Annotated in this window: 57 protein-coding genes and 1 tRNA gene (1 of these 58 cut by a window edge); 48 read left to right on the top strand and 10 right to left on the bottom strand. The window is 34.6% G+C overall.

The features are described from left to right. Positions 1 to 115: 115 nt before the first annotated feature. From JM172_RS01725 to JM172_RS01625, 21 genes are all read left to right on the top strand, one after another. Complete coding sequence (locus tag JM172_RS01725; RefSeq protein WP_214480314.1) at positions 116 to 1,432, top strand: NfeD family protein; 1,317 nt, start codon at positions 116 to 118, stop codon at positions 1,430 to 1,432. A 64-nt stretch (positions 1,433 to 1,496) separates the two neighbouring features. Continuing rightward, a complete protein-coding gene (gene floA, locus JM172_RS01720; RefSeq protein WP_214480313.1) occupies positions 1,497 to 2,495 on the top strand; it encodes a flotillin-like protein FloA in 999 nt (332 codons plus the stop codon). Positions 2,496 to 2,519: 24 nt separating this feature from the next. After that, positions 2,520 to 2,984, top strand: coding sequence for a hypothetical protein (locus JM172_RS01715; RefSeq protein ID WP_214480311.1), 465 nt, complete (start codon positions 2,520 to 2,522; stop codon positions 2,982 to 2,984). A 61-nt stretch (positions 2,985 to 3,045) separates the two neighbouring features. Next, on the top strand, positions 3,046 to 3,330 hold the full coding sequence (gene yqfC, locus JM172_RS01710; RefSeq protein ID WP_214480450.1) for a sporulation protein YqfC: 285 nt from the start codon (positions 3,046 to 3,048) through the stop codon (positions 3,328 to 3,330). A gap of 14 nt (positions 3,331 to 3,344) precedes the next feature. After that, positions 3,345 to 4,532, top strand: coding sequence for a sporulation protein YqfD (yqfD, locus tag JM172_RS01705; protein ID WP_214480310.1), 1,188 nt, complete (start codon positions 3,345 to 3,347; stop codon positions 4,530 to 4,532). Between the two features lie 3 nt (positions 4,533 to 4,535). After that, on the top strand, positions 4,536 to 5,498 hold the full coding sequence (locus JM172_RS01700; RefSeq protein WP_214480308.1) for a PhoH family protein: 963 nt from the start codon (positions 4,536 to 4,538) through the stop codon (positions 5,496 to 5,498). Positions 5,499 to 5,927: 429 nt separating this feature from the next. Then, complete coding sequence (locus tag JM172_RS01695; RefSeq protein WP_214480307.1) at positions 5,928 to 8,135, top strand: HD family phosphohydrolase; 2,208 nt, start codon at positions 5,928 to 5,930, stop codon at positions 8,133 to 8,135. Beyond that, positions 8,132 to 8,602: an rRNA maturation RNase YbeY gene (ybeY, locus tag JM172_RS01690; protein WP_214480306.1), complete on the top strand. Its 471-nt coding sequence runs from the start codon at positions 8,132 to 8,134 to the stop codon at positions 8,600 to 8,602. Before JM172_RS01695 ends, ybeY begins: the two co-directional genes overlap by 4 nt. Next, positions 8,586 to 8,963, top strand: coding sequence for a diacylglycerol kinase family protein (locus JM172_RS01685; protein WP_214480305.1), 378 nt, complete (start codon positions 8,586 to 8,588; stop codon positions 8,961 to 8,963). The genes ybeY and JM172_RS01685 overlap by 17 nt, the downstream gene beginning before the upstream one ends. A gap of 720 nt (positions 8,964 to 9,683) precedes the next feature. After that, complete coding sequence (gene era, locus JM172_RS01680; RefSeq protein ID WP_214480304.1) at positions 9,684 to 10,592, top strand: GTPase Era; 909 nt, start codon at positions 9,684 to 9,686, stop codon at positions 10,590 to 10,592. 178 nt (positions 10,593 to 10,770) lie between these two features. After that, on the top strand, positions 10,771 to 10,914 hold the full coding sequence (locus tag JM172_RS01675) for a YqzL family protein (RefSeq protein WP_214480303.1): 144 nt from the start codon (positions 10,771 to 10,773) through the stop codon (positions 10,912 to 10,914). A gap of 30 nt (positions 10,915 to 10,944) precedes the next feature. Then, positions 10,945 to 11,697, top strand: a complete 753-nt coding sequence (gene recO / locus JM172_RS01670) for a DNA repair protein RecO (RefSeq protein ID WP_214480302.1) — start codon at positions 10,945 to 10,947, stop codon at positions 11,695 to 11,697. Between the two features lie 129 nt (positions 11,698 to 11,826). Further along, positions 11,827 to 12,465, top strand: a complete 639-nt coding sequence (gene ccpN / locus JM172_RS01665) for a transcriptional regulator CcpN (protein ID WP_214480300.1) — start codon at positions 11,827 to 11,829, stop codon at positions 12,463 to 12,465. Between the two features lie 42 nt (positions 12,466 to 12,507). Then, positions 12,508 to 13,317 carry a pyruvate, water dikinase regulatory protein gene (locus tag JM172_RS01660; protein ID WP_214480298.1) on the top strand — a complete coding sequence of 270 codons (810 nt, stop codon included), beginning with the start codon at positions 12,508 to 12,510 and terminating at the stop codon, positions 13,315 to 13,317. A gap of 602 nt (positions 13,318 to 13,919) precedes the next feature. After that, on the top strand, positions 13,920 to 14,396 hold the full coding sequence (locus JM172_RS01655; RefSeq protein ID WP_214480449.1) for a YaiI/YqxD family protein: 477 nt from the start codon (positions 13,920 to 13,922) through the stop codon (positions 14,394 to 14,396). Between the two features lie 35 nt (positions 14,397 to 14,431). Beyond that, a complete protein-coding gene (gene dnaG, locus JM172_RS01650) occupies positions 14,432 to 16,237 on the top strand; it encodes a DNA primase (protein WP_214480296.1) in 1,806 nt (601 codons plus the stop codon). Positions 16,238 to 16,289: 52 nt separating this feature from the next. Next, positions 16,290 to 17,414: an RNA polymerase sigma factor RpoD gene (rpoD, locus tag JM172_RS01645; RefSeq protein ID WP_214480295.1), complete on the top strand. Its 1,125-nt coding sequence runs from the start codon at positions 16,290 to 16,292 to the stop codon at positions 17,412 to 17,414. Positions 17,415 to 17,641: 227 nt separating this feature from the next. Next, complete coding sequence (locus JM172_RS01640; protein ID WP_214480293.1) at positions 17,642 to 18,781, top strand: acyl-CoA dehydrogenase family protein; 1,140 nt, start codon at positions 17,642 to 17,644, stop codon at positions 18,779 to 18,781. Positions 18,782 to 18,960: 179 nt separating this feature from the next. Further along, complete coding sequence (cccA, locus tag JM172_RS01635) at positions 18,961 to 19,314, top strand: cytochrome c550 (protein ID WP_214480291.1); 354 nt, start codon at positions 18,961 to 18,963, stop codon at positions 19,312 to 19,314. 99 nt (positions 19,315 to 19,413) lie between these two features. Beyond that, on the top strand, positions 19,414 to 20,121 hold the full coding sequence (locus JM172_RS01630; RefSeq protein ID WP_214480289.1) for a tRNA (adenine(22)-N(1))-methyltransferase: 708 nt from the start codon (positions 19,414 to 19,416) through the stop codon (positions 20,119 to 20,121). Further along, positions 20,118 to 21,236, top strand: coding sequence for a Nif3-like dinuclear metal center hexameric protein (locus JM172_RS01625; protein ID WP_214480288.1), 1,119 nt, complete (start codon positions 20,118 to 20,120; stop codon positions 21,234 to 21,236). Before JM172_RS01630 ends, JM172_RS01625 begins: the two co-directional genes overlap by 4 nt. Positions 21,237 to 21,381: 145 nt before the next feature. On the opposite strand, the gene JM172_RS01620 is transcribed toward JM172_RS01625, so the two are convergent. Continuing rightward, positions 21,382 to 22,329 (bottom strand): 4-hydroxy-3-methylbut-2-enyl diphosphate reductase, encoded by a 948-nt coding sequence (locus tag JM172_RS01620; protein WP_214480287.1) that lies wholly within the window; start codon positions 22,327 to 22,329, stop codon positions 21,382 to 21,384. Between the two features lie 378 nt (positions 22,330 to 22,707). Next, a complete protein-coding gene (locus JM172_RS01615; RefSeq protein WP_214480286.1) occupies positions 22,708 to 23,097 on the bottom strand; it encodes a hypothetical protein in 390 nt (129 codons plus the stop codon). Positions 23,098 to 24,105: 1,008 nt separating this feature from the next. On the opposite strand from JM172_RS01615, the gene JM172_RS01610 reads away from it, so the two are divergent. Both JM172_RS01610 and JM172_RS01605 read left to right on the top strand, forming a co-directional pair. Beyond that, positions 24,106 to 25,419 (top strand): DEAD/DEAH box helicase, encoded by a 1,314-nt coding sequence (locus JM172_RS01610; protein ID WP_214480285.1) that lies wholly within the window; start codon positions 24,106 to 24,108, stop codon positions 25,417 to 25,419. A gap of 40 nt (positions 25,420 to 25,459) precedes the next feature. Continuing rightward, on the top strand, positions 25,460 to 26,353 hold the full coding sequence (locus tag JM172_RS01605; RefSeq protein WP_214480284.1) for a deoxyribonuclease IV: 894 nt from the start codon (positions 25,460 to 25,462) through the stop codon (positions 26,351 to 26,353). A gap of 97 nt (positions 26,354 to 26,450) precedes the next feature. Here the strand turns inward: JM172_RS01605 and JM172_RS01600 are convergent, their stop codons facing one another. Further along, positions 26,451 to 26,705 (bottom strand): DUF2624 domain-containing protein, encoded by a 255-nt coding sequence (locus JM172_RS01600; RefSeq protein ID WP_214480283.1) that lies wholly within the window; start codon positions 26,703 to 26,705, stop codon positions 26,451 to 26,453. A gap of 146 nt (positions 26,706 to 26,851) precedes the next feature. On the opposite strand from JM172_RS01600, the gene JM172_RS01595 reads away from it, so the two are divergent. The 5 genes from JM172_RS01595 to JM172_RS01575 all read left to right on the top strand — a co-directional run bounded on the left by JM172_RS01595 (position 26,852) and on the right by JM172_RS01575 (position 30,659). Continuing rightward, on the top strand, positions 26,852 to 27,724 hold the full coding sequence (locus JM172_RS01595) for a YitT family protein (protein WP_214480282.1): 873 nt from the start codon (positions 26,852 to 26,854) through the stop codon (positions 27,722 to 27,724). A 239-nt stretch (positions 27,725 to 27,963) separates the two neighbouring features. Next, on the top strand, positions 27,964 to 28,734 hold the full coding sequence (locus JM172_RS01590) for a metal ABC transporter ATP-binding protein (protein WP_214480281.1): 771 nt from the start codon (positions 27,964 to 27,966) through the stop codon (positions 28,732 to 28,734). A gap of 3 nt (positions 28,735 to 28,737) precedes the next feature. Beyond that, positions 28,738 to 29,577, top strand: coding sequence for a metal ABC transporter permease (locus JM172_RS01585; protein WP_214480280.1), 840 nt, complete (start codon positions 28,738 to 28,740; stop codon positions 29,575 to 29,577). Further along, entirely contained in the window at positions 29,574 to 29,990 is a 417-nt protein-coding gene (locus JM172_RS01580; RefSeq protein ID WP_214480279.1) for a Fur family transcriptional regulator, read from the top strand. Before JM172_RS01585 ends, JM172_RS01580 begins: the two co-directional genes overlap by 4 nt. 342 nt (positions 29,991 to 30,332) lie before the next feature. Next, entirely contained in the window at positions 30,333 to 30,659 is a 327-nt protein-coding gene (locus JM172_RS01575; protein WP_214480278.1) for a DUF4190 domain-containing protein, read from the top strand. A gap of 30 nt (positions 30,660 to 30,689) precedes the next feature. Here JM172_RS01575 and ispG read toward each other — a convergent pair whose 3' ends face one another. The 3 genes from ispG to JM172_RS01560 all read right to left on the bottom strand — a co-directional run bounded on the left by ispG (position 30,690) and on the right by JM172_RS01560 (position 33,269). Then, complete coding sequence (gene ispG, locus JM172_RS01570) at positions 30,690 to 31,796, bottom strand: flavodoxin-dependent (E)-4-hydroxy-3-methylbut-2-enyl-diphosphate synthase (protein ID WP_214480448.1); 1,107 nt, start codon at positions 31,794 to 31,796, stop codon at positions 30,690 to 30,692. Between the two features lie 124 nt (positions 31,797 to 31,920). Next, complete coding sequence (locus JM172_RS01565) at positions 31,921 to 32,271, bottom strand: LysM peptidoglycan-binding domain-containing protein (RefSeq protein ID WP_214480277.1); 351 nt, start codon at positions 32,269 to 32,271, stop codon at positions 31,921 to 31,923. A 224-nt stretch (positions 32,272 to 32,495) separates the two neighbouring features. After that, positions 32,496 to 33,269 carry a DUF1189 domain-containing protein gene (locus JM172_RS01560; protein WP_214480276.1) on the bottom strand — a complete coding sequence of 258 codons (774 nt, stop codon included), beginning with the start codon at positions 33,267 to 33,269 and terminating at the stop codon, positions 32,496 to 32,498. 288 nt (positions 33,270 to 33,557) lie between these two features. Here JM172_RS01560 and JM172_RS01555 point away from each other — a divergent pair, with 288 nt between their 5' ends. The 11 genes from JM172_RS01555 to phoU all read left to right on the top strand — a co-directional run bounded on the left by JM172_RS01555 (position 33,558) and on the right by phoU (position 46,124). After that, on the top strand, positions 33,558 to 35,183 hold the full coding sequence (locus JM172_RS01555) for a Na/Pi cotransporter family protein (RefSeq protein WP_214480275.1): 1,626 nt from the start codon (positions 33,558 to 33,560) through the stop codon (positions 35,181 to 35,183). A 287-nt stretch (positions 35,184 to 35,470) separates the two neighbouring features. Then, complete coding sequence (locus JM172_RS01550) at positions 35,471 to 35,953, top strand: DUF456 domain-containing protein (protein ID WP_214480274.1); 483 nt, start codon at positions 35,471 to 35,473, stop codon at positions 35,951 to 35,953. Positions 35,954 to 35,998: 45 nt separating this feature from the next. Next, positions 35,999 to 36,072: transfer RNA gene (locus JM172_RS01545), tRNA-Ile, on the top strand. Between the two features lie 262 nt (positions 36,073 to 36,334). Next, a complete protein-coding gene (gene sodA / locus JM172_RS01540) occupies positions 36,335 to 36,943 on the top strand; it encodes a superoxide dismutase SodA (RefSeq protein ID WP_214480273.1) in 609 nt (202 codons plus the stop codon). Positions 36,944 to 37,343: 400 nt separating this feature from the next. Next, a complete protein-coding gene (locus JM172_RS01535) occupies positions 37,344 to 38,636 on the top strand; it encodes an MFS transporter (RefSeq protein WP_214480272.1) in 1,293 nt (430 codons plus the stop codon). A gap of 94 nt (positions 38,637 to 38,730) precedes the next feature. Next, positions 38,731 to 40,902: a peptidoglycan D,D-transpeptidase FtsI family protein gene (locus JM172_RS01530; RefSeq protein ID WP_214480271.1), complete on the top strand. Its 2,172-nt coding sequence runs from the start codon at positions 38,731 to 38,733 to the stop codon at positions 40,900 to 40,902. A gap of 493 nt (positions 40,903 to 41,395) precedes the next feature. Beyond that, positions 41,396 to 42,352 carry a PstS family phosphate ABC transporter substrate-binding protein gene (locus tag JM172_RS01525; RefSeq protein ID WP_214480270.1) on the top strand — a complete coding sequence of 319 codons (957 nt, stop codon included), beginning with the start codon at positions 41,396 to 41,398 and terminating at the stop codon, positions 42,350 to 42,352. Positions 42,353 to 42,469: 117 nt separating this feature from the next. After that, positions 42,470 to 43,378 (top strand): phosphate ABC transporter permease subunit PstC, encoded by a 909-nt coding sequence (gene pstC, locus JM172_RS01520; RefSeq protein WP_413785484.1) that lies wholly within the window; start codon positions 42,470 to 42,472, stop codon positions 43,376 to 43,378. Between the two features lie 37 nt (positions 43,379 to 43,415). After that, a complete protein-coding gene (gene pstA, locus JM172_RS01515; RefSeq protein ID WP_410629452.1) occupies positions 43,416 to 44,258 on the top strand; it encodes a phosphate ABC transporter permease PstA in 843 nt (280 codons plus the stop codon). Between the two features lie 167 nt (positions 44,259 to 44,425). Next, entirely contained in the window at positions 44,426 to 45,253 is an 828-nt protein-coding gene (gene pstB, locus JM172_RS01510; RefSeq protein ID WP_214480268.1) for a phosphate ABC transporter ATP-binding protein PstB, read from the top strand. A gap of 211 nt (positions 45,254 to 45,464) precedes the next feature. Continuing rightward, positions 45,465 to 46,124 carry a phosphate signaling complex protein PhoU gene (gene phoU, locus JM172_RS01505; RefSeq protein ID WP_214480267.1) on the top strand — a complete coding sequence of 220 codons (660 nt, stop codon included), beginning with the start codon at positions 45,465 to 45,467 and terminating at the stop codon, positions 46,122 to 46,124. 102 nt (positions 46,125 to 46,226) lie between these two features. On the opposite strand, the gene JM172_RS01500 is transcribed toward phoU, so the two are convergent. The 3 genes from JM172_RS01500 to rpmG all read right to left on the bottom strand — a co-directional run bounded on the left by JM172_RS01500 (position 46,227) and on the right by rpmG (position 47,660). Next, positions 46,227 to 46,733 (bottom strand): endolytic transglycosylase MltG, encoded by a 507-nt coding sequence (locus tag JM172_RS01500; RefSeq protein ID WP_214480266.1) that lies wholly within the window; start codon positions 46,731 to 46,733, stop codon positions 46,227 to 46,229. Continuing rightward, positions 46,726 to 47,121 (bottom strand): hypothetical protein, encoded by a 396-nt coding sequence (locus JM172_RS01495; RefSeq protein WP_214480265.1) that lies wholly within the window; start codon positions 47,119 to 47,121, stop codon positions 46,726 to 46,728. The genes JM172_RS01500 and JM172_RS01495 overlap by 8 nt, the downstream gene beginning before the upstream one ends. 389 nt (positions 47,122 to 47,510) lie before the next feature. Continuing rightward, positions 47,511 to 47,660 carry a 50S ribosomal protein L33 gene (gene rpmG / locus JM172_RS01490; RefSeq protein WP_214480264.1) on the bottom strand — a complete coding sequence of 50 codons (150 nt, stop codon included), beginning with the start codon at positions 47,658 to 47,660 and terminating at the stop codon, positions 47,511 to 47,513. Positions 47,661 to 48,139: 479 nt separating this feature from the next. On the opposite strand from rpmG, the gene JM172_RS01485 reads away from it, so the two are divergent. From JM172_RS01485 to JM172_RS01460, 6 genes are all read left to right on the top strand, one after another. Continuing rightward, entirely contained in the window at positions 48,140 to 48,709 is a 570-nt protein-coding gene (locus tag JM172_RS01485) for a 5-formyltetrahydrofolate cyclo-ligase (RefSeq protein ID WP_214480263.1), read from the top strand. Further along, positions 48,702 to 49,487, top strand: coding sequence for a DUF92 domain-containing protein (locus tag JM172_RS01480; protein WP_214480262.1), 786 nt, complete (start codon positions 48,702 to 48,704; stop codon positions 49,485 to 49,487). Before JM172_RS01485 ends, JM172_RS01480 begins: the two co-directional genes overlap by 8 nt. Before the next feature lie 298 nt (positions 49,488 to 49,785). Next, positions 49,786 to 50,736 carry an L-lactate dehydrogenase gene (locus tag JM172_RS01475; RefSeq protein WP_214480261.1) on the top strand — a complete coding sequence of 317 codons (951 nt, stop codon included), beginning with the start codon at positions 49,786 to 49,788 and terminating at the stop codon, positions 50,734 to 50,736. A 389-nt stretch (positions 50,737 to 51,125) separates the two neighbouring features. Next, positions 51,126 to 51,308 (top strand): hypothetical protein, encoded by a 183-nt coding sequence (locus tag JM172_RS01470; RefSeq protein ID WP_214480260.1) that lies wholly within the window; start codon positions 51,126 to 51,128, stop codon positions 51,306 to 51,308. Positions 51,309 to 51,739: 431 nt separating this feature from the next. Then, on the top strand, positions 51,740 to 52,462 hold the full coding sequence (locus JM172_RS01465; protein WP_214480259.1) for an HAD family hydrolase: 723 nt from the start codon (positions 51,740 to 51,742) through the stop codon (positions 52,460 to 52,462). 205 nt (positions 52,463 to 52,667) lie between these two features. Further along, positions 52,668 to 54,215 carry a rhomboid family intramembrane serine protease gene (locus JM172_RS01460; RefSeq protein WP_214480258.1) on the top strand — a complete coding sequence of 516 codons (1,548 nt, stop codon included), beginning with the start codon at positions 52,668 to 52,670 and terminating at the stop codon, positions 54,213 to 54,215. Here the strand turns inward: JM172_RS01460 and JM172_RS01455 are convergent. Then, a complete protein-coding gene (locus JM172_RS01455) occupies positions 54,187 to 55,068 on the bottom strand; it encodes a hypothetical protein (RefSeq protein WP_214480257.1) in 882 nt (293 codons plus the stop codon). The genes JM172_RS01460 and JM172_RS01455 overlap by 29 nt on opposite strands. 418 nt (positions 55,069 to 55,486) lie before the next feature. On the opposite strand from JM172_RS01455, the gene JM172_RS01450 reads away from it, so the two are divergent. From JM172_RS01450 to JM172_RS01440, 3 genes are all read left to right on the top strand, one after another. After that, a complete protein-coding gene (locus JM172_RS01450; RefSeq protein WP_483297233.1) occupies positions 55,487 to 56,944 on the top strand; it encodes a spore germination protein in 1,458 nt (485 codons plus the stop codon). Between the two features lie 218 nt (positions 56,945 to 57,162). Further along, the gene (locus JM172_RS01445) at positions 57,163 to 57,363 is read left to right on the top strand and encodes a YqgQ family protein (protein ID WP_214480255.1); all 201 of its coding nucleotides are present in this window, start codon (positions 57,163 to 57,165) and stop codon (positions 57,361 to 57,363) included. 91 nt (positions 57,364 to 57,454) lie between these two features. Next, positions 57,455 to 57,671, top strand: the beginning of a protein-coding gene (locus JM172_RS01440; protein ID WP_214480446.1) for an ROK family glucokinase. 749 nt of this gene lie beyond the right edge of the window; 217 of the gene's 966 nt are visible here — the first part of the coding sequence; the start codon lies at positions 57,455 to 57,457; the stop codon falls past the right edge of the window.

The raw sequence follows: 57,671 nt of genomic DNA, 5'->3' as shown, positions 1-57,671 counted from the left end.
CACCCAATGATAGGTGCTGTTTTTTAAATTCTTTTCTGTTACTGAAACTTTTTTAAATTGTAAACGTATAAGGATACATAGGCAATTTCTAAAATTAGAAAGGAGGGTCTATAAAATGAGAAGAATACGTTTACAATTCTTTGTTATGATGTTATTTACAGCAGTTATACTATCTTTTATCCCTATGAAAGGCTCCACTAGTGGGGAACTGGTCTATGTCATTCCTTTGGAAGACACTGTAGAGAAAGGTTTATATGCGTTCATTGATCGTTCAATTTCTGAAGCAGAGGAAGCTGGAGCAGATTTAATCATACTAGAAATAAATACCCCTGGTGGAGCGGTGGCTGCTGCTGGAGAAATTGGAAAGCGAATTAGCTCTACAGATGTTCCGATTGTGGCATATATTAATATTCATGCTCTATCAGCAGGTGCATATATTGCATTAAATGCAGATGAAATTTATATGAGACCAACTGCCTCTATGGGGGCTGCAGCGGTCATAACAAGTGATGGTAATGCAGCAGACGAAAAGGCTCAATCATCATGGAATACATCGATGGAAGGAGCTGCGGCTTTGAACGGTCGTGACCCTATATACGCGATCGCTATGGCTGATAAAGAGGTTGATCTTCCAGAGTATAATGCAGAGAAAGGAAAGCTGTTAACTTTAACAGCTGATCAAGCCTATGAAGTGAAGTATGCTGAAGGTATCGTAAATAATCGCTCAGAGCTAACGCAATTACTCGGTTTTGACAATCCAGAGATTGTGGAAACAAAAGTGAGTTTGGCAGAAAATATCGCGAGATTTATTACAAACCCGGTTGTTGTACCCATTTTATTATCAATCGGCAGCATAGGCTTATTGGTTGAGTTATACTCACCAGGATTTGGTGTGCCAGGCTTAATGGGGGCGTCGAGTCTATTATTGTTCTTCTACGGCCATTTTGTAGCAGGCCTTGCAGGAATGGAAGCTATTATCTTCTTTTTTGCTGGCGTTGTGCTCATTATTTTAGAATTTTTTGTCCCGGGGGGAATATTAGGGATGATTGGCTTTGGGTCAATTCTTACTAGCTTATTTTTAGCGACAGACGATGTCGGTCACATGGCGGTATCGTTACTAATTGCTATTTTTGTTACAATATTAGCCTCAATTCTATTATTTAAAGTGTTTGGCAAAAAAATACGTATTTTTAACAGAATAATTCTAAGGGATTCTACAAATAGTGAAGAAGGCTATATAACGAATAGGAATAGAAATGATTTGATTGGAAAAGAAGGTTATACAACTACTGCACTTCGTCCATCTGGAACTGTTGTGATCGATAATGAACGCCTAGATGTTGTCACTGAAGGTGGTTATATCGATAATAATAAAAAAATTAAAGTGATTAAAACAGAAGGAGCTCGTATTGTAGTTAGAGAAATAGTATAGAATGCAATTATAAAATGTTGTAGAAAGTAATAAGAACTATAATATATCAAGGAGGAATATGTTTATGCAATTCGACACTGGAACTATTTTAGTATTGTTAGCTGTAGCACTTGTCATAATTGTTTTAGCCGTATTATTTACGTTTGTTCCAATTATGCTCTGGATATCTGCTCTAGCTGCAGGTGTAAGAGTAAGTATTTTCACTTTAATCGGAATGAGGTTACGTCGAGTTATTCCGTCAAGGGTCATCAATCCGTTAATTAAAGCAGTAAAAGCTGGCTTAAATGTTAGTACAAATCAATTGGAGAGCCACTATTTAGCAGGAGGTAACGTAGATAGAGTTGTGAACGCTCTTATTGCCGCACAGCGTGCGAATATAGAGCTGTCATTTGAACGTTGTGCTGCGATAGATTTAGCTGGTCGTGACGTATTAGAAGCAGTTCAAATGAGTGTTAACCCTAAAGTAATTGAAACACCATTTATTGCGGGTGTTGCAATGGATGGAATAGAGGTAAAAGCGAAAGCACGTATTACAGTGCGTGCAAACATTGATCGCTTAGTCGGTGGTGCTGGAGAAGATACAGTTATAGCCCGTGTAGGTGAAGGGATTGTAAGTACAATTGGTTCTTCAGGTAATCATAAAAAAGTTTTAGAAAACCCAGATTTAATTTCTCAAACAGTGTTAGCGAAAGGTCTAGATTCAGGAACGGCATTTGAAATCTTGTCGATTGATATTGCCGATATTGATATCGGTAAAAATATTGGGGCAGAGTTGCAAATAGATCAAGCTGAAGCAGATAAAAATATTGCCCAAGCTAAGGCGGAAGAACGAAGAGCTATGGCTGTTGCCAAGGAGCAAGAGATGACGGCTCGTGTTCAAGAGATGCAAGCTAAAGTTGTTGAAGCCGAAGCCGAGGTTCCTCTCGCTATGGCAGATGCATTACGGACAGGTAAGCTAGGAGTCATGGATTACATGAGTCTGAAAAATATAGATGCTGATACAAATATGAGAGACTCTATAGGAAAGCTTACTGACGATCAAGATGAAGATGAACAATCGTAGCATTCATGATGGGGGTGACTCCTAATGGAGCAAATTATAGATTTCTTCATATCAAATATAGTTTTATTAGTGATTTTGTTTGGTGTGTTTTCTAGAATATTTAAAGGTTTTTCATCAGGGGCTTCTAATTCAAGAAGAACTTCAACAACAAATGAAGAAAAGCCTGTTATTTTTAATGAAGTGGAAGACATGCATATTCCTCAAACAAGTACTGTGGAACACGAAAATGAAGTTGTTGAGTCAAAAGTAGATTTATATCATCAATTAAAAGAAGTTGTTAGGGAACGGAACAATCAATCAATAGAAAAAACTGAACCAATGCAGAAGAAAAGCTCTAAACAGGTGCAGAAGGAAAATAAGCTGTCGATAACGAAAAAGAGTGTTGTCCAAGGAGTTATTTTTAGCGAAATTCTTGGAGCTCCACGAGGAAAAAAACCATATCAGCCAATCTCACACCATTCACAGTCGAAAATGGGTCAATCTAGATAAGAAATTATAGTGATAGAACCCCCTTTTAACTCATAAACATGAGTTGAAAGGGGGTTCTTTTATTATGAAGAAATTGCGGCACCAAATGAGAAATTGGCTTACAAATAAATTAGAACTACCCGCAGATGTGACGATGGACCTTCCCCGCATAACAATGATTGGGCAATTACACATATATATTGAAAACCACCGGGGATTGCTTTCATTTTCTGATGATGAACTGCGATTATTGTTAAAGCAAGGTCAACTGCTCATAAAAGGGGAGTCCTTTGTGATCAAAATGATTCAACCAGAGGAGCTCTTATTGGAAGGGAAAATCGAACAAGTTACATATATTAATGACTAATTAAGGGGGAAGAAATGAAAAATCAGTGGTTGAACTTTATGACTGGTGTTATTCAGGTAAATGCTAAAGGTAAAGGTATTGAACGATTTATAAATCAATGTATTCAAAATGATATAAATATATGGAATGTTAAGAGACAGGGAACAGAATCAGTTACTTTTTTTATGTTACTGAAAGATGTTAGTAAGGTAAGAAGAGTTGTAAGAACATTTGACTGTAAGCTTTTTTTTATCCAAAAAGTTGGACTACCTTTCCTAATGAAAAAAGTACTTACGAATAGTGGTTTTTTACTTGGGGTATTACTTTTTTTTGTCATTATGATTCTGTTATCGAATATCGTCTGGCAGATTGAAATTGATGGCGCACAACCTCAAACTGAGCATCAAATATATCAACATTTAGATGAAATGGGTGTTAAAAAAGGGAAATTACAATTTCTCCTTGAAGATGTCGATGTTATTCAACAGCAGTTAACGAACAATATTGATTCAATTACTTGGATTGGTGTAGAACTAAGGGGAACTACATATCATTTTCAAGTAGTTGAGAAGGAAGAACCAGAAGAACCAGAACAAATTGGACCTCAACACTTAGTAGCAAAAAAAGAATCAGTAATTACTGAGATGTTTGTAGAAGAAGGTCAGGCTATTGTTGAAATCAATCAACATGTCAATAAAGGAGAATTACTAGTAAGTGGAATGATCGGAAAAGAAGATAATACTCAAATAGTCGCTGCACGTGGAAAGGTATATGGTGAAACATGGTATCGGGCAACAGTGAAAACACCACTATCCCAAACAATACATGTACTTACTGGTAATTCAAAGTCAAAGCATCTATTATCATTTGGGGGTGTAACTCTTCCATTTTGGGGATTTGCAAAAAATGACTATAGGAATTATGAAGCATACGAAACAACAAAAGATCTTCATTTATTAAATTGGAAGCTGCCAGTATCATATATGAAAAATGTGATAAGGGAAACAGAGACAGTTGAAAGAGTCTATTCAGTGAAGCAAGCAAAAGAACTGGCAATTGAATCTGCACGAACAGAATTGCAAACTAAACTTGACGAAGATGCAACTATAAAAGAAGAAAAAGTTTTGCACGAAACGAATGAGAATGGTAAATTAAAGGTAGAAATTATTTACACAGTAATAGAGAATATCGCAATTGAGAAGCCAATCATTCAAGGAGATTAAATAATGTCAGAAGCGTTAGTAACGATAAAACAACAGGTAAAAAACGCAAATGAAGCCATTTCATTATTTGGTATTCATGATACTAACTTAAAGCGTATTGAAGAAGAACTACAAGTAACGATTGTAACCCGTGGTGAAACAGTAAGTGTATCTGGTGACAATGAGAATGTACAGCAAGCTGATGAGATACTAACACAGTTATTGAAGCTAATTAGAAAGGGTATTCAAATTGGTGAACGAGATGTTTTATATGCCATTCAACTAAGTAAAAAAGGCACGCTAGAATATTTTGATGAACTTTTTAAAGAGGAAATTGCTGTAACAGTAAAAGGCAAATCAATTCGCGTGAAAACTCTCGGACAGCGTCACTATATCTCATCAATTAAGAATAATGATATGGTGTTTGGTATTGGACCAGCAGGGACAGGGAAAACGTATTTAGCAGTAATAATGGCAGTGAACGCATTAAAAAATGGACATGTCAAAAGAATCATTCTTACTCGACCTGCTGTTGAAGCAGGGGAGAATCTTGGATTTTTACCTGGAGATTTACAAGAGAAGGTAGATCCATATTTACGTCCATTGTATGATGCCCTCCATGATGTTTTAGGAGTTGAACATACCGTTAGATTAATTGAGCGAGGGATTATTGAAATCGCCCCATTAGCGTATATGAGAGGTAGAACATTAGACGATGCATTTATTATATTGGATGAAGCTCAAAATACAACACCTGCTCAAATGAAAATGTTCTTAACTAGATTAGGCTTCGATTCAAAAATGGTGATTACTGGAGATATTTCTCAAGTAGATTTACCTAAAGGAGTAACTTCAGGGTTGGCTATTGCAAAGGAAATTTTGGAGAACATTAAAGGCGTTTCTTTTGTTTTTCTAGAACAATCAGATGTAGTACGACACCCTTTAGTGAGTAGAATTATTACAGCATATGACAAAGCCAATTTATAAAGCTTATGACCCTTGCAAATGATTGTATGGGTCAATTTCCTATATATATTCTATGCTAATGTTTGTTACGGTTATTGTTCGGTAACATTGTTGCTCTTTTAAAGACATCCAACAGCCATACGAGGTTCTAAGAGGTTTTCATCGTTTAGTTAAGGATAAGAAGTTAAGGTAAGCTAGTTGTATCGTGTTTTAGCCTAAGTATAAGGCTGTTTTCGCATAGATTATTTGTTTTTCGTACAGAAACATAATCACGGATACAACTAGATATCGTGTCATCATCTCGTCTATAAAATGATGACTGTATATTAAAACGTCTTCTTTATATTCTAGTTCAGGAACGATAGCAACAAAGTTTACGAAAAGAGCCTAGTATGAAAAATAACATTGCGGCAAAAGCAGCTTTTCTAACAAAGGAGGGGAGCAAAATTCATGAAACTAATCGAATATATGAAAAAACTTTTAACATTGCTAAAAGAATATAAGTTTGTTCATATCGGTTTTTATGTTGTTATAGCAGCGGTTATATTTTTTGCTTTATATAGTAACGTAGAGCCAAAGAAGTACAATATCCAATTACACAATGATGCAGAACAAACGATATACTCCCCAAAAACGATAGAAGATAAAGAAATGACTGAGCGAAAAAGAAAGGAAGCTGCTGGAGAGGTACAGGATGTATTCTTACAAAAGAAAGAATATGAAGAAAATAGCGTAGATGTAATTTCTGACTTTTTTTCTTGGATTGATGAAGTCAATGGAGAATTGAACGAAAAATATGCAAATATAAGAGCGGTTATTGAAAACGAAGAAGGCATAGAAAATGAAGAAGCTGAATTAGAGACACAACGCTTAGAACCGACTGATGAAGAAAAAATAGAGTTACTCAAAACAAAGATGCCAGAAGATATAGTTAATCTATTCACAGATCAGGAGATCGAAGTTCTATTTCAAGCTACGCCTGAGCAATTAATAAGTGCTCAAGAGAAAGCTATTACAGTAGTCCAAAATATTATGAGTGAAGAACTCCGTACTAATGAAATAGAAAGTGCAAAAAGACAAGCAGAGAATGAATTACAGTACCTCAATGTTAAATCTTCGTTAAGGAATACGATATCTAAGTTAGTGAAATTCGTCATTATTCCTAACATGATTTATGATGTAGAAGCTACCGAGGAAAAACGGGAACAGGCAAGGAACGCTGTGGAGCCCGTGATGATTATTCAAGGTCAAATTATTGTAGAGGAAGGAGAGCTGATAACTCAAGATATCATTAGAAAGCTTGAAGTAATTGATTTAGTCCAAAATAAACGTTCTTTTCAGCCTTTTATAGGACTTGGCTTAATGATAGGTTTGATGTTAGCAGCAGTTGCATACCATTTCTCTAGAGATGAAAGTAAAAGGTCTAATAAGAATGTGGACTTATTGTTATATACAATCATATTCACTATAACGATTTTGTTGATGAAAGGAACTAGTTTACTGCATCAGTTTGGATGGTCAGATATTGGTTATTTAACTCCAATTGCTGTAGGCCCTTTGTTAATCAAGGTGTTCATAAATGATCGCTTAGCGGTATTAACTAGTACGATATTTGCTGTGTGCGGTAGTATTATGTTTAACGAAGGAGTTATTGGTTCTTTTAATTTTTCGATTGGTGTTTACTTTTTATGTAGTGGCTTAGTAGGTGTGTTTTTCTTAGATCGAATTAACCGTCGTGCAAAAATTCTTCAATCTGGTCTATTTATTTCGGTAATTAATATTATTGTAATTACATCAATCATGTTACTGAAAAACGGACAATATTCTTTATTGGAAATAGGAATTTACGTAGCAATGGCGATATTTTCAGGTCTCTCAGCAGCTGTTCTCACAATCGGAATTATGCCATTTTTAGAAGCAGGTTTTGGCATACTTTCGACGATAAAACTTATAGAACTGTCAAATCCAAACCATCCTTTGTTAAGGAAAATACTAGTGGAGACTCCAGGGACATATCATCATAGCGTAATGGTTGCAAATCTATCTGAGGCTGCATGTGAAGCCATTGGTGCCAATGGTTTATTAGCAAGAGTCGGTTCATATTACCATGACATAGGAAAGACGAAGAGGCCTCAATTTTTTATTGAAAATCAAATGAATATCGAAAATCCTCATAACAATATTGCCCCGCAACTAAGTAAAAATATAATCATTGCACATGCAACAGAAGGGGCAGAAATGTTAAGGAAACACAAGTTGCCAACTGAAATTGTGGATATAGCAGCACAGCATCATGGAACATCATTAATAAAGTATTTTTATCATAAAGCTCAACAGCAATCTGAAATTCCTATATCAGAAGAAGAGTTTCGCTATCCAGGGCCAAAACCACAAACGAAGGAAGCTGCCATTATAGGAATTGCAGATAGTGTAGAAGCAGCAGTACGCTCGCTAACAAATCCTAGTTCAGCAGAAATTCAAAAGCTCATTAAGAATATCATTGCAGATCGATTACAAGATGGGCAGCTGAACAATTGCGATTTAACTTTGAAAGAGCTTGATGTTGTTTCATCATCTCTATGTGAAACTTTAAAAGGGATATTCCACTCAAGAATTGAATATCCAGAAGCAACGAGACAGAAGGTGAAAGAGGCATGAGTTTAATTATCGATTTTATTGACGAAACAAAAAATGTGAGAGATGGACATCAAAACTTGGTGGAAGACATCTTACAATTTGTAGCAAAAAGAGAAAATATTGATGACGGAGCAGAAATATCAATTACATTTGTTAGCAATGAGCGCATACAAGAAATTAATCGAGAGTATAGAAATAAAGATCAACCGACTGACGTTATTTCATTTGCTATGGAAGAAATGGGGGAGGATGAAATCGAAATTACAGGGATAGAGCTTCCTGTAGTGCTAGGAGATATTATCATTTCTACAACCAAAGCAGAAGAACAGGCAGAAGAATATGGACATTCATTTGAGAGGGAGCTCGCTTTTTTATCAGTTCACGGATTATTGCATTTGCTTGGCTATGATCACGAGACCGAAGAAGAAGAAGTAATTATGTTTACTAAACAAAAGGAATTACTTGAACAATATGGGCTATCGAGATAGAAATAATAATAAATTTAGAAACAGTTTGTTGTTTGCGATAAATGGAATTAAACATGTAGCTAGTAAGGAAAGAAATTTTAAAATTCATATTAATATCGCCATTGTTGTGTTATTTTTAGGACTATTTGTTGGACTTTCTCCAATAGAATGGGTGGCAATCATCATTACAATAGGCATAATGTTGAGTCTGGAAATGATAAATACAGCTATTGAAAGAACAGTTGACTTAATTACAAATGATTACCATCCATTAGCTAAACTTGCCAAGGATATTTCAGCTGGAGCAGTTTTGCTTTTTGCGATTATTTCCGTTATGATTGGAATACTTATTTTTCTGCCAAAACTTATATTGTTTTTATAATCGAGGCGCTTCTGCATTTCGGATTGTCTAGCACCAGCGCCTATCCCCTCGAGTCACTTCGTCATTGCACTAGAAGGCCAAAAGCGCCTTCAAATGAAATGACTCCAGTGCTTATCAGGGATGAACAAGGCGCTTCTGCATTTCGGATTGTCTAGCATCAGCGCCTATCCCCTCGAGTCACTTCGTCATTCCACTAGAAGGCAAAAAACGCCTTCAAATGAAATGACTCCAGTGCTTATCAGGGATGAACAAGGCGCTTCTGCATTTCGGATTGTCTAGCACCAGCGCCTATCCCCTCGAGTCACTTCGTCATTCGACTAGAAGGCAAAAAACGCCTTCAAATGAAATGACTCCAGTGCTTATCAGGGATGAACAAGGCGCTTCTGCATTTCGGATTGTCTAGCACCAGCGCCTATCCCCTCGAGTCACTTCGTCATTCGACTAGAAGGCAAAAAACGCCTTCAAATGAAATGACTCCAGTGCTTATCAGGGATGAACAAGGCGCTTCTGCATTTCGGATTGTCTAGCACCAGCGCCTATCCCCTCGGGTCACTTCGTCATTGCACTAGAAGGCCAAAAGCGCCTTCAAATGAAATGACTCCAGTGCTTATCAGGGATAAACAAGGCGCTTTGTGCATTCCCCTTCAGTCACATTTGATGCACTCAAGGGCTATCGTTTTGTATGTTTCTTACTATTTTACGACATCTTGGAGGATTTTGATGAATACTACAAAATATCATTCAGGCTTTGTATCAATCATTGGTAGGCCGAATGTTGGAAAATCAACTTTTTTAAATCATGTAATTGGTCAAAAGATAGCAATTATGAGTGATAAACCTCAGACGACACGAAATAAAATCCAAGGGGTTTATACGGAAGACCACAGTCAAATTATTTTTATTGATACACCAGGAATACATAAACCGAAACACAAGCTTGGCGATTTCATGATGAAGGTAGCGCAGGATACTTTAAGAGAAGTTGATATCGTCCTATTTATGGTAAATGCTGTTGAAGGAATTGGCCGTGGTGATGAATATATTATTGAAAGATTACAAGCGGTGAACACGCCAGTCTTCCTTGTTGTAAACAAAATAGATGAAATCCATCCTGATGACTTGTTGCCGTTAATTAAGCAATATGAAACGAAATATGCGTTTAAAGAAATTGTTCCGATTTCTGCGTTACAAGGCAGTAATGTCGAAACGCTGTTAGACCAAATAAAAAAATATTTACCTGAAGGGCCTCAGTATTATCCGGAAGATCAGGTAACTGATCATCCTGAAAGATTTATTATTGCTGAGTTAATTAGAGAAAAGGCACTACATCTAACAAGAGAAGAGATTCCGCATTCTATTGCAGTGGTAATAGACGGTATTAAACGAAGAGAGAATAATAATGCCATTTATATTAGTGCAACGATAATAGTGGAAAGAAGCTCTCAAAAAGGGATAGTTATTGGAAAGCAAGGAAAGATGCTAAAAGAAATTGGAAAAAGGGCACGACATGACATTGAAACATTATTAGGAACGAAAGTGTTTTTAGAACTCTGGGTTAAAGTTCAAAAAGATTGGCGCAACAAATTGACACATATTCGAGACTTTGGTTTTAATGAAGAAGATTATTAATGATATCGATTTGGACAAGTTGTCATCCTGGACTTTTTCCCATAAAATATAGGGGTAGACGTTTAAGAAACACCTTTTAACAAAATTTGTGTAACATGATATTGGCAGGAGTGCTCACCCTAAACATAGGGATTGGAAGTTATATGCTAGCGTGTATCATCAGAAAGGTGGGATTCTTATGTTAGATTTTACCTGGAATATATTTAGTCGAACAGGTAACATTGATACGTACCTTCTTTTTAAGGAATTAGAGAAGGAAAACGATGGAGGACCCGAAGACAAAGAGAATGACCTAGCAAAACTAGATTTTCCAATGTCGTGATCTGCCTGAATTTTTGGTGGTGGACAAAACTTGTTACAAAAGTATGAAGGAATTGTTATCCGAACAAATGAATATGGTGAAACAAACAAAATTGTTACTCTATTTACTAGGGAAGCAGGTAAAATTGGAGTAATGGCTAGAGGAGCAAAGAAGCCTAATAGTCGTCTAGCCTCAATTACTCAACTATTTACTTATGGCCATTTCTTAATACAAAAAGGGAGTGGACTAGGCAACCTTCAACAAGGAGAAGCGAGCTCATCATTACGAGCTATTCGTGAAGACATATTTCGTACTGCATACGCGTCATATATTGTAGAGCTGACCGATAAAAGTACGGAAGACCTAAAAGCAAACCCTTTTTTATTCGAATTACTTTATCAAACACTCAACTATATGAATGAGGGAGAAGATTTAGAAATATTAACCTTCATTTATGAAATGAAAATTTTACAAGTATTAGGGTTACATCCGGTGTTAGATCATTGTGCCATTTGCCATAATAGTGAAGGACAGTTTGCTTTTTCTATAAAAGAAGGTGGTTTAATCTGTCATAGGTGTTATGGAAAAGATGCTCATCATTTGAAGATATCGCAGGCTACAGTAAGATTATTACGACTTTTTTACTATTATGATCTAAGTAGATTAGGCAGGATTTCTGTTAAAACTGAAACAAAGCAACAATTAAAGACAATCATAGCTGCATATTATGATGAATACTCAGGGTTAGCGTTAAAATCAAAAAGATTTTTAAATCAATTAGACAACTTGAAAAATAAACTATAATGTATTTAACATCAGCCTATTGTATTAAAACATACAGTAGGTTTTTTCAAAGCTACCAACTTAGTATATAATATCTTGTAGTAACAAACTACATAGGAGTATATATCACAATGGCTAAAATTAAAGGTGGTGATTACAATCGAATTAAGTAAACGACAGGAGCAAATACTACGAATTGTTAAGGACAATGGACCTATCACCGGTGAACATATTGCAGACCAATTAAATTTAACAAGAGCGACTTTACGGCCTGACTTAGCTATATTAACAATGGCAGGCTACTTAGAAGCAAGACCCCGTGTTGGCTATTTTTATACAGGAAAGACTGGTTCACAACTGTTGAGCGATAAAATAAAGAAAATCTTAGTTAAAGATTACCAATCAATTCCTGTTGTAGTTAATGAAGGTGTGTCGGTATATGATGCTATTTGTACAATGTTTTTAGAAGATGTTGGTACACTGTTCGTAGTAGATGATAACACTTCACTCGTTGGGGTTTTATCAAGGAAAGATTTACTTAGAGCTAGTATCGGTAAACAAGAGTTGACAACAATTCCTGTTAATATTATTATGACAAGAATGCCGAATATAACGATGTGTAAAAGAGATGACTTAATGATTGATGTTGCTAGAATATTAATTGAAAAACAAATTGATGCATTACCAGTCATAAAAGAAACAGACAAAGGATATGAAGTAATCGGTAGAATTACGAAAACAAATATGACAAAGGTACTTGTAGCAATAGAGGAAGATGAATTAATATAAACAATTTGTAAGTCTATTAATATACTGAAATGGGGGAATAGGATGAATAACCCACAAATATACGTAGTATCTGATTCTGTAGGAGAAACAGCAGAACTTGTTGTAAAAGCGGCAATATGTCAGTTTAGCAACACGAACATTGAAATTAAGCGAGTGCCATATGTAGAGGATACTTCTACACTTACCGAAGTAGTTTCACTAGCAAAAATGAATAATGCAATTATTGCTTATACGTTAGTCATTCCAGAAATGCGTACGTTTTTGATTGAAGAAGCAGCGCGTGAAGGTGTTGTAATTTATGATATTATTGGTCCACTTATAGATAAAATGCAAATTGCTTATGATACGAAACCTCGCCAAGAACCAGGTATGGTTAGAAAGTTAGATGACGAGTACTTTAAGAAAGTTGAGGCTATTGAGTTTGCTGTAAAGTATGATGATGGAAGGGACCCTCGAGGGATTTTAAGAGCTGACATTGTCTTAGTTGGTGTGTCACGCACTTCCAAAACTCCATTATCACAATATTTAGCTCATAAACGTCTAAAGGTGGCAAATGTACCAATCGTACCAGAAGTTGACCCTCCTGACGAACTATTTCAAGTACCTGCTAATAAATGCTTTGGGTTAAAAATAAGCTCTGAAAAATTAAACTATATAAGAAAAGAGCGTTTGAAGTCTCTAGGGCTGAATGATAAAGCGATATACGCAAATATAGATAGAATAAATGAAGAGTTAAGTTATTTCGATAATATTATTACCAAGATTGGTTGTGATGTTATTGATGTAACGAATAAAGCGGTAGAGGAAACAGCAAATACAATTTTAAACATCTATAATAATCGTACAATTTAGCGCATACACTTTTCAGTGATATGTGCTTTAGTATATTCAGCATTCAGCCCAATGGGTTGGTGAATTTATATAAATCGTCTTTTCGCAAACTTTTATGGATCGCAACATGTGTTTTTATATGTTTGTGATCGATATAGAACAGAAGCCACTACCTCTAGTTGTATATTCGTGTAAACCTTAAGGACGAAAAACAATAATAAATACGAAAACAGCGATGATATAGACTAACTACACGTAGTTTTAGGTGCTAACTGTTTGTTTTACAAATGATATCACTATATGTTATTGAATATGAGCTTAGTTTTTAATATAAAAACAACAATAAAGACTAAAGTAGCAATAAAGTTTGTTGTTATTTTTTTCATGCTTAAACTTGATTTATATTTATTTTATTTGTATAGCCAATCATTGAACTTTATATTATAATAAAAAATTGTGATAAAAAAGGTTTAGAGTTTGGTTATTACGAATAAACTATTTATTGTAAGTTGTCAAGGGGTAAACTTAAAAATAATTCGACAAAGAAAAGTAACAAATTTGTTACTTTTGTATTTATGATAAGGAGTATCTATGAAAAGAAGGAATCCTCGGAGTGATGTAGAATAGAGAGATATAGTAAAAAAGTTGTAAGGATCTTTGTAGATGCTGATTCTTGTCCAGTAAAATCAGAAATTGTTGAAGTTGCAAAAGATTATGTCGCAGATGTAACCTTTATCGCATCGTATGCACATGTCTCAGAAACTGACCTTGGAGCTAAGTGGATCTTTGTTGATTCAGCTAAAGAGGCAGTGGATTTACATATCATGAACAAAGTATGTGCAAATGATGTTGTCGTTACACAAGATCATGGATTGGCGAGTATTCTCCTACCGAAAGGTGTCGTTGTCATATCTCCACGTGGAAAAATATATCATGAAAACAACATGGATTTAATGCTACAGCTTCGGTATATTTCAGCAAAAGAACGGAGAGCTGGACACCATTCAAAAGGTCCAAAAGCGTTTTCATCAAATGATCGTAACTATTTTATCAAATCTTTTAAAAAAATTTTGTCGAAACTTGCAGGAATTAAATCATAAATAGAGAATAACTTTATCACACGGAGATGTTAGTTATGGGAAATCGAATTCCCGAAGAAGTTATCCAACAATTACATCACTCAACAGACATCGTTGATTTAATAAGTGAATATGTACAATTGAAGAAGCAAGGGAGAAACTATTTCGGACTTTGCCCATTCCATGGAGAAAAATCGCCTTCTTTTTCGGTCTCTCCAGAAAAGCAAATTTACCATTGTTTTGGATGTGGAGCTGGAGGAAATGCTTTTTCTTTTTTAATGGAACTTGAAGGCCTTTCTTTTGTAGAGGCAGCAGAACGCCTTGCAGCAAAGGTAGATGTTGATGTAAGCAAATACACAACTGCTCCTATTGAAGTGGCAAAATCTAATGAGAGCTCTAAGATGCTTGAAGCGCATGACTTATTGAAAAAATTCTATCATCATTTACTTGTCAATACAAAAGAAGGCCAAGACGCCTTGGATTATTTGCTTAATAGAGGCATTACGAAAGAGATGATAGAAAAATTTGAGATTGGGTATGCCCTGGATTCTTGGGATTTCATTTCAAAGTTTCTGATGAAAAGAGGATTTTCCGCCATACTATTAGAAAAAGCAGGATTAATTGTTAAAAAGGACGCGGATGGTTCATTTTATGACAGGTTCCGTAACCGTATTATGTTTCCGATATATGATCATCAGGGACGTGTAGTAGCATTCTCTGGAAGGGTGCTTGGAAATGAAAAACCAAAGTATTTAAATAGTCCAGAAAGCTCTATCTTTAACAAAAGAAAACTATTGTATAACTTTCATCAATCAAGGTTGCACATAAGAAAGCAACAGCATGTTATTCTTTTTGAAGGATTTGGAGATGTAATAGCTGCAAATAAGTGTGGCATTGAACATTCAATTGCAACGATGGGAACATCTTTAACTGATGAGCAAGCAAGGATAATAAGAAGAAATGTTGAATCAATTACCATTTGCTATGATTCTGATAATGCAGGAATCGAAGCATCCTTTCGTGCTTCAAAGCTATTATCTGATGAAGGATGCTTTGTGAAAATTGCGCAAATGCCTGAAGGCTTTGACCCTGATGACTACATTCAACAATATGGTGCAGAAAAATTTAATACCGATGTAATAGGGGCAAGTGTTTCGTTAATGTCATTTAAAATGCAATATTTAAGAAGAGGCAAAAACCTTCAAGATGAAGGGGAGCGCATGCGTTATATAGATGAAGCACTTAAGGAAATAAGCATTGTAGATAAGGCGGTTGAACGTGACCACTATATAAGGCAGCTATCTAGTGAGTTTTCTATATCATTAGACGCATTGCAGCAACAATTAAGCCAACTTCAAAAACAGGGACATCGTAAAAAGGATAATCATACATGGAATAGTAATAAAATATCATTTAGACCCCATACTCAGACAAAACTATTACCTGCATATCAAAATGCAGAACGTTTCCTAATTGCACATATGCTTCGTAATAAGGACATTGCATTTAAAGTTCAACAAACAATACAAGGCGACTTTAACATTGAGGAACATAGGGCAATAATTACTTATCTGTATGCATTTTATGAGGAAGGAAATGACGCTGACGTTAGCTCGTTCATCCAACATGTCCAAGATGGAAACCTTCAAAAAACAGTATCAGAAATTGCAATGTTGGCTATTAATGATGATGTATCAGAGCAAGAGCTTACTGATTATATAAACCATGTATTAACATATCCAAAACTTTTGAAACTAAAGGAAAAAGAGCTAGAAAAACAAAATGCCGAACAGCAAAAAGATTTTGTGAAGGCTGCAACCATTGCGAACGAAATTATACAAATATCAAGATCTCTTAAATAGGGACTTATTGTATAACTAGTTCCTCGTGAAAAGCTTGGAAGGAGGGGGACAGATGGCTGAAAAGTCAGCTCGTTCTAAAGATATTGATACTGAATTAACACTTGACCAAATAAAAGAACAATTAACAGAGGTAGGGAAAAAACGCGGGGTACTTACTTATGAAGAGATCGCCGAACGTATGTCAGGGTTTGAAATTGAATCAGACCAAATGGATGAATATTATGAATTTTTAGGTGAACAAGGTGTAGAATTAATTGGTGACGGTGATGAAGATAAAGACCCCAACGTCCAAGATCTAGCGAAAGAAGAAGAATTTGACCTTAATGACCTAAGTGTACCTCCAGGAGTAAAAATTAATGATCCAGTTCGGATGTATTTAAAAGAAATTGGCCGTGTTGATTTGTTATCTGCTAAAGATGAAATATCACTAGCAAAACGCATTGAACAAGGTGATGAAGAAGCAAAACGTCGTCTAGCTGAGGCAAACCTTCGATTAGTAGTAAGTATTGCAAAGCGTTATGTTGGTCGTGGTATGTTGTTTCTTGACTTGATTCAAGAAGGCAACATGGGTTTAATCAAAGCGGTTGAAAAATTTGACTATGAAAAAGGATATAAATTTAGTACGTATGCAACCTGGTGGATTCGTCAAGCAATTACTCGTGCTATTGCAGATCAAGCGAGAACAATACGTATTCCTGTTCATATGGTCGAAACGATAAATAAATTAATTCGTGTTCAAAGACAATTATTACAAGATTTAGGTCGAGAACCTACTCCAGAAGAAATTGCTGAAGATATGGACTTAACACCAGATAAAGTTAGGGAAATTCAAAAAATTGCACAAGAGCCCGTATCACTTGAAACACCGATTGGGGAAGAAGATGATTCGCACCTAGGAGATTTTATTGAAGACCAAGATGCTACATCACCTTCTGAACATGCAGCGTATGAATTATTGAAAGAACAATTAGAAGATGTCTTAGATACGTTAACTGACCGTGAAGAAAATGTACTTCGCCTTCGATTTGGTTTAGATGACGGTAGAACGCGAACTCTAGAAGAGGTTGGCAAAGTTTTTGGAGTAACACGTGAACGTATACGACAAATTGAAGCAAAAGCACTGCGTAAATTAAGACATCCTAGTCGTAGTAAGCGACTAAAAGATTTTCTAGAATAATCTTGTCTTCGATTATTTTTCCATCACAATAGTTTACTTCAACTAAAAAGTTGGAGTGAACTATTTTTTTTTATAACATTTCTTGTAATTTATTGTACTGAATTGTTAGGTGTTTTGCAAATGGTTATAGAAATAAGTTTTTAAATATTTTAAAATGTTGAGAAAATTCATTAATTAACCTTATAATGGAATGTAAGCGTATACATTTTGTTGAGAGGAGAAAATATATGAATTTTGACTTAACAATGGAACAACAAGTTTTGCAAAAAACCATAAAAGAATTCGCTCAGGAGGAAGTTGCTCCAGGAGCAATTCAACGTGATAAAAATAAAATGTTTCCTCGAGAGATATTTAACAAATTGGCAAAGCTAGGATTAATGGGTCTTCCATTTCCAGAAGAATATGGGGGTGCAGGTGCAGATACAATTAGTTTTGCAATCGTAGTTGAGGAATTAAGTAAAGCATGTGCCTCTACAGGAATAACCTATTCAGCACATATTTCTTTAGGTGGGGCACCTATTAATTTATTTGGTTCTGATGAACAGAAGGAACTGTACTTGGCTCCTATATGTAATGGTGAATCGTTAGGGGCATTTGGGCTAACTGAGCCAAATGCTGGATCTGATGCTGGTGGAACGATGACTGAGGCGGTAGAAGATGGTGAAGATTTTGTGATTAACGGTAATAAGTGTTTTATAACTAATGCTAGCTTTGCTAAATTCTTAGCATTAACTGCAGTTACAAGTAGAAATGGGGATGAAAAAGAAATAAGCTCCATAATAGTTCCAACAAATGTGGAAGGCTTTTCAATCATTGATAATTATGAAAAAATGGGGTTAAATGCGTCAAATACTACAGAACTTGTATTAAGTAATGTAAGGGTTCCAAAAGAAAACATTTTAGGAACAAGAGGAAATGGCTTAAAACAGTTTTTAATCACGCTAGATGGAGGAAGAATTGGTATTGGTGCTATGGCAGTAGGAATTGCGCAAGCAGCATTTGAAAAGGCACATGCATATGCAAATGAAAGAGTTCAGTTCGGTAAACCCCTCTCAAAAATGTCGGCCATTCAATTTAAGCTTGCTGATATGGCCTTAAAGATTGAGCTTGCTAGAAATATGGTATACAAAGCCGCGTGGCTGAAAGACCATAAAAAATCATTTACGAAAGAGGCCGCTATGTGTAAGCTATATGCTTCTGAAATATGTATGGAAGTTACAAGTCAAGCTGTACAAATTCATGGTGGCTACGGGTACATGAAAGAGTATCAAGTTGAACGTTTGATGAGAGATGCTAAGCTGTTAGAAATTGGTGAAGGCACTTCAGAAATTCAAAGATTAGTCATTGCAAGACAAATTGGTTGTTAACTCGTATAACCCCTTATGTTTTAATCAATAATATGTGTATATTTTCGTAATAAAATTTCAAAATGTATAAGAACTTTGAATTAGGACTTTTCCTTCTATTTATTTTAAAGTAAAATAGAAGTTGTTTGTAAAATATAATTACTACTTGACTTCATTTTTTACATAAGGGGGTAAATGAAATGAACAGAAATCCACTAGTGCCTTATGCACTAATCGCGGTTTTAGGTATTGGTCTTATGTTATTCCTTTCTTTCAAAGGTTTAGGAGACGCTGAAAAGATTGCACTAGGTGAAGAGGAACCACAAGAAGAAGTCGTACAATCTCCAGAAGAAATTTATAATGGGAGCTGTATTGGCTGTCATGGTGGAAATTATGAAGGCGTAGCTGGTCCAGCGCTTCTAGGTGTTGGTGACAAGTTAGATTTGGATCAAATTAAAGATATTTTAGCAAACGGAAAAGGCACAATGCCAGGAGGATTAGTTCCAGCTGATCAATTGGATGCAATGGCTGAATGGCTAACAACATTAAAATAGGCTAAACCTTATACATGATGCAAAGTCCATACTTCGGTAATGGACTTTTTCATTTAGATCATTCATAATCGAATACAAAATAAAGATAGTGGTGAAAAGATGAACGAATTAAAGCTGTCCAAAAGATTAGAAGCTGTAGCAAAGTACATTCCAATGGGATCAAAGCTAGCTGATATTGGATCAGATCACGCATATTTACCTTGCTATGCTTTTTTACAAAAAAAGATAACTTTTGCAATTGCAGGAGAGATAACTGAAGGACCGTTTCAATCTGCAAATGACCAAGTGACCTCTTGTCATTTAAATAATGTGATAGATGTAAGAAAAGGTGATGGCTTGTCAGTAATCGAACGAGGAGAAGTCGATTGTATAACCATTGCAGGAATGGGTGGACTGCTAATCCGTGACATTCTAGAAACAGGCAAAGAAAAGCTCTCTGGGGTCAAGCGGTTAATTCTACAACCTAATGTGGGAGCAAAGCATGTAAGACAATGGTTTATTTTAAATGGGTGGGAGTTAATTGCTGAAACCATTTTAGAGGAAGATGAGAAAATATATGAAATTTTAGTAGCTGAAAGAGGAGCACCGTATGAGCCTTATGAAGAGGACATTGAAAAGGGTCTACTCGTAGGTCCATTTTTAGTAAAGGAGAATAATGATTCATTCAAGCGAAAATGGACAAATGAATTAAAGCATTGGCGAATGATTTTAGCAAAATTAGATCATGCTTCTCACTCCTACGATAATCTAAGTAAGAAAAAGGAACTTGAACAAAAAATTACATTAGTAACGGAGGCTTTAACATGAAAACACCAAATGGATTTGAAGTTATTCAATTATTTGAGCAGTTTTCTCCTAAGCATCTTGCAATGGAGGGTGACAAAATTGGGCTTCAAATAGGGACATTGAATAAGCCTATTCGTCATGTAATGGTTGCATTAGATGTTTTAGAAACAGTTATCGATGAAGCGATAGAAAATAGTGTTGATTTAATTATTGCTCACCACCCACTCATTTTTAGACCATTAAAAAATATCGTTACCGATCGACCTGATGGAAGGGTTATCGAAAAATGTATAAAAAATAATATTACCATCTATGCTGCTCACACAAATTTAGATGTTGCACAAGGTGGGGTAAATGATTTATTAGCTAAAGCACTTGAGCTTACAAAAGTAGAAGTGTTAGTTCCTACTTTTGAGTTGAATTTAAAAAAATTAGTTGTAACCGTCCCAGAGGCCCATGCTGATCAAATTAAAGAGGCAATCGGCAATGCCGGCGCTGGATTTATCGGTAATTATAGTCACTGTACCTTCAGTTCAGAAGGTGTAGGCACATTTCTACCTAAGGAAAATGCTAACCCTTATATAGGAACAGCTGGAAAACTGGAAACAGTAAAAGAACAGCGGATAGAAACGGTTTTCCCAGAAAACCTAGAAAAAAAAGTACTATCTGCAATGTTTAAGGCACACCCTTATGAAGAAGTAGCCTTTGACATTTATCCCCTTGATAATAAGGGAGAAATGAAAGGGTTAGGTAGGATAGGTTACTTACAAAGTGAGCTCACACTTGGAGATTTTGCAGCTTTTGTAAAGAGCAAATTAGATGTGGAAGGTTTAAGAGTAGTGGGTAATTTACAAGACAAGGTTAAGAAAGTTGCTGTCTTGGGAGGAGACGGTAATAAATATATTAGCCAAGCAAAGATGAGAGGTGCAGATGTATATGTATCTGGTGATATATATTATCATGTTGCCCATGATGCAATGCAGGCTGGGTTAAATATTGTGGATCCAGGTCATAACGTCGAAAAAGTGATGAAAAAGGGTGTTGTAGAAATGATGCGTAAGCAAGTTGCCTCTAAAAACTTTAAAGTGAATATTATTGCTTCTGAAATAAATACAGACCCTTTTACATTTATGTAAAAAAGTATAGTATCCAATAATAATGATACATAGGGATGAAGAATTGTACAGAGTTTACATAAAAAGGCTAACTATAAAATGGGACTAAATAGTAATTTATTTAGTCCCATTAATGTATTTTGTCGGTTATATAAAATGAACGTTCTTAATTTTTGGAAGTTTTTACTTTAGGTAATATTTTGTGCAATGGCACTTTTCTTTCTCTCGTCCATGTTGATTCATCTGAGCTATTAAAGTTTTCTAAAAATGCAATAACTTCTTTCGTTATAGGTGTTGGTGTCGATGCACCTGCAGTAACTGCTACTTTGTTCGCATCTTTAATCCAATCGATATTTATGTCAGTCACATCCGCGACACGGTAAGCCTTTGTTCCTGCTATTTCCATGGAAACCTGTGCTAACCTATTAGAATTGTTACTCTTTGGATCACCTACAACGATAGTAACATCTGCCTGTCCTGCTTGATCTGCAACTGCTTCTTGTCGAACCTGTGTAGCTAAACAAATCTCTTTATGAAATTCTACCTGTGGGTATTTTTCCTTTACTTGTTCCATAATATGGCCAACATCCCATTGACTCATCGTCGTTTGATTTGTGACAATAATTTTTTCGTTATTTAAAGAAAGGTTTTGCACATCTTCTTCGTTCGCTACGAGGTGAACAGCTTGAGGAGCAACACCAATAGCTCCTTCGGGTTCAGGATGTCCTTTCTTCCCTATATAGATGATGTCATAGCCTTCACTTTCTTTAGCTCTTATTAAGTCGTGAGTTATTGTTACGTCTGGGCATGTTGCATCAATTGTCACAAGCCCCTTTTCTTTTGCAAGTTTTATTACTTCAGGTGAAACGCCATGAGCGGTAAAGATAACCGTACCATTATCTACTTTGCTTAAAATATCAAGTCTGTTTTCTCCATCTAAAGTGATGATCCCGTCTTCTTCAAATGCATCAGTTACATGTTTATTATGAACAATCATTCCTAAAATGTATATTGGTCTTGGTAAGGTTTTATCTAGAGCTGCATTTCTAGCAATTACCATGGCATCTACAACACCATAACAATAACCTCTAGGATTAATTTTGACTACTTCCATTCGAATCTCCTCCATTTATCCCTAAATGAGAATTTTTTATCTATATTAGTAAATGCCTAACAATCATTTGTTCATCGGATGAAATAAGCTTTTTTCGCATTGATTGATATTATTCGTATGATGAAACAAACACATAAAAAACTAGGGTTTCGTATTCCCTTATATAAAACATGGCAGAAAACCCTCATATGATGTAGTAATTTGTAAAAAGTAATAAAATTTACGAAAAGAGCTTACAAAAAATAAGAAAAGTTTTCTTCATGGACTTGTCAAGCATCTATGAAATGTCTCACATTAGCTGTGGGTGGTAAAAAGTTGTTATGCTTTTCTTATTTCTCTTTATTATAGCGAAGTGGAGATAAGAATTAAAGTTATGAGCTAAATATAGAGCTTTGGTTTTGATTCTCGACTCCGATCAACAGGTGGAGATTTCGCTATTCTTGGTAGGTCTCTCGGACGGATTGAATTTTTTGTCTGGTTTGATGGTTCGTTAAACATATTAAACATAGAAGGAATTTTATTTGCGATAGGGGACAGCTCCTTTAACGTTGGGGCTACCGATTCGGCAGTTTTAAACCATTGTTGAACACTGCTTAATGATTTTTGGAAATCTTTTGGATTCATTAAGCCTTTTAACGAATTTGGTGAGTGCAGCATCGTTGACAAATAATTATCTAACCCTTTGTTTGAATGCATGATTGAAGAAAATGGATTTTGGAACCATTGACTGTTAGAAAGCATTTGGTTAAGAGAGTTTTGGTGATTCAATTTCATTCTCCTTTCATTTGTCCATTGTGCTAGTAATTATAGATTATTTTATGTGGGATCAAGTTGTTATGTTGTGGGGTTGTAGCCTGTTTTCTGAAAAACTTATGTTTAGATCGACATTTTCTACCTATTAACGGTTATTTTTTGTACAAGTGGATAATTCCATCTTAAACGGTGATGACTGAGGAATATAACCCCATCCTAGCAGCTCTAGTGTTAGTAAAGGTACTTTTCGAATAAATTTCTTACTATAGTATCTTAACTAATAAATAAAAATAACGTTTACCTCAAAAATAATTGTTTTACTGAAGTAAAGATACCCTGATCTAGTTGTATTTATGTTTATTTATTAAACAATAAACTGTGAAAACAGCTATAGTAAAAAGCAAACATAGCATAGAAATTTGATGATATAAGATTGTAGTGCTTAAACCAAACAAAACTTTTATCAGAAAAGGGAATAATGTTAAACTGATTAGGAAGGTGTTTATATGGTTTTCAAAGGATTGCATGAATAACACTTTGTTGTTATTTTAAGTGTCTTTGAGGTGTAACTAATCGTTCTATACTTCAACAAAATAAGTACTTGATTGAGTCTTAGGTTGATTTTTGTATCTCTATTACTGTTAACATAGTTTACATTTAGCATCTGGAATTATATTTTAATGTAGGCTCTATTCGTAAACTTTGAAAATAACTACGCTGTTTTATTCAACAGTCGTCGTAGAAGAAAAAATGCCCTTTATTTTTTAGTATGAAAACAGCCTATACTTAATAAATATGGTGCTATACATTCTAGTGTGACGCGGTTTAACTTTGCCTTTCTAAAAGCATTAGCAGTATTCAATAAAGCCCGATCGCTTAAGTGAATTGCTGACAAGCTTGCACTTTTCTTATAAAATCCATTATAATCTAATGATGATATGTTTTGGATAGTAGAAATTATATTGAGTATTCCAGAGGGATTTACAATTCATTTGGGATAGTTTCATAAGGAGTATAGATACGATGAACTCACAATTTGAACGATTTGGATTAGAGCCTTTTATAATCAAAGCGATTGATAGCTTGCAATTTTATAAACCTACTGACATACAAGAGCGTTTGATTCCCTCGATTTTAAAAGGTGAAAGTGTAATAGGTCAATCACAAACAGGAACAGGTAAAACACATGCTTACTTGTTGCCGGTTATTAACAATATAGACCCTGCAAAACAAGAAGTACAAGCGGTTATTACAGCACCGACGCGTGAATTAGCTAATCAAATTTATCAGGAAGTATTAAAGGTCACACAATTTTATGATGGAAGCGAACAAATAACGGCACGATGTTATGTGGGTGGGACAGATAAACAACGTACGCTTGAAAAGCTAAAGGTACAACCACACATCGTTGTAGGAACACCAGGAAGAATACTGGATTTAATAAAGGAACAGGCGCTGCATGTATATACTTCTAATTCATTAGTCGTCGATGAAGCAGATTTAATGCTTGATATGGGGTTCATTAATGAAGTAGATCAAATTGCAGCTAGGATGGCAGAAAAATTACAGATATTAGTTTTTTCTGCTACAATACCAGAAAAATTAAAGCAGTTTTTGCGTAAATATATGGACAACCCAAAATATTCGCATGTAGCTCCTAATCAAGTAACTGTTACGAGTGTTGAGCAAATTTTGATCCCATCACGTCATCGGGACAAAGTTCAAATTTTACATGATATCTTGTTGAAGTATAATCCATATTTAGCAATTGTCTTTACCAATACTAAAGTGAAGGCAGATGAAGTTGCAGACTCATTAATTAAAAAGGGTTTAAAAGTCGGTAGACTTCACGGGGACTTATCACCACGTGATCGGAAAAAAATGATGAAGCAAATTAAGGACTTAGACTTTCAATATGTTGTAGCAACAGACTTAGCAGCTAGAGGTATTGATATTGAAGGGGTTAGTCACGTCATTAATTTTGAAATACCTTCTGATCTAGATTTTTATGTTCACCGAGTAGGGAGGACTGCGCGAGCTGGTTATTCTGGGATTGCAGCTACATTGTATGACCCATCAGATGAGGATGCAATAGTAAAATTAGAAAAGATGGGAATTACATTTAAACAACAGGATCTTCGTAATAACGAATGGGTTGAACTAGGAGCTAGAGATAAACGTAATAAGCGTAAAAAACAATTGAATGAGCTTGATCTTGAAGCTAAAAAAATTGTCCGTAAACCTTCTAAAGTAAAGCCTGGTTACAAAAAGAAAATGAAAAACGATATGGAACAATACAAGAAGCGTCAACGACGTATAAACAAGAGAACTAAGTGATCAAACCTATGACGATATTATTTTAAGGGAGATGAATGGTATGTTAAAAATAGGTTCCCATGTCTCTATGAGTGGAAAGAAAATGTTGCTTGGAGCTAGTGAAGAAGCCGTGGGATACGGTGCAAATACTTTTATGATTTATACTGGTGCTCCACAAAATACGCGAAGAAAAAAAATTGAAGAATTAAATATTGAGGCTGGCCATGTTCATATGAGAGAACATGGTATTGAAGATATAGTTGTTCATGCCCCGTATATTATTAATATCGGTAATACGACAAAACCAGAAACGTTTGAATTAGGCGTCAATTTTTTACGATCAGAAATTGAAAGAACTGAAGCTTTAGGTGCAAGACAAATTGTTCTTCATCCTGGTGCACATGTGGGAGCAGGAGTAGAGGCAGGAATTAACAAAATTATTGAAGGTTTAAACGAAGTTTTAACGCCCGAGCAAAATGTCCAAATTGCTTTGGAAACGATGGCAGGTAAAGGTTCAGAATGTGGTAGAACTTTTGAAGAGCTTGCTCAAATTATCGAAGGTGTCACGCTTAACGAGAAGTTATCTGTATGCTTTGACACATGTCACACTCATGATGCTGGCTATGATATTGTGAATGATTTTGATGGTGTGCTTCAACATTTCGATCAAGTGATCGGACTTGACCGTCTAAAAGTATTACATATTAATGACAGTAAAAATCCAACTAATTCTCATAAAGACAGACATGAAAACATTGGGTTTGGACATATTGGATATGATGCTCTTAGCTATATTGTTCATCATCCGCAGCTTTCAGATATACCTAAAATCTTAGAAACTCCATATGTTGGGGAAGACAAGAAAAATAAAAAGCCGCCTTATAAATTTGAAATAGAAATGTTAAATCAAAAAGAATATAATCCAAATTTACTAACAAAAATTTTGGCTGGTTAGCTTAATCACTACGTCATCATAATGACAAGGATTTATGTACCTACAGATCTGTGTCAAAACATTTAAAGGGCTGTCTTAACTTATATTAGACAGCCTTTTATTGAATAAATTTAGTGAAAAAAGAATTGATTTTCTTAGCTACAGTTGGGTTTGTAATTTTGGCAACTTCCTTAATGAGTTTTTTTCGCTCTTTATCTTCAAAAATATCTACATCTCTCTTTTGTATAAGCTCTGTAATTTGCCTTGCCTGTTCCTTCGATATTTTAATGTCATATTGTTTACTATAATTAAGTAAATCTTTAACGGTCATATGTTTTATTTTTTGATTAATCACGTGTTGAAAAAGCTTCATTGTATTCTCCTCCCCTTACACATAGTATGATATAGAATAAAATTGTGTTCCATAAACCAAGGGTGCTTCATATTTACAAGGAGAAACAAGTATAATGATACAAAGAAAATTTAACGCACATCTAACAACACTGGGGAGGGAGACTCATGGCAACAAGACAACATAAAAAAGAAAGCAAACTACATTTTTTTTATCGCTTCATAATGATTTTATTTGGAGCAGGATTAGTAGCTGTTTCTATTGAGTTATTTTTAGTTCCAAATAATATAATTGATGGTGGAATTATTGGTGTCTCTTTAATTATTGATTATTTAACGCCTTCATATATAAGTTTTGCAATGTTAGTCGTTCTACTAAATATCCCATTTATGTATTCTGGGTATAAACAAATTGGTAAGACGTTTATGATATCTTCTATGTTCGGAATTATTTGTCTGGCTATTATTGAACAACTTCTGCACAATGTTGAACCATTTACACCAGAACCTATATTGGCAACTGTATTTGGAGGCTTAATATTAGGCGTTGGGGTAGGGTTAGTTATCCGACATGGCGGATCTTTAGATGGCACTGAAATTCTTGGTATTTTATTAACAAAAAAGCTGCCTTTTTCCGTAGGCGAGTTTGTTATGTTTATTAATATTTTTATTTTTGTTTGGGCAGCATTTGTTTTTGGAACTGAAGAAGCAATGTATTCTGTAATGACATATTATATTGCTTTCAAAACAATTGACACTGTCATTCAAGGACTAGATGAAACAAAGGCCGTCATTATCGTTTCCGATTATTATGAAGAAGTATCGGATGCTATATTACATAGGCTTGGACGCGGTACAACTAAGTTGAAGGGAAAAGGTGGATTTACAGATGCAGAAAAAGAAGTAATTTACGTTGTTGTAACTAGGATTGAAGTAACTAAACTTAAATCGATCGTACATGAAATCGATGCTAATGCATTTTTGACAATTATGAGTACACAAGAAACGAGGGGAGCTAAGTTTAAGTCAGCTATACATTAATGACGTATAACTTTAGGATGTTTTCGCAAGATCGTTGCTGATCATATATAACGAGTTTCCATAGCATCTTTTATTCTATGAAACAGTGGAAGATGCATGGAGCTTTATTAAGTTGTTCTATGTTGGAAATGATCAAGAAGGTTGACGAAAGTAGCCTTTTCTTTACAATAGAGCTTGCTTCATGTATAATTTTGTTGTTTAAATCGGAATGATTCCTAATAAGACAGAATGGTGATAACATGACAAATAATAATGTACCCATATTAGAAATTGGTGATCTAACCTTTGGTTATGAGCAGGAGAATGTCTTAGAGGACATTAATTTAGTAATGCCTCAAGGCGCATTTTTAGGGTTAGTAGGGCCAAATGGGTCTGGTAAATCAACTTTATTAAAATGTATTTTAGGACTTATTAAACCGCAATTTGGTTCGATACGGTTATTTGGAACTGAAATTCACAAATTTAAAAATTGGCATAAAATTGGGTTTGTTTCCCAAAAGGCAAACAGTTTTAACAGTGGTTTTCCTGCAACAGTGCTTGAAGTTGTTCTAAGTGGCTTGACTTCGAAGGTAGGTTTACTTCGATTTTTTTCAAAGGAACATAAATTAGCAGCAGCAAAAGCGATAGCTTCAGTAGGAATGAGCCAGTATACTAATCGAAATATTGGAGAGTTATCAGGAGGTCAGCAACAAAGAGTTTTTATTGCACGAGCAATAGTTAGTGACCCTTCCTTATTAATTTTAGATGAACCAACTGTAGGTGTAGATGCTACAAATGTTCAAAGCTTTTACAATATGTTAGAAGACTTAAATCAGAACTTGGGGATTAGCTTATTATTAGTCACTCATGATATTGGTACAATTACTGATAAAGTGTCACATGTTGCCTGTTTAAATAAGACCTTGCATTTTCACGGTAAAACAGAGCAATTTGAAAGCCTTGATGAGGGTGCATTATCTACGTTTTATGGTCATCATCTCCACGTTTTAACTCATAACCATGGAGGATAAATGATGTTAATTGAGATTTTTCAATATGAATTTTTACGTAACGCTTTCATTACTGGAATGATGATTGGTTTTTTAGCACCTTTACTTGGTGTTTTTATAGTTGTTAGACGACAGTCTTTGATTGCAGATGCGTTAAGCCATGTTACACTTGCTGGTATAGCTGCTAGTCTGTTTGTTGAAAAAAAACTCGGAGTTTTTCAAGGAATCAACCCTTTATATATGGGCATGGGCTTTTCTGTAGTAGGCTCCATTTTTATAGAAAAACTTAGAACGGTATATAAACATTATCAAGAGTTGGCTATACCAATCATTCACTCAACTGGAATCGGACTTAGTGTAGTTTTTATTTCACTAGCTGATGGGTTTAATACAGATCTATTCATGTATTTATTCGGTAGTGTGAGCGCTGTAAGTATGAGTGACGTTTGGACTATTTTAGTTATTTTAATGTTCGTTTGTGTAATCATTTTCATATTCTATAAAGAATTATTTTTACTTTCATTTGATGAAGAGCATGCAACTGCTAGCGGTCTAAATACAAAATGGTTGCATTTGTTATTTATCGTTATGGTAGCATTGGCGATTGCTGCATCGATGCGAATTGTCGGAATCTTATTAGTTTCTTCATTAATGACACTACCTGTAGCAGCAAGTATACGTATTAGTAAAGGGTTTAAACAAACGATTATTTTGTCAATTATATTTGCCCAACTAGCCGTATTCTTTGGTTTGTTTAGTGCTTATTATTTAGATGTGGCACCTGGTGGTACGATTGTTCTTTTTGCTGTTATAGAATTAATCCTAGTTCTAATCACGAAGAGAGTGGGGAGAAAGAAAAAATGAATGTTGCTGGTGCAATCAATTTATTAAAGAAGGAAGGGTATAAATATACGGGTAAGCGCGAGGAAATGCTACAACTTTTCTCAAATACAGATAAATATTTAACTGCCCGTGAAGTACTGTTAAGAATGAAAGATAATTATCCTAGTTTAAGCTTTGATACAATATATAGGAATTTATCATTGTTTGTTAAGTTAAATATATTAGAAATGACTGAGCTATCTGGTGAAAAGCACTTCCGTTTTACTTGTGCTACGAAAGAACATCACCACCATTTTATTTGTTTACAATGTGGGAAAACAAAAGAAATTCACACTTGTCCAATGAATCAATTGGCAGAGCATTTTCAAGGATATGATGTTTCAGGGCATAAATTTGAAGTATATGGGACATGTCCAGTTTGTGCTAATGCGTAAATGAATTCTATAATAAGTTGAATTTTAAGGTTTTTAAAGTTTTTTTCTATTCTCGGTAAGCCTCATGGAAATACGTTTAAGACTTCTGAGTTATGCTGAATGTCTATTTGTTGTTTTTCGTACTATATAAACACGTATACATCTCGTATACCTGGCATCTTTACTACTTTATGGTCATGGATGATCGAAAAAAACTTGTTTTACTGTACATTTTCAATAATAGCATGATAATTTATAAAAAGATGCTTCCAATAAAAGCAAAGATTAACACAAATATTTCTTTCCTAGAGAACAATACTAAATAATGCCCCTCTTTAACATAAGAAAGTGAGGTATATAAACATGGCTCAGGAAAGAAATGATGATGGTTATCGAGATAACTATAGAAATGATCCAGAAGCGGATTTTATGGAAGAAACATCAACGGAGTTTGCAGAACCTATTCAAGCTTTAGGTAGTACGAGGGAAGTGGAAAGTAACTGGGTAGGTTGGCTTTCCTTGGCTCTATCGATCATTTCACTTTTTGTCGCTCCAATTCTTTTTGGAGCTGCAGGTATCATATTAGGCTTTGTTGCCCGCAGAAGAGGAGCAGAAGGAATGGGGGCATGGGCGATCGGAATTGGTATCGTATCCATTGTTCTGGGCATCTTTATACTCCCATTTTTTTAACATGATGAAAAAAAGCTTGACAATTATATGTCAAGCTTTTTCTGTTTGCTGCTTTGCGTAATGCTCTGCTGCTATTTTATCAATTTCTTTCTTAAGTTCTTCGACCATGGTTTCTTCAGGGACTTTACGAACAATCTCACCGTGGCGGAAAAGGAGTCCTTCACCTCTAGCCCCTGCAATCCCTATATCAGCTTCTCGAGCCTCTCCGGGACCATTCACAGCACAGCCTAAAACGGCTACTTTTATCGGCGCTTTAATTGTTGAAATATAGTCTTCTACTTCATTAGCAATACTAATAAGGTCTATTTCAATTCTTCCGCAAGTTGGACATGAAATTAAAGTTGCTGCATTTGAGGCAAGCCCAAAAGATTTTAGTAATTCTCGAGCTACTTTTACTTCTTCTACTGGGTCTGCACTAAGAGAAATACGAAGTGTATTTCCAATCCCTTTACTTAAAATGACACCTAAGCCAGCTGCACTTTTTACTGTTCCGGCAAATAAAGTACCTGATTCAGTAATGCCTAAATGTAAAGGATAATCAAATGCCTTTGCTGCTTTTTCGTAAGCCTCGATTGCTAAATTTACATCCGAAGCTTTCATGGATACAATGATATCATGGAAATTAAGATCTTCTAATATTTTGATATGGTGTAACGCACTCTCAACCATACCGTCGGCAGTAGGGTATCCGTATTTCTCGAGTATCTTTTTCTCAAGAGATCCAGCGTTAACACCAATTCGAATAGGTATATTTTTTTCTTTTGCAGCATTTACGACAGCTTCAACTTTTTCACGTCGTCCAATATTCCCTGGGTTAATGCGAATTTTGTCTGCGCCACCTTCAATTGCTTTGAGGGCTAACTTATAGTCAAAATGAATGTCAACTACAAGTGGTATATCTATGCGACTTTTTATTTCTGCAATGGCATTGGCTGCTCGTTCATCTGGACAAGCAACACGAACTATTTGACATCCAGCTTCTTCTAACCGTTTAATTTCTGCTACGGTAGCTTCGACATCATGCGTTTTTGTTGTGGTCATACTTTGTATAACTAGCTCGTTATTTCCACCAATTGTTAAATTACCAACTTTAACTGGGCGAGTTTTGGTACGATGTATAATTTGACTCACGTATATATCTCTCCTTCAAGGATTATCTTCTAAATAAATTTGATCTTATGTCCTATAATTACAGTATCTTTTTGCTCATAGAATATTGTAACAGTGAAAATACAAAATTGACAAGAATTTAACAGAATTCTTAAAAGTCATACAAAGGGAATTTATATGTTTGGCCTGCTTGCAATTGTTCTGGTTTTAAATTGTTATTTAAAGCTTCAAAATCATTTAAGAGCTGCTCCATTGAAACAGGAATGGGACCATTATATAACTCTTCGACAATAGATATCACTGTATCGCCTCTTTTAACCTTAACAAGCTGATGTTCCATTTGCTGTGTATTTAATGGTGATTCATCCCGATCAACGAATGGCGTGTTTTCTTCTGTATTATTTTGTGAATTAATTACAGGTAACGAGCCAATGCTTATATCATAATAAAAGATATAAATAACAAATAAAAATAAGATAATGCCTATCATCTTTTTCTTCATTATTTCCACCCCGTTTGCATCGCTTTTATACCTATGTATGCATGTCCAAGAAAAATATTCCTAAAAATTTGTAAAGAATGCATATTAGTAATAATTAATAACAGTCCGAGCTAGTCATAATGTTAAGTTTACAATAGTTCTACCTACGTTATTTATTTAGGAGGATTTGTTAAATGAGGTAAAATAAAAACAGAGTAAGCCCTATTAGGTCTACTCTGTTTTGTTTATTTCTTCGGATTAGGTATTTGTTGAATGGCTAATGACAAAATGATAACACTTATAATAACATTTACCACAAATTGTGCAGGAAGTACGATGTGAAAAGCATCCATTAAGGTGAAAAATAAAGTCGGTATTGTTACACTATATGCAGATAAAATCCACGAATGTCGATATGTAATCTTTTTTGTTAAGACACTATTTATGATCAACCCGATGAACGCGAGTAACGTAATGCCTAGAAATTTCATACCGCTAGAAAAAATATACATGATAAGAATGAAAACAGGGATGATAATTATTAATAATGAGTCTAATGTGTTTATGAAATTTAGCATATCATCACTAGAAAATGATATATCCCCAAAGCTTGAATAATAAAATGATTGCTCATTGTCATTAGATACATATACAGCTCTGTTTTTTAGCAACGCCAAGCCATCACCATCAATAATATTAACAGTGTCAATAATTGATATATTTTCACGACTATCGATGATTAACGAAAAATCATTTTTTGAAATGAGAATTGGTTCTTCGTCAAGGGTAGATAACTGACCATCCTCAATGTAAAAAGAAGGGAGGTCTGACTCAAAAACCTCATTCACAGTATTAACACCTTTAGAAATATCACTGGCAATAAAATATGCTGTAGGTATAATAGAGATGAATGTTAATAAAAACACATATAAAATTGTTTTTCCTATACCTTGAAAACGAAATTTAGCTATATCATTAGTTGAGTATAAGCTTTTAACTAATTGTCTGAAAATAGACATCTCAATAATCCCCTTTATTTTCTTTTTCTCTATCATAATTATTTTAGCGTGGTGAAAACTATAAAACAACGTCTAATATGAATGGTCATTTTATAAGTTGAAATATTGCTTTTTCCAGTTATTTGCGATAAGCACTAGCAGAAATTGTCCACCTTTCATTCGATTGTTAAGCTATTGTAAATTCTTTATTAAAAACCTTTACAATTCTAATGTATTTCGTTAATAATTGTATAGGGTTTTGTAAGCTTGTGTCGAAACTAGTCAGATAATTTTTCGGAGGTAGAAAAAGTGGAACTTGATGTTCAAAAGATGATTTTTGAATTTATTGGTGGTTTAGGTATCTTCTTATTTGGGATTAAGTACATGGGAGATGGACTGCAAAAATCCGCAGGTGACAAATTAAGAGATATTTTAGACCGCTTTACGACCAACCCATTTATGGGTGTCTTAGCTGGTATTATTGTAACAGTGTTAATTCAAAGTAGCTCAGGTACAACTGTTATTACAGTTGGTTTAGTCAGTGCTGGCTTTATGACTTTAAGGCAAGCAATTGGTGTAATCATGGGGGCAAATATTGGGACGACTGTTACTGCATTTATTATCGGTATCAAATTGTCAAATTACGCTCTACCGATTATAGCAGTAGGGGCTCTCTTACTCTTTTTCTTCAAAAATAAGAAAATTCACAATTTAGGTCAAGTAGTATTTGGCTTTGGTGCACTTTTTTATGGTTTGAAACTAATGAGTTCGGGGATGAAGCCACTACGTTCACTCGAATCGTTTGCTGAGTTAACAGTGAACATGAGTGAAATTCCAGTTCTTGGAGTAGCTATTGGAACAATATTTACTGTCATCGTGCAAAGTTCGAGTGCAACCATTGGGATATTACAGGAATTGTATGGTCAAGGTCTGTTGAGTTTAGATGCTGCATTGCCTGTTTTATTTGGTGATAATATTGGTACAACGATCACTGCGATATTAGCTTCAATTGGGGCATCAGTTGCAGCTAGGCGAGCTGCTCTGACACACGTATTATTTAATTTGGTTGGAGCAACCATATTTCTAGTTGGATTGAAGCTCTATACACAATTGGTTATTATGCTGCAAGAGGCATTTAATTTAAACCCAGAAATGACCATAGCATTCGCGCATGGAGCGTTTAATATAACGAATACGTTGATTCAATTACCGTTTATAGGTGTGTTGGCATATATTGTAACAAAACTTATACCTGGTAATGATTCGGTAGTGGAATATAAAGCTAAGCATTTGGATCCTAACTTTATTGAGCAATCACCATCTATTGCATTAGGTCAAGCGAAAGAAGAAGTTGTTAGAATGGGTGAGTTTGCTACTCTAGGTTTAGAAGAGTCACATAAATATTTAAATAGCAATTTGCAGAAACATGCTGATCTATCTATGCAACTAGAGAGTGCCATCAATAATTTAGACCGGAAAATTACTGATTATTTAGTATTACTCTCTTCAGCTTCATTGTCACAAAATGAATCAGAAGAGCACTCAGTGTTAATGGATACCGTACGAGATATTGAACGTATAGGTGATCATTTTGAGAATATTGTGGAGTTAGTTGATTATCAGCTATCAAATAAAGTGAAGATGACTGATTTAGCAAAAGCTGATTTAAAAGAAATGTTTGAATTAACAATTTCTACTGTGAAAGAATCAATTCAATCTCTTGAAGAAAACGATAAAGATTTAGCACGAGAAGTTGTGAAGAAAGAAGACAAGATTGATAAGATGGAACGAACATTACGTAAAAAGCATATTTTACGATTAAATGAAGGCAAATGCTCTGGACAAGCTGGAATTGTATTTGTGGACATCGTAAGTAATTTAGAACGTATAGGTGATCACGCTGTTAATATCGCTGAAGCGGTATTAGGAGAGTAAAAATAATCATATAATCACAAGAGAGGTATGTTGGAAATCGAAATTGGATTTTTAATATACCTCTTTGTTATACGCTATTTTTCAATTCATTGTTCCGTTCCAGATTTAAGCAAGTATACACCTAGTGCTCGTGGCATTTTGCTGCTTTAACATTTGCTCTTACAATACTCAATATACCGTCCATATTTAGTAAAAATAGCAACAACAGAGCCTTGTAAGTTAATTGACTTACATAAACAATCGGTGCTAGTATGAAATTGCTATTAACAAGTACAGGGGGCTTGGTGATGGAGTTATTGATTTGGATAATAGTGATTTGCTGTTTTATCATTTCTTTTGTTGGTTTAATATATCCTATTATTCCAAGTGTACTTTTTATCGTAGCAGGGTTCTTAATTTATGGGTTTCTAATTAGCTTTGAGCAATTTTCAACGTTATTTTGGTTGATTCAAGGAACTTTTGTTTTGTTATTATTTGGTGCTGATTATGCAGCAAATCTAATCGGTGTCAAAAAGCTAGGTGGGAGCCAAGCCGCTGTATGGGGTAGTACAGTTGGCTTACTAGTAGGACCTTTTGTAATACCAGTAGCTGGGATCATTCTCGGGCCATTTCTAGGTGCTGTTATAGCAGAGTTAGTTGTGCACAAGAAAAATGTAAAAGAGGCGACAAAAATTGGCTTAGGGTCATTATTTGGATTTTTAAGTGGTGTAGTGGCAAAAGGGTTCATCCAATTTATTATGATTATATATTTTTTATTTACTGCTTTGTAAAGAAAGTTTTACAATGTTAGTATGGTTATATGGAGCTTTTGACATGGACCCTTAGCTCAGTTGGTTAGAGCTGACGGCTCATAACCGTCCGGTCGCAGGTTCGAGTCCTGCAGGGTCCATCTAAGCAAGCCTTTCAGGAATATATTGAAGGCTTTTTTTAGTTTGATTGAATGAGAAGAGTTAAAAATACATATAGTAAATTAGGGTTTGTTACAAGCAAATTAATTGAAATATTGTGGAAAATTTGCTAATCTATAAGCAACGGACTTAAGAAACATTCATGTTTAGTAATTATGAAAATGAATGTTGCACAGTTCACATTTTGTGTTCAAAAGTCTATGATTGAACACAGTTCATTACATAATTTGAGGAGGAATTATTATGGCATTTGAATTACCAAAATTACCTTATGAATATGATGCATTAGCACCTCACATTGACAAAGAAACGATGACAATTCATCACACAAAACATCACAATGCATATGTAACAAATCTTAATGCTGCATTAGAAGGAAATGAAGAACTTCTAAGCAAAAGCATTGAAGATGTAATGAGTAACTTGGACGCTGTTCCTGAAGCTGCTCGTACTGCAGTACGTAACAATGGTGGTGGTCATGCGAACCATAGCTTATTCTGGACGATTTTATCTCCAAATGGTGGGGGCGCACCTACTGGTGAGCTTGCAGATGAGATAAACAATAAGTTCGGAAGCTTTGACAGCTTCAAAGAAGCGTTTGCAAAAGCTGGAGCTACTCGATTTGGTTCAGGCTGGGCATGGTTAGTTGTTAACAACGGTGAGCTAGAAGTGACGAGCACACCAAACCAAGATACTCCACTTATGGATGGAAAAACGCCAATTCTTGGATTAGATGTATGGGAGCATGCATATTACTTAAACTATCAAAACCGTCGCCCTGATTACATTTCAGCTTTTTGGAATGTTGTAAATTGGGATGAGGTAGCTAAGCTTTATTCAGCTGCGAAGTAAATAGTAAACAAAAAAACAACAGAGGGTATAACCCCTGTTGTTTTTTTGTTATAAACTTTTACTTAGGTTGTTTTTCGGCATAAATTATTGTCTTTCAATAAAAGTTAAACACGAATATAACTAACGTTTGGGGCATCTTTTCTTCTCATACACATTTAATAATCAATATATATAAGCAACAGTTTACGGATAAAGCCATTGCTAATGTTGTTTAATAAATCCAGTTTATGTTACGTTTATTTGTCAAAATATTAATAGTTGTGTTCGTGTTTATGATTAATACGGCAACAATTTTTTCCTGCTTCATACATGTCATACATTTAAAAAGCCTATTTCTATATACATAACTAAATCGCCTAATTGGAAAACTACTTTGTAGATAAAGAAGGGGAGTTTTTCAATGTCGGCTTTACGCAAGTTAATTGGTGATGTGGATGTTAATAAGGATTTACTATTATTATTAATAATTGGAGGGCTGTATGCATTAAGTATTGCTTTATCAAATACATTCGTAAATGTGTATTTATGGAAGCAGTCAGGTCAATTTAAAGATTTAGGGATTTACAACTTATCAATTGTTATTATGCAACCATTAACATTTATAATAGCGGGAAGATGGGCAAAGAAGATCGATCGCGTTCTCGTGCTAAGGCTAGGTGTAACATTTCTTGCAATATTTTTTATAGCCGTTCTTTTTTTTGGTGATCAAGCGTCTCGGTATTTAATCGTTCTTGGGGGACTGCTTGGAATTGGTTACGGGTTTTATTGGTTGGCTTATAATGTTCTTACCTTCGAAATAACTGAACCAGAAACACGTGATTTCTTTAATGGCTTTTTAGGAATTGTTACTTCATTTGGAGGGATGATCGGTCCCATAGCTGCAGGTTTTATTATATCTAGGATGGAAAAATTCACAGGATACACTGTTATTTTTTCAATATCTCTTGCATTATTTATCGGAGCTGTAATATTTAGCTTGTTTTTACAACCAAGAGCAGCAGAAGGTGACTTTGTATTAAAGAGGATCATCCAAGAACGAAGGCATAACAAGAATTGGGCAAATATTACAAATGCGCACTTTTTTCAAGGTGTACGAGAAGGAACCTTTGTCTTTGTTGTTTCTGTCTTAGTATTTATTACAACGAATAGTGAATTAGCTTTAGGGACATTTGGATTAGTAAATTCAGCAATTTCATTTGTTGCATATTATTTAGCAACGCGATTAATAAAACAAAAATATCGAAAAAAGGCAATCTTAATAGGTGGCTTGTTGCTATATATGTCCATTTTTTTAATATTATTTCATGTCACTTATACAAAGCTCATCATGTATGCTATCGCCATCGCAATTGCTTATCCGATGCTTTTAGTTCCATACATTTCATTAACTTATGATGTTATTGGCAAGGGGTGGAATGCAGCACAAATGAGAATTGAATATATAGTTGTACGTGAGTTGTTTTTAAATGGTGGAAGGATTGTCTCCATTTTATTATTTTTAATTGCAGTATCTTTTTTTGATGAACAAGTAAGTATTCCTATCTTGTTAGCCATCATAGGTACTGGCCATGCGTTCATTTATCTTTTTATAAGAAATATCGAGTTTGTAGATGAGAAAAATGTAGAATCAAATAAACAAGCTGACGAATGTACTCAACAAGTTGGAAATCGAGAAGGTGGTTCATCTGTATAGTTGAATTGCCTTTTTCATATTTTAACAATGGAAAATTCAGCTGCTATTATATAAAATAAATATTAATGAAATAATTAATGTAGTAGGTGAATGAATGAAAAAGAAACAGAAAAAAAATAAAAAGAAAAGGAATCATCTCCCATTTCGGTTGAATGTGTTATTTTTTATCGTTTTTTTACTATTTTCTACCCTGATTTTAAAGCTTGGTCTTACTCAGATCGTTTACGGGGAAGATTACAAACGTGAAATTGAAAAAAAAGAAGAGGTGACTGTTAGCGCATCCGTTCCAAGAGGAAAAATATATGATAGGAACGGTAATGTCATTGTGGATAATATACCGTTAAACGCGATTACATATACAGGTTTTCAAGGTACAACAGCGGATGAGCGTCTCGAGGTTGCGAGAGATCTTGCAATATTTATTGATAAGGATACTGAAAGTGTAACTGAACGTGATAAAAAAGACTTTTGGCTGTTAACACACCCTGAAGAAGCTTTAGAAAAAATAACAAAAGAAGAATTAAACAAAGAAGATGACGGTGAACTTGAAGCAAAAGATATATATAAGCTTCAGCTTGATAGAATCACTGAAGAGGAACTTGCCACAATAACTGGACAAGAGTTAGAAGTCTTAGCAATATATAGAGAATTTAGTGGATATGCACTCACACCACAAATCGTCAAAAGTAGAAGTGAAAATGAAAATGATGAAGTTACTGAAGAAGAGTATGCAGTTGTAAGTGAACATTTAGCTCAATTGCCTGGTGTGGATACGACCACAGATTGGTTACGTGAATACCCATACGGTGATACCTTCCGAACAGTATTGGGAAATATTACATCTTCAAAGGAAGGATTACCTTCTGAAGTAGAAGACTATTATGTCGCCAAAGAATATAGTCGTAATGACCGTGTAGGTAAAAGCTATATTGAGAAGCAATACGAAGAAGTGTTACATGGACAAAAAGAGAAGGTAAAAAATATTACAGACAAGGCAGGCAATCCACTTGATCAGGAAGTAATTACTGAAGGTGAAAACGGTAAAGATCTTGTTCTTTCTATTGATATGGATTTGCAAATTGCTGTTGAAAAAATTATTGAAGAAGAATTATTAAATGCAAAAAGCAAACCAGGATCTGCATTTTTAGACCGTGCTTTTGTTGTTATGATGAATCCATCAACTGGAGAAGTGCTTTCGTTAGCAGGAAAGCAATATACGACAAATGAACAAGGTGAAGTAGAGCTTTGGGATTATGCTATCGGGACGTTTCAAGAAGCTTTTGAAATGGGATCAACAGTGAAAGGCGCAACTTTGTTAACTGGGTATGAAACAGGTGTTGTTAATCCTGGTGAGAGCAAATTAGACGAGGTATTATATATTAAAGGTTCTCCCCAAAAAAAATCATGGGAGGTAATGGGCCGGATTAATGATCTTTATGCTCTTAAAAGGTCATCAAACGTATATATGTTTAAAATTGCAATTTCATTATTAGGTGGAGAATATCAAAGAAACCAACCTATACCTTCAAATCCAGAAGCGTTTGATTTATTTCGCTACTATTTTAACCAATTCGGATTAGGAATAAAAACAGGAATTGATTTGCCAGGAGAAGGAACTGGCTATGTGGGACAAGACACAACTTCAGGTTTGCTGCTAGACATGGCCATTGGACAATATGATACATATACGCCTCTACAGCTAACACAATATGTGTCAACGATAGCCAATGGTGGTTATAGAATTAAGCCTCAAGTTGTGAAGGATATTCATGAGCCATCTCCCGACCAAGAAGGGTTGGGACCTGTATTAAAAGAATTTGAACCTTTGGTGTTAAATAAGATTGACATGAAGACAGAATATATTGAACAAGTGCAAGAAGGGTTTCGTCAAGTTATGCAGGAAACTGGAGGAACAGCCTTCGGTCATTTCGGAGCGAGTACTTACAAACCTGCTGGAAAAACAGGAACAGCTGAGGTATATCCAGACGGAGAAACACTTGCTTATAACTTAACATTAATTGGATATGCTCCATACGATAATCCTGAGGTCTCATTTGCTGTTGTTGTTCCAAACGCTGATACAACAGGTAAAAGTCAAATAAACAAAGATATTGGTAAAAGGATCTTGGACACATATTTTGATCTCAAACAACAAAGGGCAAGTGGTACAACACAGCAATCTACGGAAGAAGCTACTAATACAGAGTCGGAAGTAATTGATACAACAACTGAAGCTGAAAATGAAATTGAAAATGAAAATGAATAAAGGTTTACATTTTATAAAAAAAGCACTTCAACCTTGAGTGCTTTTTTTGTGGTTTCACAATGAGTATTGTTTTCATAATAAGAAATAAATAGGTATCTATCATCATTTATGACTGCTTTTCTTCTATATATAGTTAAATTAATACCACATCGTTTACAAAAAAGGTTAGTTGCTATGTTAATACAAATTAAACTGATCCTTAAAATCCTACCTAGTCACTCGACTTGCTGCTCTCCGAAGGATAAACACCTATATTCATACAGCTATTCTTCTATAAAACTACGACAATCCGAGAAAAATACATCTAGCTTGTCTAACTTACTATCATTAGCAATAATTTTTACGAAAAGAAACTTATTATTCAACAAAGCTCAGCATAATATTCGATCTTTACAATAGTTTAACAAATGGTTAAAACCACATTAATAGTCAAGCGTTATTCTAATAACGGTAAGAAAAAACAAACGAATTTTTCCTAGGGGGAATAATGAAGATGAAGAACTTTAAAGTTTTAGCATTATCAACAATGTTAGGAGCAACGATGGCTTTTTCAGCAGCTTGTGGCTCCGATGAAGCATCAGATGGTAACACTCAATCTGAAGCTGGGGATAAACTTCAAGGATCGGTCATCATAGACGGCTCTTCTACTGTATTTCCTATTATGGAAGCAGTAGCATACGAATATTATAGTGTGCAACCAGAAGTAGAGGTTCCAGTTGGGTTATCTGGTTCAGGAGGAGGCTTTAAAAAATTCGTCGTAGGGGAAACGGATTTAAGCAATGCTTCACGTCCGATTAAGCAAGAAGAAGCGGATATAGCTAAAGAAAATAATATTGAATATATTGAATTAGAGCTTGCATTTGATGGCTTAACAATTGTAGTAAACAAAACTAATGACTTTGCAAAAGATTTAACTGTTGAAGATTTACGAAAGATTTGGTTAGAAAACGATTCTCTTGAAACAAAAAAATGGTCTGACATAAATCCTGATTGGCCAGCAGAAGAAATAGAATTTTATGCTCCAGGCACAGATTCAGGAACATATGATTACTTTGATGAAGTCATTTTAGAGGAAAAACAAATTGAAGAAGATAACATTACGTTATCAGAAGATGATAACACGCTTGTCACAGGTGTTTCTGGTGATGATTATGCTATTGGGTTCTTCGGATATGCTTATTACCTAGAAAATCAAGATAAATTAACTGCTGTAAAAATTAACGGGGTTGAACCTAATGGGGACACAATTGAAACAGGTGAATATACACCTTTATCACGTCCATTATTCACATATGTAAATGTTGAATCTTTAGGTGAAGCACAAGTATATGATTTTGTTCATTACACATTAGAAAATGCAGCTACAGCAGCTGAAGAAGTTGGTTACGTACGTTTACCTCAAGAACAATATGATGAGCAATTGGCAAAAATTGAAGAACACAAAAAATAAAGAAAGAACATGTAGTGAGAAGCGGTGGGTGATGCTTCTCACTCTGTTATGGGTGGAAAGGGGTTTTCATTAGTGGCTATCGAAAGACCAAATATAGATAGATATTCAGTCAAAGAGATGATTCAAGAAAACAAACAGAAAAAGGGCATTTCAAACATGGCTGAAAAGTTAGTACCAAAAATATTATTTATTACTGCACTTATCTCTGTATTAACTACGGTAGGGATTATCTTTACCCTTATATTTGAGACGATAACTTTCTTTAATAGAGTATCAATTGTAGATTTTTTTACGTCAACAGCTTGGAAACCATTCTCATCTAGTAATCCATCATATGGTATAGGTGCATTGATTTCAGGTACATTGCTAATTACAGTCATTGCAATGATTGTGGCAATACCGATCGGTGTTGCTTCAGCTATATTTTTGAGTGAATATGCTTCAGAAAAGACTAGAAAGACTATAAAACCGATTCTTGAAGTGCTAGCTGGGATCCCGACAATTGTTTATGGTTTTTTTGCATTAACGTTTGTAACACCTATACTTCAAAAGATTATTCCTGGTTTATCAATTTTTAACGCCTTGAGTCCAGGTATCGTTGTTGGAATAATGATTATTCCAATGGTTGCCTCATTATCTGAAGATGCGATGAGCTCGGTTCCTAATAAAATTCGTGAGGGAGCATTAGCTTTAGGTGCAACGAAGTTTGAAGTGGCAATCAAAGTTGTTCTTCCTGCAGCTTTATCTGGTATCATTGCCTCATTTGTCTTAGCTATTTCTAGGGCGATTGGTGAAACGATGATTGTAACTGTTGCAGGTGGTGCAACACCTACATTTTCATTAGACGTTACGCAATCGATACAAACGATGACTGCTTACATCGTACAAGTGAGTTTAGGTGATGCGGGCTATGGAACAACGATTTATTACAGTGTTTATGCAGTAGGGATGACCCTATTCGTATTTACTTTAATAATGAATTTGATTGCTCGTTATATTTCACGCCGCTTCAGGGAGGAATATTAACATGAAGTTAATTGATAAAGATCGTGTTCAACGCTTAATGTCAAGAAGACTATTGAAAAATAATTTGTATAAAATTCTTTTTTATGCTGCAACAATGTTTGGATTAGTTGTGTTAGCAATGTTATTGTATCGGGTATTGACTCAAGGATTAAGCTGGTTAGATTTAGACTTTTTACAAAATAATGCTGCTCCAAGAGCAGAACGGGCAGGAATTAAAGCAGCGTTAATTGGCTCGATTTGGCTAATGGCTGTCGTTGCTCCTGTTTCAATGATTATTGGTATAGGAACCGCAATTTATCTAGAGGAATACGCGAAGAAAAATCGTTTTAATGATTTTATTCAAACAAATATTTCAAATTTAGCGGGAGTACCATCAATCGTTTTTGGTTTATTAGGATTAACAGTATTTGTTAGAGCTTTACATTTAGGCACAAGTGTATTGGCTGCGGGGTTGACGATGAGCTTATTAATATTGCCAGTTATCGTTGTTGCATCACAAGAAGCGATAAAAGCTGTGCCGAATGAATTAAGAGAAGCATCTTATGGTATGGGGGCAACGAAATGGCAAACAATTCGTAGAGTAGTTTTACCTGCTGCCATCCCAGGTATGTTAACAGGTAGTATTTTAGCGCTTTCTCGTGCAATTGGAGAAACTGCTCCATTAGTAGTTGTTGGAATTCCAACCTTTGTTATGTTCTTACCAGATAATTTATTAGACTCATTTACTGCCATGCCATTACAAATATACAACTGGACTGGAAGGCCACAAGAAGATTTTCAACATGTAGCTGCAGCCGGAATTATTGTGTTGTTGGTTGTCTTAATTGTTATGAATTCAATAGCTGTATTTATTAGAAATAGATTTGAAAAACGTTATTAAAAAGGGCAATTTTTTGAAAAATTATGGTGTCCTCTTAACTAAATTACAACAGTAAAAACGAGGATTTATCCACGTAGGTATAATTTTAAACGTTATTAGTTCTAGCTATGAAAAGTGAAAGCAACCTAAAAAATAGAGAACAATAAAATGATGATGGAGGGTTTTCAATGAACATTACAACGGTAAAACAACAAGATAGTAAAAGTGTAATAGATGCGGGTTCGAAGGCATCTGCTAACAAGGAAATTGTCTACCAAACGTCGAATCTTAATTTATGGTATGGAGAAGATCATGCATTAAAAAATATTGACCTAGATATAGCAGAAAATGAAGTAACAGCAATCATTGGGCCATCTGGGTGTGGAAAGTCGACATTTATTAAAACACTGAACAGAATGGTTGAGCTTATTCCTATTGTGAAGACATCAGGACAAATTTCATACAGAGGTAAGAATATTTTTGACAAGTCTTATCGGGTCGAGGAGCTTCGTACACAAGTAGGGATGGTTTTCCAAAAACCAAATCCATTTCCAAAATCAATTTACGAAAATATCGTATATGGTCCAAAGATACATGGGATTAAAAATAAAAAGGTGCTGGATGAAATTGTAGAGAAAAGTCTAAGAGGAGCGGCAATTTGGGATGAGGTAAAAGACCGCCTTCATGAAAATGCATATGGTTTATCAGGCGGGCAGCAGCAACGTCTTTGTATTGCAAGGTGCTTAGCAATTGAACCAGATGTAATTTTAATGGACGAACCGACTTCAGCATTAGATCCAATCTCTACTTTAAAAGTAGAAGAGCTTATACAGGAGTTAAAGCAACAGTACAGTATTATCATTGTTACACATAATATGCAGCAGGCAGCTCGTATTTCAGAGAAAACCGCATTTTTCTTAAGCGGTGAGGTAATTGAGTTTTCAAATACTGATAAACTATTTTCAACTCCTAATGATAAACGAACTGAAGATTATATAACTGGTCGCTTCGGGTAAAGAGCGTTGGAAAAATAGGTCAAAAAATGACAGAGAAGAACCACTGGTGGAGAATTTACTTTTTTGAAGGTATTAGTATACGCTGAAATCGTATTTCATGATGAAGGAAGCCGATTGCAACTTTGAATTAGTCAGTTTTGTATAAATAAAGATTTTCCCAAGACTTTTAACCGTAATATAAGGTAATCCATATATGATTGGAGAGAAAAGCATGGTTGTAAGAGGAGCATTTGAACTTGATTTACAAGTACTAAAGGATAAATTAGTAGAGCTAGGTCAACTTACAGATCAAGCATTAAACGAGTCAATAGAAGCACTCACTACTCAAAATATTGATCAGGCATTAACGGTCATTGATGACGATACACCAATAGATCTATTAGACGAAGAAATAAATGATTTTGCTATTTTATTAATTACAAAGCAACAACCTGTAGCTATTGATTTACGAAGAATTATAGTAGCAATAAAAGTATCTACAGATGTAGAACGAATTGCTGATTTTGCAGTTAATATAGCAAAAGCTACGATTAGAATTGGTGAAAAGAGGCACATAAAATCCTTGGATAAGATCGTAAAGATGCAGGAGCATGCTATACAAATGTTAAATCTTGCAATACAAGCTTATGAAACAGAAGATGTACTATTAGCGAAAAAAGTTGTAGAGATGGATGACTTTGTTGATCAGTTATATGGTGAGAATATTAGAGAGCTTCTCGAGTTAACGAAGACTAACAGTGAACAAATGTCACAAATAACTCAGCTATCGTTTGTTTGTCGTTATATCGAACGCATAGCAGATCATGCTACGAATATTGCGGAAAATATCTTTTATATTGTTAAAGGAAAACGTTACGAGTTAAATGATTAAAGCAAGAATAAGAAAAGATTTGATGAACTTTTCGAAAAACGACTGAAAAAATAAACCAACCTGATATATGATTCAGGTTGGTTTATTAACGTTAAGTTCATATTATTCAGGAATCGTCTTTTCTGTTAGTAAACTTACAATATTTTCAATTGTCATATTACTGCTAACCTCAAACTTTCCAACCTGAATTTGGCGGGTAAGCTTTTGATCCATAAAGTATTGTTGTAGTTCCTTACCGTTTGATATAATTTTAGCTTCCTCTAGTATTGAAGAAATTTCTGAGCTTGTCATACCAGTGTTAACTTGTAAATGATATATACGGATAGGTTCTGATTGAGGTTCATGTTGATTTGTTGAATTATTATCTTCACTAATAACATTTTCGCTAGATTCATATTCTTGTATGATCAAGCTTTGTTCTTTTACTTGATCCTTTAATAACTTTATTTCAGCTTTAAGCTCTTCAGATTCTGGGACAACATGATCAGCTGTTCTTGTCGTTTCAAGGATGGTTTGTTCTGAGCCTGATGTTATAAAGTAAATGGAGCCTAACACAGTAGTAGCTGTAATTAAACCAGATGAAAATGCTCGTAAACTATGTTTATTCAACATGATTTCCTCTCATTCTACTAAGGTGATTAACAATGATTCCAACCTCTTCTATTGTTAATGAAGTCTCTTTAGCTATTTCGTCAACAGTTTGTCCAAGGTTCAATAATGATTGAATTTGTTCATGTTTAGCGTCATGCGTTGCTTTTGTTCGTAGCGTATTGTTTTCTTGTTGTTGAAAAGTGTTATTGGGTAACACACTTTCGTTGACAAGAAGCTCTTCTTCCAAGATCTTTAGTTTCTTTTTCACTTGATAATTGTCTTGCATAACTGATAAGGATAATTGTTCTATTTGTTTTTCTAAGTCACCTACTTTATCTTTACTAACAAATGAAACAATAAGTAAAATAATTGCAATAGAGAATAAAATAACAATTGCATAATCCATCAAATCACCCCAAAATATTCTATTTCTATATACTGTTATATCATAATTTTGTAATAGTTAGATGTAAAATGTAAAAAAAGATAAGACTCTTTTTGATAAGTTTGTTGATATTCGTATTCATGATAGTAAGATGAGTTTTTATCTGGACACCTGATTTTCACAAGTAGAAAAGATGCTAAGAAGCTTAAATACATATGTGTTTATATGATAGTATGAAAAGCATTAACCTTTTCAAAAGCAGTCAAAAAAAAGAATTATACATCATAAAGTAATATGAAACATTTTGCAGGTAGAAGAAAGTTAACAGGAGGCTTACTATATTTCCTGATGAGGTGAATCAAATTAAGTAGGTAAGAATAAAAAAAGCAGTAGGAATGTATTCCTACTACTTACTTAGTTTCACGATGAAGAGTTGATTTTTTATCTCTTGAGCAATATTTTTTAAGCTCAAGGCGATCTGGGTTGTTTCGTTTATTTTTTTTAGAAATATAGTTACGCTCTCCACATTCTGTGCAAGCTAATGTAATATTTACACGCATGTTCATATCCCTCCAAACATTAAGCTTTAAATCAGACTATACAATAATACCATTATTCTATATGAAATTCTAGTGTCTTTTTATGATTTTCCTAATAACACTTTTATCTACTTTATGGAAATTACGAATGATGTATAGCGCTTAAATTAATTTCATAATCGCAAACTAATACTTTTTTTGCACTTTTCGTAAGCTTTGTTGCTATGTTATAAAATTAGAAGCGCAAGAAGAATTTTATATGTTTGTCATCGCCTTAGAATAGGCCACGCATTCTTAGTCTAGTAGTGGACGTGTTTATTTCTATCTGAAAACAACCTTTTGCAAAATCATTTAGAAGTATTTGATTTTTTGCTACACTTAAAGAATAGGCCCCATCCGTTTTATTCTTTATCAATACAGCAATTGCAATGTAATTACATTCATTTGTCGTTTATGATGGAAATGCAAGTACTAAGAAATTTATACTGAAGGTGATTATAATGGAAGAAAAGCATCATCTGCGTAATATAGTGAAAAAGTCTTTACATAAAATAGATGACTACACCTACCATGATTGGTCTCATTTAATCGCTCAACGCCTGTTTTCACATCGTCTGTGGAAAAATACAAATACAATTGGAATTACTATATCTAAAAGGCCGGAAGTTGATACAATTCCAATTATAGAAAAAGCATGGAAGCATAATAAAAAAGTAGTAGTACCAAAATGTCATCCGACAAAGAAGAAGATGACATTTAGGGAAATTAGCTCTTTTGATCAACTGGAAATGGTTTATTATGGCTTACAGGAACCTATAGAGGAACAAACAAAAGAGACAGCATCTCATGATATAGATTTATTAATTGTACCAGGGTTGTGTTTTACAAAAACTGGAGATCGTTTGGGATTTGGTGGGGGATATTATGATCGATATTTAGTCAATTATATAGGTAATACAGTTTCGTTAGCCTTCGCTATTCAAATAGTGCAGGCTTTACCAACTGAATCATTTGACAAGCGTGTACAAAGAATTCTAACGAATGAAGAGGAAATTATTTGTAATGAATGATAATTATTTATTTTATTTTGCAATCATATTTGTAGCGGCTCTTAGCGGTAAAAGACTTAAATCGCTATCTTTATCTGGTGCAATTGCAACAATCATCATTGGGGTAATTGTTATTTTGGGGTTTGGGTGGAAAGGACTATTTATACTAGGTAGTTTTTTTGTAAGTTCAAGTCTGTGGAGTAAGTTCAAGCTGGAAAAAAAAGCATTCGTAGTAGAAAAAGTGGCAAAAGGTGATGAGCGTGATTGGGTACAGGTTTTGGCGAATGGGGGTGTGCCCGCCTTTGCTAGTTTGTTATATTATTTTGACCCAGTAAATATTTGGCTATACCTTTTCCTAATATCTATTGCAGCGGCAAACGCAGATACGTGGGCTTCAGAGTTAGGTACTTTGAGTAAGAAGAAGCCTTTCTTAATTACCACGATGAGGAGAGTGGACCCAGGAACGTCTGGAGCGATGACAATATTAGGTACTGTTAGTTCGTTAGGTGGTGCTTATTTTATTGCAATACTTGCATCCTTGATTTGGAATGAATTGACGATATTATTGATACTATTCATTGGTTTATTTGGATTTATTGGGAGCTTAATTGATACACTACTCGGGGCAACTGTCCAAGTTGTATATCAATGCCCAAAGTGCTCGTTAGTTACTGAAAAAACAGAACATTGTGGTATAACTTGCGATCATTTGAAAGGCTTCCACTTTTTAAATAATGACATGATTAATTTATTAGCTATCACAATTTCGGCTTTATTGGGTGGGCTCATTTTACTCTAGGTTATAATGAATATTTTCATTCTCTGATCAGTGAATAAAATTGTAACAATATCGCAATATATATAACGCTTACATAGTATTTCAAACGTTAGAAATTAGTGTATATTTATTAATGTAGGAACAAAGAAAACAACATAATCAATATCATTATAGTTTAAAATCTGCGGATATATTTATATTTCGTTCGTGTAGGAAACAACTTTGTTTTGAGAAATTTTGTTGATTGAGAACTGTTGAAGTTATTTGCAGAATGCTTTCAAAGAAATTTTTTGATATATAAGAAAGGTGGTATATATTTATGGCTAATAATGTTAATCGTGTTGTACTAGTAGGAACTGGGGCAGTAGGTTCTAGCTATGCGTTTGCTCTTCTTAATCAGGGGGTAACGGAAGAATTAGTGTTAATTGATTTAAATAAAGAAAAATCAGAAGGGGATGCAATGGATTTAAACCATGGGGTTGCTTTTGCGCCATCTCCTACGAAAATATGGTTTGGTGACTATAGTGATTGTCAAAAGGCTGACATCGTTGTTTTATGTGCTGGTGCAAATCAAAGACCAGGTGAAACTCGATTGGATCTTGTAGGAAAGAACGTTAAAATTTATAAAACAATTATTGATCAAGTAATGGCTAGTGGTTTTGATGGAATTTTCATCGTCGCTGCAAACCCAGTTGATATATTAACGTATGCAACATGGAAACTTTCTGGTTTACCAAAAGAACGTATTATTGGTTCAGGGACTATTTTAGATACAGCACGTTTTAGATATTTAATTGGTGATTATTTTAATGTAGATGCAAGAAATGTTCATGGTTATATAATCGGTGAGCATGGAGATACAGAGTTACCAGTGTGGAGCCATGCAGATATCGGTGGAAGATCGATTGTAGATATAGTAAATGATGAAAATGAATTTAGTAAGGAAGATTTGGATGAAATATTCGTTAATGTCCGGGATGCCGCATACCAAATTATTGAACGCAAAGGTGCGACCTATTATGGTATAGCAATGGGCTTAGTTCGACTTACTAAAGCGATATTACAAAATGAAAATTCTGTTTTAACTGTATCTACTTACTTAAATGGGGAATACGGTGAGCAGGATGTTTATATTGGAGTTCCGGCAATCGTTAATCGACAAGGGATACGTGAAATCGTAGAATTAAAACTTGATAAAACTGAACAAGAACAGTTTTCACATTCAGTCAAAGTCTTGAAGGACACTATGGGACCAGTGCTAGGAAATTAAATATGTACAATAAAAAGGGGGAGACCCCTTTTTTTATTTTCAGTTTTGTGAAGATTAGCTATTATTGAGCAGATAGTCGGTCCTAGATAATTGTTGTAATAAGACTCTTTCCGTAAACCTTGTTGCTCATGTTCCTGCCCTAGAGGATTAAGATGTCCACTTTAAACAACAGTCATCGTTTTATAGTAGAAAGGCTGCCAAGAAATTTAGTATTTTAAAGTGTGTAAACCTTATTAGTAAGGAAGAAATAAGGTATGTGAAAACTGCCCTTTATAAAGGCTTGTTCTGTAATTAAATGTGCATGATTAAATTAAGCATATAATCTTTTGGATATCCTATGGATAAAATGACTTAAAAAGATAAAAGGTATATCTAAGGAGGTTGCACATATGGAACTAAGGTTTTTTCGATTTATTATACTCATCGTACTTGGGTTTTGTATGTATCGCTACCGTTATAGGGTAGCAGATGCTTTGTTACAGATTCCTTTTGTTAGCAAAATGTTTGTCAGATTAACAATGAAGATTCCTTTTATAAGAGAACAATTTATTAACACAGCCTTTCGAGTCTAGTCAGACTCGAAAGGCTTATATTTGTTAATATATGTACTACTAGATATAATGGTAAAAAGACAGAGCTTTCTATTTGATGTAGCTAATAACTAAAAGGGGTTTTTGGGGTATTAAGACCTTTAGAAAAGTAAGCTACCATTAATTCAACAACAGCCTTTACTTAATTAGAACAGCTAGATGAATATTTAATATTATTCGTCTTAGTAAGAAAGGTTCTTTTCGTAAACCTTGTTGCTATCGTTCTTAAAATACGTTCAACACAACAGCAAATCTAGTTGTACACGTGTTTATTTTTTTATATGTAAAACAACAAACTATACGAAAACACGTTTTAAAAAATAACACCCGCCCTGTGTATTTGGAATTTCTTATTGTATACGAAAAGCGACACTCAAAGAGGGAACATCCTAAGACAAAAAAAGAGGGTACATATGTATTGGAATTTAATTGGATTTGATTTGGATAATACAATTGTTCATTATGAAAGAACGTTTCAAAGAGCAATGATACATTGTTATGAAGTATATATGTACACAAACCATCTTCACAACAAAATTGAAGCAGATATATGGTTTCCTGTTTTCAAAAAATATTGTGACATGTATTGGCCTCTATACGAAAATAATTGCATGTCTAGAAATGAATACAGGCGTAAGCGCTTCGTTCATTCAGCTAATGAGCTTGGACTACTTGTAACAAAAAACATGGCAGACGAATTTCAAGAAGAATTTGACCGGGTAGTTAGTAAATATACAGTACCAATAGATGGGATTACGAGAATTTTATCAAATTTAGTGCAAAAGCAACTTCGACTCGTTGTCATCACAAACGGTAAAATGGATATACAATATAGAAAGATTATACAAATGGGTTTGCAAACAATATTTCCAAAGGAATTTGTGATTGTTTCAGAAGATGTAGGTGTTGAAAAACCACAACAGCAAATTTTTGATCACGCGAAAAACGTTGTGAATATGGAAGTGAAAAAAGCACTATACATAGGTGATTCATGGGAACTGGACGTGTTAGGTGCTAAACAAGCAGGATGGGATGCAATTTATTTTAATACAAGAAATCAACAGCCTTCTACAGCTGATTGCATATACGGAACTTGTAGCCAAATTGATGAACTTTCCGAATTGCTTCATATATAGAAACTACTATAGAAGGACTTTTAAGTAAACTTTGTTTGCTATCATTCCTTGGATGTCGTTTTAGAGAAGATAAGATAGCACCATAACAAGTTGTATACGAGTTTTGTTGTTAGTGTGGGATTAACAATAATCTATGCGAAAACAGCCTATTAGAAAGATTACTTTAGTGACTAATATTCAAACAATTCAGAGGGGAGATTACCAATTGAATTCTAAGCAAGACGTTTTGTACTGGGGGATCATCAATCAATTAGTAGTTCAAGAAAATTATAGGATCCTAACTGTCTCAAATGACCACCAAGAAATTTGGCTGGAGCCGACGACAAGAAAGAAAAAGAGAGTAATCAGAATATTGAGACATGACCTTGATTGGAGTAATTGGCTCGAGCGTGACATGCAAGTAGTTCTACAAAAAGTCGATAGCTTACGTAGAAAAACGATTAGAAGAGGTTTAGAAGTTGTAAATTTGTACATATCAACTTTCCCCCCTGTTGATGACTGGGAATTTCGAACTAAAGAGCCCCTAGTTGCTGGCAAGAATAGTGAAACGAAAGTACATTCATTTGTTATTCATTCAGAGAATATTCAACAGGGATTAAGTGATATATCACATTTACTGCAATTTCATCCACGTGTTGACACGGATAAGATTTTAACAGAGCCATTATTGTTAGAAAATCTAAAAAAAGAAGTATTTACAGTTGCACAACAAAAGGTCAAAACAGAGCAACAATTGTTTCAGTATGGGAAACCAAGATGGACATATATTTTTATTATGATTCAATTAGGAATGTTTTTTTTATTGGAATTTAGTGGTGGGAGTCAAAGTTCTCAAGTATTAATGAAGTTTGGGGCAAAATACAATCCATCAATTCTGGCAGGTGAGTGGTGGAGATTTTTTACTCCAATATTCTTACATATTGGCTTCTTACATTTGCTTATGAATACCGTAGCATTATTTTATTTAGGATCCGCAGTTGAAAAAATATTTGGTAGCACAAGATTTTTTATCATTTATATGTTTGCTGGTTTTTCAGGAACTTTGCTAAGCTTTGCCTTAAGTTCCTCACTATCAGCAGGAGCATCCGGGGCGATCTTTGGATGCTTTGGTGCTTTGTTATTTTTTGGAGTTATACACCCTAACTTATTTTTTAGAACAATGGGTATGAATATACTTATAGTGATCGGCATCAATTTATTATTTGGGTTTAGCATACCATCAATTGATAATGCAGGACATATAGGAGGGCTTATAGGTGGTTTCTTGGCGGCAAGTATTGTCCATTTACCTAAACATAAGCACATAGTGAAGCAGACGATATTCTTATTAACTACTGTGATTTTCGTCTCTGTGTTTGCCTATTTAGGTTTTTCTTACCCTAAATTTGATCCTGCTGTATCCCTGTCAGTTGCCCAAGAGTATATAGACAAGGAGGATTACGAAGCGGCTTATGATTTATTGCGAAATACATCACAAGACCATCAATATGAGGCAGACCAACTATTTTTATTATCTTATATAGAAATAAAACAAGGTAACTTTGATTTAGCTAAACAAAACCTACTAACAGTAATTGATATAGAACCGTTATATGATGAGGCTTATTTTAATTTAGCATTGATTTATACACATGAAGGTAACTATGAACAAGCTTTAGAGTTGTCGGAAGATGCATTAGATATAAAACCAAATAATAAAGATTATAAAGAACTATATACACAACTTATGAATTCGAAGGAATCTGTTGAATAAGTTTTACAGCTTCACCATCTCTTGTTTCAATTAAAATAATCAGATGAGTATAATCTTTACTAAGTAGAATAAGAGGTATGGTACTACCAACTGGCTCTATAATAGTACCATCCTTTTTTTTAATGCCCAGGAAATAATTTTTGTATAACCCCTCCCATAAATTACCCAGGATTTGTTGTGACTTTTCAGCATTATTATTAATGAATGGTTTGTCATTAAATAGTACAATGTCTGAAAGAGGAATTTGTATATAATTTTTCAATGGTAATTGAAAATGATCTACTAAACGCTTCCAACTATACTGTAATTGCTGTTTTACAGCATGATCTAAAACATACTTCCACTCCTTTTGTTCCTTATTTTCCGCTATTCGAAATGATTGCAGGGGGGCAAATAAAGAATTAATTACGTACAGCTCGTCAAAACTCATTTGTTGGCTACTTTTAATGTTCAAATCATCATTATGTAATTCAGCATGATGGTAGGAGATTGTCACAAAGTATCTGCTTTCATCCGCTTGGATTTTTTTGTATTGGGCAATTTTCTCACTGTAATCCTCCCACTCTGAGAGAGTATCTAATAATCTCCCATTCGCATACAGCAAAGAAATATCTTGTCTTAAATACGCTTCTCTATCTAAAACTGAGGTGACATCCCATTCAATGATATATTTATTATTCTTTGGTTTATCCAATAGCGTAAGTGTGCTGTCTGTATGAGTAAACGTTACATCAGGATCTATAGGGAAGTAAATGATGCTTTCTTGTGTAGTGTCATGTTGTACAAAAACGAACAGTATTGCTGTGAAAATTGAAAAAAGAGCTAAAATGATAAAAAACGATCGTCTCTTCATACTAACCCTCCGTAGCATAGGAAAGATGTTAACTAGCTAGCTAACTCATATTTTAGGACTTACTCTATGCGAAAACATCGTTGCAATTGTTACCAACTTAGAACATTCAGAAATAGATTTTATTAGATGGTCATCGATGAAAGATGCATGGATACTACAAACGATAACTGGATTTATGTTTGGTACTTAGTAAGAAAAACAACAAATAATACGAAAATTGCTACTTTCTTAGTACATCTTTATACACTATAAAACTACCTATTTGATAAATAGTTGTAGATAACCATTAACAGGTATTTTATAAATATGTATGAATCAACTTGTACAAATATCCACTAATAGATCATTCAAAGGTATTTTTTTTTGAAATAGAGTCAATGATGGTGGAAGAAGTTTGTTTGGTGGTGATGAGATGGATATGAGAACTAAAGTAACACCTGTTTCAGAAAACATAGCTGAAAATATACAATTTTTACGCAAGGAATTGGGTGTTGAGAAGAGCTTTGATGTTATTCATTTAGACGTTGAATATGCTAAAAGAGATATGGCCTTATTTTTAATTGATGGATTTGCTAAAGATGATATACTCCATTATTTGATGAAAATCTTATCCGAGTTAACAGAAGAACAACTTGAAAAAGATGTATTGCAAAAGCTTCTAAAAACTTATATTCCTTATGTGGAGGTTGAAAAGACAGATAATTTAGAGACTGTAGTAGATGCTGTGTTGGCAGGGCCTACAGCATTAGTCGTTGATGGTATTGAACATGTCATTATCATTGATGCGAGAACATATCCTGTCAGGGGTCCAGAGGAACCAGATATTGAACGTGTTGTTCGAGGTGCAAGGGATGGTTACGTTGAAACAATAGTCTTTAATACTGCATTAACAAGGAGACGAATACGTGACCGAACATTACGTATGGAGTATATGCAAGTTGGTAGACGGTCAAAAACAGATATATGTATTTGTTATTTAGAGGATATCGCGGACACAGGACTAGTAGAAGATATAAAGCAGTCATTAAATAAAATAGATACAGATGGTATACCTATGGCAGAAAAAACAATTGAGGAATTTATTTCAGGTAGACATTGGAACCCTTATCCGTTAGTTAGATACACGGAAAGACCTGACACCGCAGCAGCTCATATTTATGAAGGACATGTCATTATTATTGTCGATGGTTCTCCTAGCGTAATAATTACGCCTACAACATTTTGGCATCACTTACAGCATGCAGAGGAATATCGAAATAAACCAATTGTAGGAGCGTATTTGCGTCTTGTGCGTTTTGTAGCAATTTGGGCATCGCTCTTTCTTTTACCATTGTGGTATTTATTTGCAAGCCATCCTGAATTATTACCAGAAGGACTGGAATATTTAGCTCCAAAGGATGTAGGAGAAATTCCGTTATTATTACAGATTGTGCTAATAGAAATAGGTATGGATATGTTAAGGATGGCATCTATACATACTCCATCTTCATTAGCAACTGCGCTAGGCTTAGTTGCAGCTATTTTAATTGGTCAGGTTGCAATCGAAGTGGGTATATTTATTAATGAAGTTGTTCTTTATTTTGCTGTTGTAGCTGTTGGAACTTTCGCCACACCTAGCTATGAAATGAGTATGGCAAATAGGTTAATAAGAATTGCAATCTTATTATTTACTGCCACTTTTGGTCTAGCAGGCTTTGTTATTAGTATTACGATATGGCTAGTGATGCTAGCACGTATGAAATCATTCCACACACCTTATTTGTGGCCATTTTTACCTTTCTCTTATCGAGCTTTCAGAGATGTATTAGTTCGTGCGCCGATACCATTGAAAAACAGGAGACCTACAATTTTACATCCAAAAGATCCAGATCGCTAGTAAAATGGTTAAATAATGTGGGTATGGAGCAAATCATGGGGAATTATTCCACATATTTGAAAATCCCACTCGAACTAAAGAATTAATTTGTCGTGAGTGTCATCTTTGGCACTCATTTTTTGTTATTTGTTATTCAGCTTGACGAACTAAGCTATTTCTTTATAAAGTAAGTGATGTACAAGTGATTTGAAATAGTCTGACGTTAGGAGATAATTATTATGAGGACATTGTATGACGTTCAACAATTATTAAAAAAATATGGTACAATAATATACATTGGTGATAGAATTGCCGATCTTGAATTAATGGAATCTGAATTAAAAGAGCTATATCAATCACAGCTTGTAGATGTAAAGGACTACCAGATGGCACTACTGTTACTTCGTCAAGAAGTTCAACGTTTGAAAGACGGGGCATAAAACGTATAAAGCAATTATTTTTTATACATTTAAAGAAAGTTCTTGTAGTATCGATTGATAAACTTATTTAATAAAAGGAATGAAAGATAGAATGGATAATAAATGGTATGTTGGCGTAGATATTGGAGGAACAACAGTAAAGTTAGCCTTTGTTGATAATGAAGGGAATATTATTGAAAAATGGGAAATTGCTACAGATATTTCTGACAATGGAGAACATATAGTAAACCATATAGCGCAGGCTATAGATAATAAACTAGCACAGCTACAAAAATCTCGAAAAGATTTAATTGGAATTGGTGTAGGTG

Source organism: Bacillus sp. SM2101, from assembly GCF_018588585.1.
Lineage (GTDB): Bacteria > Bacillota > Bacilli > Bacillales > SM2101 > Nanhaiella > Nanhaiella sioensis.
The sequence above is the reverse complement of the archived record's forward strand: the minus strand, read 5'-3'. Positions and strand labels throughout refer to the sequence as shown.

Bases quoted from the DNA above. Each gene is read 5' to 3' on its own strand.
- JM172_RS01445 (WP_214480255.1), top strand. From the start codon at position 57,163: ATGAGGACATTGTATGACGTTCAACAATTATTAAAAAAATATGGTACA.
- JM172_RS01590 (WP_214480281.1), top strand. From the start codon at position 27,964: ATGACAAATAATAATGTACCCATATTAGAAATTGGTGATCTAACCTTT.
- JM172_RS01485 (WP_214480263.1), top strand. From the start codon at position 48,140: ATGGAAGAAAAGCATCATCTGCGTAATATAGTGAAAAAGTCTTTACAT.
- JM172_RS01560 (WP_214480276.1), bottom strand. From the start codon at position 33,269: ATGTCTATTTTCAGACAATTAGTTAAAAGCTTATACTCAACTAATGAT.
- JM172_RS01525 (WP_214480270.1), top strand. From the start codon at position 41,396: ATGAAGAACTTTAAAGTTTTAGCATTATCAACAATGTTAGGAGCAACG.
- JM172_RS01605 (WP_214480284.1), top strand. From the start codon at position 25,460: ATGTTAAAAATAGGTTCCCATGTCTCTATGAGTGGAAAGAAAATGTTG.
- JM172_RS01640 (WP_214480293.1), top strand. From the start codon at position 17,642: ATGAATTTTGACTTAACAATGGAACAACAAGTTTTGCAAAAAACCATA.
- JM172_RS01550 (WP_214480274.1), top strand. From the start codon at position 35,471: ATGGAGTTATTGATTTGGATAATAGTGATTTGCTGTTTTATCATTTCT.
- phoU (WP_214480267.1), top strand. From the start codon at position 45,465: ATGGTTGTAAGAGGAGCATTTGAACTTGATTTACAAGTACTAAAGGAT.
- JM172_RS01715 (WP_214480311.1), top strand. From the start codon at position 2,520: ATGGAGCAAATTATAGATTTCTTCATATCAAATATAGTTTTATTAGTG.
- JM172_RS01495 (WP_214480265.1), bottom strand. From the start codon at position 47,121: ATGGATTATGCAATTGTTATTTTATTCTCTATTGCAATTATTTTACTT.
- JM172_RS01625 (WP_214480288.1), top strand. From the start codon at position 20,118: ATGAAAACACCAAATGGATTTGAAGTTATTCAATTATTTGAGCAGTTT.
- JM172_RS01695 (WP_214480307.1), top strand. From the start codon at position 5,928: ATGAAACTAATCGAATATATGAAAAAACTTTTAACATTGCTAAAAGAA.
- dnaG (WP_214480296.1), top strand. From the start codon at position 14,432: ATGGGAAATCGAATTCCCGAAGAAGTTATCCAACAATTACATCACTCA.
- rpoD (WP_214480295.1), top strand. From the start codon at position 16,290: ATGGCTGAAAAGTCAGCTCGTTCTAAAGATATTGATACTGAATTAACA.
- pstA (WP_410629452.1), top strand. From the start codon at position 43,416: ATGTCAAGAAGACTATTGAAAAATAATTTGTATAAAATTCTTTTTTAT.
- JM172_RS01530 (WP_214480271.1), top strand. From the start codon at position 38,731: ATGAAAAAGAAACAGAAAAAAAATAAAAAGAAAAGGAATCATCTCCCA.
- JM172_RS01660 (WP_214480298.1), top strand. From the start codon at position 12,508: ATGAATAACCCACAAATATACGTAGTATCTGATTCTGTAGGAGAAACA.
- pstC (WP_413785484.1), top strand. From the start codon at position 42,470: ATGATTCAAGAAAACAAACAGAAAAAGGGCATTTCAAACATGGCTGAA.
- JM172_RS01580 (WP_214480279.1), top strand. From the start codon at position 29,574: ATGAATGTTGCTGGTGCAATCAATTTATTAAAGAAGGAAGGGTATAAA.
- JM172_RS01575 (WP_214480278.1), top strand. From the start codon at position 30,333: ATGGCTCAGGAAAGAAATGATGATGGTTATCGAGATAACTATAGAAAT.
- rpmG (WP_214480264.1), bottom strand. From the start codon at position 47,660: ATGCGTGTAAATATTACATTAGCTTGCACAGAATGTGGAGAGCGTAAC.
- ybeY (WP_214480306.1), top strand. From the start codon at position 8,132: ATGAGTTTAATTATCGATTTTATTGACGAAACAAAAAATGTGAGAGAT.
- cccA (WP_214480291.1), top strand. From the start codon at position 18,961: ATGAACAGAAATCCACTAGTGCCTTATGCACTAATCGCGGTTTTAGGT.
- JM172_RS01610 (WP_214480285.1), top strand. From the start codon at position 24,106: ATGAACTCACAATTTGAACGATTTGGATTAGAGCCTTTTATAATCAAA.
- JM172_RS01630 (WP_214480289.1), top strand. From the start codon at position 19,414: ATGAACGAATTAAAGCTGTCCAAAAGATTAGAAGCTGTAGCAAAGTAC.
- yqfD (WP_214480310.1), top strand. From the start codon at position 3,345: ATGAAAAATCAGTGGTTGAACTTTATGACTGGTGTTATTCAGGTAAAT.
- pstB (WP_214480268.1), top strand. From the start codon at position 44,426: ATGAACATTACAACGGTAAAACAACAAGATAGTAAAAGTGTAATAGAT.
- JM172_RS01565 (WP_214480277.1), bottom strand. From the start codon at position 32,271: ATGAAGAAAAAGATGATAGGCATTATCTTATTTTTATTTGTTATTTAT.
- JM172_RS01595 (WP_214480282.1), top strand. From the start codon at position 26,852: ATGGCAACAAGACAACATAAAAAAGAAAGCAAACTACATTTTTTTTAT.
- JM172_RS01475 (WP_214480261.1), top strand. From the start codon at position 49,786: ATGGCTAATAATGTTAATCGTGTTGTACTAGTAGGAACTGGGGCAGTA.
- JM172_RS01725 (WP_214480314.1), top strand. From the start codon at position 116: ATGAGAAGAATACGTTTACAATTCTTTGTTATGATGTTATTTACAGCA.
- JM172_RS01700 (WP_214480308.1), top strand. From the start codon at position 4,536: ATGTCAGAAGCGTTAGTAACGATAAAACAACAGGTAAAAAACGCAAAT.
- JM172_RS01455 (WP_214480257.1), bottom strand. From the start codon at position 55,068: ATGAAGAGACGATCGTTTTTTATCATTTTAGCTCTTTTTTCAATTTTC.
- JM172_RS01585 (WP_214480280.1), top strand. From the start codon at position 28,738: ATGTTAATTGAGATTTTTCAATATGAATTTTTACGTAACGCTTTCATT.
- JM172_RS01470 (WP_214480260.1), top strand. From the start codon at position 51,126: ATGGAACTAAGGTTTTTTCGATTTATTATACTCATCGTACTTGGGTTT.
- JM172_RS01685 (WP_214480305.1), top strand. From the start codon at position 8,586: ATGGGCTATCGAGATAGAAATAATAATAAATTTAGAAACAGTTTGTTG.
- JM172_RS01450 (WP_483297233.1), top strand. From the start codon at position 55,487: ATGAGAACTAAAGTAACACCTGTTTCAGAAAACATAGCTGAAAATATA.
- JM172_RS01675 (WP_214480303.1), top strand. From the start codon at position 10,771: ATGTTAGATTTTACCTGGAATATATTTAGTCGAACAGGTAACATTGAT.
- JM172_RS01620 (WP_214480287.1), bottom strand. From the start codon at position 22,329: ATGGAAGTAGTCAAAATTAATCCTAGAGGTTATTGTTATGGTGTTGTA.
- JM172_RS01465 (WP_214480259.1), top strand. From the start codon at position 51,740: ATGTATTGGAATTTAATTGGATTTGATTTGGATAATACAATTGTTCAT.
- sodA (WP_214480273.1), top strand. From the start codon at position 36,335: ATGGCATTTGAATTACCAAAATTACCTTATGAATATGATGCATTAGCA.
- floA (WP_214480313.1), top strand. From the start codon at position 1,497: ATGCAATTCGACACTGGAACTATTTTAGTATTGTTAGCTGTAGCACTT.
- era (WP_214480304.1), top strand. From the start codon at position 9,684: ATGAATACTACAAAATATCATTCAGGCTTTGTATCAATCATTGGTAGG.
- JM172_RS01600 (WP_214480283.1), bottom strand. From the start codon at position 26,705: ATGAAGCTTTTTCAACACGTGATTAATCAAAAAATAAAACATATGACC.
- JM172_RS01480 (WP_214480262.1), top strand. From the start codon at position 48,702: ATGAATGATAATTATTTATTTTATTTTGCAATCATATTTGTAGCGGCT.
- JM172_RS01535 (WP_214480272.1), top strand. From the start codon at position 37,344: ATGTCGGCTTTACGCAAGTTAATTGGTGATGTGGATGTTAATAAGGAT.